Origin of the sequence: Lentibacillus saliphilus (assembly GCF_019093865.1) — a bacterium.
Classification (GTDB): Bacteria; Bacillota; Bacilli; order Bacillales; family Amphibacillaceae; genus Lentibacillus_B; species Lentibacillus_B saliphilus.
Map to the genome: position 1 here is coordinate 1 of NZ_JABJXD010000011.1, position 57,671 is coordinate 57,671.

At 41.2% G+C, this 57,671-nt stretch carries 64 protein-coding genes (1 of these 64 running past the window's edge); 5 read left to right on the forward strand and 59 right to left on the reverse strand.

The features are described 5' to 3' along the window. Window positions 1–311: 311 nt before the first annotated feature. A complete protein-coding gene (locus HPC67_RS13695) occupies window positions 312–518 on the reverse strand; it encodes a hypothetical protein (RefSeq protein WP_217588832.1) in 207 nt (68 codons plus the stop codon). Between the two features lie 209 nt (window positions 519–727). On the opposite strand from HPC67_RS13695, the gene pdaB reads away from it, so the two are divergent. Continuing rightward, on the forward strand, window positions 728–1,489 hold the full coding sequence (pdaB, locus tag HPC67_RS13700; protein WP_217588840.1) for a polysaccharide deacetylase family sporulation protein PdaB: 762 nt from the start codon (window positions 728–730) through the stop codon (window positions 1,487–1,489). A 126-nt stretch (window positions 1,490–1,615) separates the two neighbouring features. Here the strand turns inward: pdaB and HPC67_RS13705 are convergent, their stop codons facing one another. Further along, entirely contained in the window at window positions 1,616–2,242 is a 627-nt protein-coding gene (locus tag HPC67_RS13705) for a KinB-signaling pathway activation protein (protein WP_217588843.1), read from the reverse strand. 215 nt (window positions 2,243–2,457) lie between these two features. Here HPC67_RS13705 and gerD point away from each other — a divergent pair, with 215 nt between their 5' ends. Beyond that, entirely contained in the window at window positions 2,458–3,081 is a 624-nt protein-coding gene (gene gerD / locus HPC67_RS13710; RefSeq protein ID WP_217588845.1) for a spore germination lipoprotein GerD, read from the forward strand. A gap of 75 nt (window positions 3,082–3,156) precedes the next feature. Here gerD and HPC67_RS13715 read toward each other — a convergent pair whose 3' ends face one another. Beyond that, window positions 3,157–4,218, reverse strand: coding sequence for an Mrp/NBP35 family ATP-binding protein (locus tag HPC67_RS13715; RefSeq protein WP_217588846.1), 1,062 nt, complete (start codon window positions 4,216–4,218; stop codon window positions 3,157–3,159). A 243-nt stretch (window positions 4,219–4,461) separates the two neighbouring features. Here HPC67_RS13715 and HPC67_RS13720 point away from each other — a divergent pair, with 243 nt between their 5' ends. Further along, window positions 4,462–7,533 carry a hybrid sensor histidine kinase/response regulator gene (locus HPC67_RS13720; RefSeq protein ID WP_217588848.1) on the forward strand — a complete coding sequence of 1,024 codons (3,072 nt, stop codon included), beginning with the start codon at window positions 4,462–4,464 and terminating at the stop codon, window positions 7,531–7,533. Between the two features lie 304 nt (window positions 7,534–7,837). On the opposite strand, the gene HPC67_RS13725 is transcribed toward HPC67_RS13720, so the two are convergent. The 9 genes from HPC67_RS13725 to HPC67_RS13765 all read right to left on the reverse strand — a co-directional run bounded on the left by HPC67_RS13725 (window position 7,838) and on the right by HPC67_RS13765 (window position 21,769). Next, window positions 7,838–9,085, reverse strand: coding sequence for an MSCRAMM family protein (locus HPC67_RS13725; RefSeq protein ID WP_217588850.1), 1,248 nt, complete (start codon window positions 9,083–9,085; stop codon window positions 7,838–7,840). Window positions 9,086–9,102: 17 nt separating this feature from the next. Beyond that, complete coding sequence (locus HPC67_RS13730) at window positions 9,103–14,487, reverse strand: SpaA isopeptide-forming pilin-related protein (RefSeq protein WP_246570129.1); 5,385 nt, start codon at window positions 14,485–14,487, stop codon at window positions 9,103–9,105. 352 nt (window positions 14,488–14,839) lie between these two features. Beyond that, a complete protein-coding gene (locus HPC67_RS13735; protein WP_217588859.1) occupies window positions 14,840–15,967 on the reverse strand; it encodes a response regulator in 1,128 nt (375 codons plus the stop codon). A 136-nt stretch (window positions 15,968–16,103) separates the two neighbouring features. Beyond that, on the reverse strand, window positions 16,104–16,823 hold the full coding sequence (cwlD, locus tag HPC67_RS13740) for an N-acetylmuramoyl-L-alanine amidase CwlD (protein ID WP_217588861.1): 720 nt from the start codon (window positions 16,821–16,823) through the stop codon (window positions 16,104–16,106). 305 nt (window positions 16,824–17,128) lie between these two features. Continuing rightward, the gene (locus HPC67_RS13745; RefSeq protein WP_217588863.1) at window positions 17,129–18,298 is read right to left on the reverse strand and encodes a GNAT family N-acetyltransferase; all 1,170 of its coding nucleotides are present in this window, start codon (window positions 18,296–18,298) and stop codon (window positions 17,129–17,131) included. Between the two features lie 126 nt (window positions 18,299–18,424). Further along, window positions 18,425–19,210 (reverse strand): phosphonate ABC transporter, permease protein PhnE, encoded by a 786-nt coding sequence (gene phnE, locus HPC67_RS13750; protein ID WP_217588865.1) that lies wholly within the window; start codon window positions 19,208–19,210, stop codon window positions 18,425–18,427. Beyond that, window positions 19,207–19,989, reverse strand: coding sequence for a phosphonate ABC transporter, permease protein PhnE (phnE, locus tag HPC67_RS13755; RefSeq protein ID WP_217588867.1), 783 nt, complete (start codon window positions 19,987–19,989; stop codon window positions 19,207–19,209). Before phnE (HPC67_RS13755) ends, phnE (HPC67_RS13750) begins: the two co-directional genes overlap by 4 nt. Next, on the reverse strand, window positions 19,986–20,756 hold the full coding sequence (gene phnC, locus HPC67_RS13760) for a phosphonate ABC transporter ATP-binding protein (RefSeq protein WP_217588868.1): 771 nt from the start codon (window positions 20,754–20,756) through the stop codon (window positions 19,986–19,988). Before phnC ends, phnE (HPC67_RS13755) begins: the two co-directional genes overlap by 4 nt. 104 nt (window positions 20,757–20,860) lie before the next feature. Next, complete coding sequence (locus tag HPC67_RS13765) at window positions 20,861–21,769, reverse strand: phosphate/phosphite/phosphonate ABC transporter substrate-binding protein (RefSeq protein ID WP_217588870.1); 909 nt, start codon at window positions 21,767–21,769, stop codon at window positions 20,861–20,863. Between the two features lie 1,192 nt (window positions 21,770–22,961). On the opposite strand from HPC67_RS13765, the gene HPC67_RS13770 reads away from it, so the two are divergent. Then, window positions 22,962–24,281: an alpha/beta fold hydrolase gene (locus tag HPC67_RS13770; RefSeq protein ID WP_217588880.1), complete on the forward strand. Its 1,320-nt coding sequence runs from the start codon at window positions 22,962–22,964 to the stop codon at window positions 24,279–24,281. Window positions 24,282–24,569: 288 nt separating this feature from the next. Here HPC67_RS13770 and HPC67_RS13775 read toward each other — a convergent pair whose 3' ends face one another. The 4 genes from HPC67_RS13775 to HPC67_RS13790 all read right to left on the reverse strand — a co-directional run bounded on the left by HPC67_RS13775 (window position 24,570) and on the right by HPC67_RS13790 (window position 28,491). Next, window positions 24,570–25,571 carry a phosphotransferase enzyme family protein gene (locus HPC67_RS13775; RefSeq protein ID WP_217588882.1) on the reverse strand — a complete coding sequence of 334 codons (1,002 nt, stop codon included), beginning with the start codon at window positions 25,569–25,571 and terminating at the stop codon, window positions 24,570–24,572. 200 nt (window positions 25,572–25,771) lie between these two features. Next, window positions 25,772–25,954, reverse strand: a complete 183-nt coding sequence (locus HPC67_RS13780) for a hypothetical protein (RefSeq protein ID WP_217588884.1) — start codon at window positions 25,952–25,954, stop codon at window positions 25,772–25,774. Window positions 25,955–26,637: 683 nt separating this feature from the next. Continuing rightward, window positions 26,638–27,411, reverse strand: a complete 774-nt coding sequence (locus HPC67_RS13785) for a GNAT family N-acetyltransferase (RefSeq protein ID WP_217588885.1) — start codon at window positions 27,409–27,411, stop codon at window positions 26,638–26,640. A gap of 636 nt (window positions 27,412–28,047) precedes the next feature. Beyond that, on the reverse strand, window positions 28,048–28,491 hold the full coding sequence (locus HPC67_RS13790; protein ID WP_217588887.1) for a JAB domain-containing protein: 444 nt from the start codon (window positions 28,489–28,491) through the stop codon (window positions 28,048–28,050). A gap of 392 nt (window positions 28,492–28,883) precedes the next feature. On the opposite strand from HPC67_RS13790, the gene HPC67_RS13795 reads away from it, so the two are divergent. Then, entirely contained in the window at window positions 28,884–29,546 is a 663-nt protein-coding gene (locus HPC67_RS13795) for a site-specific integrase (protein WP_343327849.1), read from the forward strand. Window positions 29,547–29,614: 68 nt separating this feature from the next. Here the strand turns inward: HPC67_RS13795 and rpsI are convergent, their stop codons facing one another. The 43 genes from rpsI to rpoC all read right to left on the reverse strand — a co-directional run. After that, complete coding sequence (gene rpsI, locus HPC67_RS13800) at window positions 29,615–30,007, reverse strand: 30S ribosomal protein S9 (protein ID WP_217588895.1); 393 nt, start codon at window positions 30,005–30,007, stop codon at window positions 29,615–29,617. 18 nt (window positions 30,008–30,025) lie between these two features. Next, complete coding sequence (gene rplM, locus HPC67_RS13805; protein WP_217588897.1) at window positions 30,026–30,463, reverse strand: 50S ribosomal protein L13; 438 nt, start codon at window positions 30,461–30,463, stop codon at window positions 30,026–30,028. A 169-nt stretch (window positions 30,464–30,632) separates the two neighbouring features. Further along, window positions 30,633–31,223, reverse strand: a complete 591-nt coding sequence (locus HPC67_RS13810; RefSeq protein ID WP_217588899.1) for a hypothetical protein — start codon at window positions 31,221–31,223, stop codon at window positions 30,633–30,635. 89 nt (window positions 31,224–31,312) lie between these two features. Next, window positions 31,313–32,053, reverse strand: coding sequence for a tRNA pseudouridine(38-40) synthase TruA (truA, locus tag HPC67_RS13815; RefSeq protein ID WP_217588908.1), 741 nt, complete (start codon window positions 32,051–32,053; stop codon window positions 31,313–31,315). A 19-nt stretch (window positions 32,054–32,072) separates the two neighbouring features. Beyond that, complete coding sequence (locus tag HPC67_RS13820) at window positions 32,073–32,876, reverse strand: energy-coupling factor transporter transmembrane component T family protein (protein WP_217588910.1); 804 nt, start codon at window positions 32,874–32,876, stop codon at window positions 32,073–32,075. Beyond that, window positions 32,869–33,741 (reverse strand): energy-coupling factor ABC transporter ATP-binding protein, encoded by an 873-nt coding sequence (locus HPC67_RS13825; protein ID WP_217588912.1) that lies wholly within the window; start codon window positions 33,739–33,741, stop codon window positions 32,869–32,871. The genes HPC67_RS13820 and HPC67_RS13825 overlap by 8 nt, the downstream gene beginning before the upstream one ends. Continuing rightward, a complete protein-coding gene (locus HPC67_RS13830; protein ID WP_217588914.1) occupies window positions 33,717–34,556 on the reverse strand; it encodes an energy-coupling factor transporter ATPase in 840 nt (279 codons plus the stop codon). The genes HPC67_RS13825 and HPC67_RS13830 overlap by 25 nt, the downstream gene beginning before the upstream one ends. 136 nt (window positions 34,557–34,692) lie before the next feature. Continuing rightward, a complete protein-coding gene (gene rplQ / locus HPC67_RS13835; RefSeq protein ID WP_217588916.1) occupies window positions 34,693–35,046 on the reverse strand; it encodes a 50S ribosomal protein L17 in 354 nt (117 codons plus the stop codon). A gap of 43 nt (window positions 35,047–35,089) precedes the next feature. Beyond that, the gene (locus HPC67_RS13840) at window positions 35,090–36,034 is read right to left on the reverse strand and encodes a DNA-directed RNA polymerase subunit alpha (protein ID WP_217588918.1); all 945 of its coding nucleotides are present in this window, start codon (window positions 36,032–36,034) and stop codon (window positions 35,090–35,092) included. Window positions 36,035–36,254: 220 nt separating this feature from the next. Beyond that, a complete protein-coding gene (rpsK, locus tag HPC67_RS13845; protein ID WP_217588920.1) occupies window positions 36,255–36,647 on the reverse strand; it encodes a 30S ribosomal protein S11 in 393 nt (130 codons plus the stop codon). A gap of 23 nt (window positions 36,648–36,670) precedes the next feature. Then, window positions 36,671–37,036, reverse strand: coding sequence for a 30S ribosomal protein S13 (rpsM, locus tag HPC67_RS13850; protein ID WP_217588926.1), 366 nt, complete (start codon window positions 37,034–37,036; stop codon window positions 36,671–36,673). Between the two features lie 73 nt (window positions 37,037–37,109). Continuing rightward, window positions 37,110–37,223, reverse strand: coding sequence for a 50S ribosomal protein L36 (gene rpmJ, locus HPC67_RS13855; protein ID WP_010095733.1), 114 nt, complete (start codon window positions 37,221–37,223; stop codon window positions 37,110–37,112). A gap of 33 nt (window positions 37,224–37,256) precedes the next feature. Next, window positions 37,257–37,475 (reverse strand): translation initiation factor IF-1, encoded by a 219-nt coding sequence (gene infA, locus HPC67_RS13860; RefSeq protein ID WP_156645092.1) that lies wholly within the window; start codon window positions 37,473–37,475, stop codon window positions 37,257–37,259. Next, complete coding sequence (locus HPC67_RS13865; RefSeq protein WP_217588928.1) at window positions 37,453–37,788, reverse strand: KOW motif-containing protein; 336 nt, start codon at window positions 37,786–37,788, stop codon at window positions 37,453–37,455. The genes infA and HPC67_RS13865 overlap by 23 nt, the downstream gene beginning before the upstream one ends. A 159-nt stretch (window positions 37,789–37,947) precedes the next feature. Next, window positions 37,948–38,586: an adenylate kinase gene (locus HPC67_RS13870; RefSeq protein WP_217588930.1), complete on the reverse strand. Its 639-nt coding sequence runs from the start codon at window positions 38,584–38,586 to the stop codon at window positions 37,948–37,950. Window positions 38,587–38,617: 31 nt separating this feature from the next. Further along, complete coding sequence (secY, locus tag HPC67_RS13875) at window positions 38,618–39,910, reverse strand: preprotein translocase subunit SecY (RefSeq protein WP_217588937.1); 1,293 nt, start codon at window positions 39,908–39,910, stop codon at window positions 38,618–38,620. Then, entirely contained in the window at window positions 39,910–40,350 is a 441-nt protein-coding gene (rplO, locus tag HPC67_RS13880; protein WP_217588939.1) for a 50S ribosomal protein L15, read from the reverse strand. The genes secY and rplO overlap by 1 nt, the downstream gene beginning before the upstream one ends. A gap of 31 nt (window positions 40,351–40,381) precedes the next feature. Beyond that, on the reverse strand, window positions 40,382–40,564 hold the full coding sequence (gene rpmD / locus HPC67_RS13885) for a 50S ribosomal protein L30 (protein WP_217588941.1): 183 nt from the start codon (window positions 40,562–40,564) through the stop codon (window positions 40,382–40,384). A gap of 13 nt (window positions 40,565–40,577) precedes the next feature. Then, on the reverse strand, window positions 40,578–41,081 hold the full coding sequence (rpsE, locus tag HPC67_RS13890; RefSeq protein ID WP_217588954.1) for a 30S ribosomal protein S5: 504 nt from the start codon (window positions 41,079–41,081) through the stop codon (window positions 40,578–40,580). A gap of 21 nt (window positions 41,082–41,102) precedes the next feature. Continuing rightward, complete coding sequence (gene rplR, locus HPC67_RS13895; RefSeq protein WP_217588956.1) at window positions 41,103–41,465, reverse strand: 50S ribosomal protein L18; 363 nt, start codon at window positions 41,463–41,465, stop codon at window positions 41,103–41,105. 33 nt (window positions 41,466–41,498) lie between these two features. Further along, a complete protein-coding gene (gene rplF, locus HPC67_RS13900) occupies window positions 41,499–42,035 on the reverse strand; it encodes a 50S ribosomal protein L6 (RefSeq protein WP_217588958.1) in 537 nt (178 codons plus the stop codon). 30 nt (window positions 42,036–42,065) lie between these two features. Further along, the gene (rpsH, locus tag HPC67_RS13905) at window positions 42,066–42,464 is read right to left on the reverse strand and encodes a 30S ribosomal protein S8 (protein ID WP_217588960.1); all 399 of its coding nucleotides are present in this window, start codon (window positions 42,462–42,464) and stop codon (window positions 42,066–42,068) included. A gap of 29 nt (window positions 42,465–42,493) precedes the next feature. Further along, complete coding sequence (locus HPC67_RS13910; protein ID WP_092494501.1) at window positions 42,494–42,679, reverse strand: type Z 30S ribosomal protein S14; 186 nt, start codon at window positions 42,677–42,679, stop codon at window positions 42,494–42,496. Between the two features lie 25 nt (window positions 42,680–42,704). Further along, window positions 42,705–43,244 carry a 50S ribosomal protein L5 gene (rplE, locus tag HPC67_RS13915; RefSeq protein ID WP_217588962.1) on the reverse strand — a complete coding sequence of 180 codons (540 nt, stop codon included), beginning with the start codon at window positions 43,242–43,244 and terminating at the stop codon, window positions 42,705–42,707. Between the two features lie 26 nt (window positions 43,245–43,270). After that, a complete protein-coding gene (gene rplX, locus HPC67_RS13920; protein WP_217588964.1) occupies window positions 43,271–43,582 on the reverse strand; it encodes a 50S ribosomal protein L24 in 312 nt (103 codons plus the stop codon). A gap of 37 nt (window positions 43,583–43,619) precedes the next feature. Next, a complete protein-coding gene (rplN, locus tag HPC67_RS13925) occupies window positions 43,620–43,988 on the reverse strand; it encodes a 50S ribosomal protein L14 (RefSeq protein ID WP_217588966.1) in 369 nt (122 codons plus the stop codon). 42 nt (window positions 43,989–44,030) lie between these two features. Continuing rightward, window positions 44,031–44,294, reverse strand: a complete 264-nt coding sequence (gene rpsQ / locus HPC67_RS13930; protein ID WP_217588967.1) for a 30S ribosomal protein S17 — start codon at window positions 44,292–44,294, stop codon at window positions 44,031–44,033. A gap of 23 nt (window positions 44,295–44,317) precedes the next feature. Further along, window positions 44,318–44,518: a 50S ribosomal protein L29 gene (rpmC, locus tag HPC67_RS13935; protein ID WP_217588969.1), complete on the reverse strand. Its 201-nt coding sequence runs from the start codon at window positions 44,516–44,518 to the stop codon at window positions 44,318–44,320. Beyond that, window positions 44,508–44,942, reverse strand: a complete 435-nt coding sequence (gene rplP / locus HPC67_RS13940; RefSeq protein ID WP_217588972.1) for a 50S ribosomal protein L16 — start codon at window positions 44,940–44,942, stop codon at window positions 44,508–44,510. The genes rpmC and rplP overlap by 11 nt, the downstream gene beginning before the upstream one ends. Window positions 44,943–44,960: 18 nt before the next feature. Then, window positions 44,961–45,602: a 30S ribosomal protein S3 gene (rpsC, locus tag HPC67_RS13945; protein WP_217588974.1), complete on the reverse strand. Its 642-nt coding sequence runs from the start codon at window positions 45,600–45,602 to the stop codon at window positions 44,961–44,963. A gap of 3 nt (window positions 45,603–45,605) precedes the next feature. Next, the gene (gene rplV / locus HPC67_RS13950) at window positions 45,606–45,947 is read right to left on the reverse strand and encodes a 50S ribosomal protein L22 (protein WP_217588979.1); all 342 of its coding nucleotides are present in this window, start codon (window positions 45,945–45,947) and stop codon (window positions 45,606–45,608) included. Between the two features lie 19 nt (window positions 45,948–45,966). Next, window positions 45,967–46,245, reverse strand: coding sequence for a 30S ribosomal protein S19 (gene rpsS, locus HPC67_RS13955; RefSeq protein WP_217588981.1), 279 nt, complete (start codon window positions 46,243–46,245; stop codon window positions 45,967–45,969). 57 nt (window positions 46,246–46,302) lie between these two features. Beyond that, complete coding sequence (rplB, locus tag HPC67_RS13960; RefSeq protein ID WP_217588983.1) at window positions 46,303–47,133, reverse strand: 50S ribosomal protein L2; 831 nt, start codon at window positions 47,131–47,133, stop codon at window positions 46,303–46,305. A gap of 29 nt (window positions 47,134–47,162) precedes the next feature. After that, complete coding sequence (rplW, locus tag HPC67_RS13965) at window positions 47,163–47,450, reverse strand: 50S ribosomal protein L23 (protein ID WP_217588985.1); 288 nt, start codon at window positions 47,448–47,450, stop codon at window positions 47,163–47,165. Then, on the reverse strand, window positions 47,450–48,073 hold the full coding sequence (gene rplD, locus HPC67_RS13970; RefSeq protein ID WP_217588986.1) for a 50S ribosomal protein L4: 624 nt from the start codon (window positions 48,071–48,073) through the stop codon (window positions 47,450–47,452). The genes rplW and rplD overlap by 1 nt, the downstream gene beginning before the upstream one ends. A 26-nt stretch (window positions 48,074–48,099) precedes the next feature. Then, window positions 48,100–48,732 carry a 50S ribosomal protein L3 gene (rplC, locus tag HPC67_RS13975; RefSeq protein WP_217588988.1) on the reverse strand — a complete coding sequence of 211 codons (633 nt, stop codon included), beginning with the start codon at window positions 48,730–48,732 and terminating at the stop codon, window positions 48,100–48,102. A 33-nt stretch (window positions 48,733–48,765) separates the two neighbouring features. Then, window positions 48,766–49,074 (reverse strand): 30S ribosomal protein S10, encoded by a 309-nt coding sequence (gene rpsJ / locus HPC67_RS13980; RefSeq protein ID WP_156645055.1) that lies wholly within the window; start codon window positions 49,072–49,074, stop codon window positions 48,766–48,768. A gap of 735 nt (window positions 49,075–49,809) precedes the next feature. Beyond that, window positions 49,810–51,000, reverse strand: a complete 1,191-nt coding sequence (tuf, locus tag HPC67_RS13985; protein WP_217588990.1) for an elongation factor Tu — start codon at window positions 50,998–51,000, stop codon at window positions 49,810–49,812. A gap of 118 nt (window positions 51,001–51,118) precedes the next feature. Further along, on the reverse strand, window positions 51,119–53,197 hold the full coding sequence (gene fusA / locus HPC67_RS13990) for an elongation factor G (RefSeq protein WP_217588992.1): 2,079 nt from the start codon (window positions 53,195–53,197) through the stop codon (window positions 51,119–51,121). Window positions 53,198–53,233: 36 nt separating this feature from the next. Continuing rightward, complete coding sequence (rpsG, locus tag HPC67_RS13995; protein ID WP_217588994.1) at window positions 53,234–53,704, reverse strand: 30S ribosomal protein S7; 471 nt, start codon at window positions 53,702–53,704, stop codon at window positions 53,234–53,236. 54 nt (window positions 53,705–53,758) lie between these two features. Further along, window positions 53,759–54,175, reverse strand: coding sequence for a 30S ribosomal protein S12 (gene rpsL, locus HPC67_RS14000; protein WP_217588995.1), 417 nt, complete (start codon window positions 54,173–54,175; stop codon window positions 53,759–53,761). A 135-nt stretch (window positions 54,176–54,310) separates the two neighbouring features. Further along, complete coding sequence (locus tag HPC67_RS14005; RefSeq protein WP_217588997.1) at window positions 54,311–54,562, reverse strand: ribosomal L7Ae/L30e/S12e/Gadd45 family protein; 252 nt, start codon at window positions 54,560–54,562, stop codon at window positions 54,311–54,313. Window positions 54,563–54,779: 217 nt separating this feature from the next. Further along, window positions 54,780–57,671, reverse strand: partial view of a DNA-directed RNA polymerase subunit beta' gene (gene rpoC, locus HPC67_RS14010; protein ID WP_217588999.1) — the 3' portion only. Its footprint extends 732 nt past the window's final position; the window shows 2,892 of its 3,624 coding nt (coding positions 733–3,624); the start codon falls outside the window, past its right edge; it ends in the stop codon at window positions 54,780–54,782.

Genomic DNA, 57,671 nt, shown 5'->3' on the forward strand with positions numbered 1-57,671 from the left:
TTGTTTTGTTCAGTTTTCAAGGAACAAATTGTTTGTCGTGTTTTAACGACGAAATCTAATTTATCATGGCTGCGCTCGTTTGTCAACATCTTTTTAAAAACATTTTTTGCGTCGTTTGTAAAAAGCGTTTCTTAACTGGCAACAGAAAATATAATACCATATAAATTTCACAAGATCAATAGAAACCGCGAAAAAATTTAGCGATATATGTCGTTAATTATTATAAAATCATCCTCTGCCCTTATAAAGGCTTACTGTGCATACTCTTTACATGACACAGCGAGATCATGCTCATGATTGTAATTCCACTATTATTTAGGTATGTATTTGAGACAGTCCTGTTCATTGGCCACACGTCTAAAAAGTTGGAACAAAATACGGTACCGGTCTCTCATTGCCTGTTTTACGATTGAATCTATTCTCTGATCACCTAAGTCAAATAACAATTCATCAAGCTCACGTTGTATCACATACGTTAATTCTTTTTGTTCCATATCATTAATAAGAAGCCCGAGCATTCTTGTATCACCTCATATGTCCAATTTCCTCCTAAAGTAATATGCTTAGCGTCTCTATCTAGAGAAATTGGACTTAATAACAATCTATATTAATGTCCCACTACCTATTGTCTTCTATACGACATGTACGCATGATTTTTCCCGTATCATTCATATTGTCTCGTCTCGTTCATACACATTTAATAAGGACAAGCCAAGGAGGCAGGTGTATGGACCATTTTTATATTATTCAATTGAATAGATGGAAGCGACTCTCGGTCATAGTTGTTTTTGCATTATTTGCTGCGTTATTCTTGTGGCTGGAACGAAATGGGACACTTTCAATCATATCTAATGAAACTGCACATGTGGCTCTATCAAAGGGAAATCCTGATCAAGAAGCCATTGCCTTAACCTTCAATATAAGCTGGGGCGAGGCACGCGTTCATGACATTCTTGACCAGCTTGAAGCACATGATGTTCAAGCGACGTTCTTTGTGAGTGGCGAATGGGCTGAAAGGCATCCTGATATTGTAGAAAAAATATCAGATGGCACACATGAGTTAGGCATGCTTGGATATCGGTATAAGAGTTACTTGGATATGGAAAAAGAACAAATCCAAAAAGATTTGCGCTACGCTCGGGAAATATTTCGTAAGCTCGGTCATGAAGAGATGACGTTGCTGCGACCGCCTAACGGTGAATTTGACGAGGATATTTTAAAATTGACGAAGCAAATGAATTATGAGGTCATTCATTGGAACGTTAATCCAAATGATTGGAAGAACCCAGGTACAGATGCGATCGTTGATAAGGTGATGACTGAAACGGATAATGGAGACATTATTCTATTGCATGCATCTGATTCCGTTAAACAAACAGCAAAAGCATTGGAAACCATCTTGCCAGATCTTAAAAACAAAGGGTTTACATTTGTACCGATATCGGAAATGCTTAATCAAGCACATGCCGAATCAGAAATAGTGGAATAAAGAAGCCGCTCCATATTAACAACATCTCATAATCCAAGAGACGCGTTAATGATTTGGAGCGGCTTTTTTCGTGCTTAATCGCATTGCCGTGATCTGTTCGCCTTTTTACGACAATAACGGATGACTTCACATAGCTTGTTTTTTATTTGTAGTGGGTTGATTTTGCGTTTTCGTTAATTTATGCAGTACGAGCAATTGATAGGTGTTACATGCTAATAATGGGATGATCATTAACCAAGCATAATCAGTGCCTTCTGCTCTAAGTGCAGGCACCCATTCCACTGACGTCATAACGACCATTAAAAACAGAGCCGGTATAAACGCGCGTGCATGCGTCTGGGACGCTTTTATTTTTGCGATGATCAAACCGTAGCCAACAATTGCTGCGCTCATTAAAATGAACCAATAAAGCGCGACTTCTCCATCTGCTGCTTTATATGGGAAGTAAATAAGATCAAAGGCAACAAATGCGATGAGCAAAACCTGCACGGCTGGCCATAGCCCCTTGAAAAAACCTAAACCAAAGCGATGAATAAATAAATACGCAAAAAATCCCGTCTGACTGACAACACTAGATAAAAAACCAAAACCTGTATAAAAAATGATTAAGCCAAGCAGTTCCTTCACATTAAATGGCTCTAAATATGTGGTATAAATACCGTCCGTATTGACAAAAAAACTCGTTATGAGTCCTGTAATGCCTCCGATCAGCAACGTCCTAAAAAATAAACCTACCACCTTGCGACTATTCAATCCCTGTTCCCCCTAATGACTTATGTCTGTCAAGTTCGCACGTTTAAACATGTCCATTCTATCATGAACAGTCCGTTTTTTCCTGTGATACGTGCATAAGATTTTATTTAGATACCCATATTAAGCATTACAATGACACAACACACACGATGAAAATACTCAAGATACATTGATACAAATGAAGATCTGATCCGTTAATCAAAGGAGGTCTATCGATGTTGCGCATGCACCCTGCCATCCTACTCGTTTGCCTGTTTGTATTCCTTGCTGCCTGCTCGAATGAAGGCGCTGGAGGAAAGGATGCCGATTATGAAACAACAAAAAAAATGGTTGTTGACATATTACAAACCGAAGATGGAAAAAAAGCACTAAGCGATATATTATCTGATGAAAAAATGAAGGAACAGCTCGTTATTAATTCAGACATCGTAAAGAAATCGATTAATGAAACACTTGCCTCAGATAAAGGCACCGACATGTGGAAGAAGTTGTTCGAGGACCCTAAGTTCGTCAAAAAATTTTCTGAATCAATGTCCGAAGAACAAAAACAGCTCATGAAGGATCTTATGAAAGATGCTGAATTCCAAAAGCAAATGCTCGATATTTTAAAAGACCCGAAGATGACCGAACAATTCATCATCGTATTAAAAAGTCAGGAATTTCGCGCCCACCTTGAAGAAACCATTCAGCAAACGCTGGAGACACCAACCTTTCAAGCTAAAATTCAAGACATCTTGCTAAAGGCTGCCGAAAAACAAACGAGCGGAAAGAGTGATGGAAAAGAAAGTGGTGGCGGTTCTGGTGAAGATACCGGTGGAGGTGAAGGGGGTGGAGGCTAAACGATGCCTCTACAACTATATACCAAATGTCGATGGACATGCTAAAGGAAGGGCGCAATCTGCACCCTTCCTTAATTAATCCTCTTCTACTTTAGCAACGACCTTGGCTGCAATTTTATGATATTCTTGTCCGATTGGATGATCCTGCTGATAAACCGATGGTGCAAATTCATCTTCATCTTCATACGGCTGCATGAGTGGCAGCTGTCCAAGAACCTTTGTATCTAAAACTTCTGCCAGCTTCGGTCCGCCACCCTTACCAAAGACGTATTCCTTTTCACCCGTTTGTCTACTTTCGTAATATGCCATATTTTCCACGACACCGAGTATTTCATGTTTTGTTTTCAATGCCATTTGTCCCGCACGCGCCGCTACAAAGGCTGCTGATGGGTGTGGTGTTGTCACAATGACTTCTTTACATGAAGGTAATAAATCATGGACGTCCATTGCAATATCACCTGTTCCTGGTGGTAAATCAAGCAGCAAATAGTCTAAATTGCCCCACTCTACTTCTGAAAAGAAGCTGTTAATCATTTTACCGAGCATTGGACCACGCCATATAATCGGAGAATTGTCTTCTACAAAGAAGCCCATCGAAATCACCTTGACTCCGAAGCGTTCCACTGGAATGATCTTCTCCCCACGTAAAGCAGGACGGTGTTCAATCCCCATCATATCAGGAATGCTGAAACCATAAATATCTGCATCAATAATGCCAACCCGCTTACCAAGCCGCATCAAGGCCATTGCCAAGTTCACAGTGACGGTTGATTTCCCGACGCCACCTTTTCCACTTGCAACAGCGATGAAGTGGGGTTGAGTACTACCACCTAAAATGGTATTCGCCTGATCACCCTCTGCTGTAGGTTGGTACTTCTTAATGACCTCATCAGAAAGCTGTTCAAAACGCAGGCCAACTGTTGTCGCACCGTTCTTCTTTAAAATCTGCACGATTTCCTGCTGCATCTGCATCTGTTCACCTGTATTTAGCTTCGAGATACCAACCTTGACACTGACATGCTTCTTATCTTCCTTAACCTTGACGCTGATGACCCCATCTGTTTCTTCGAGGGTTTTATGTAAAAATGGGTCCTTGACAGGTTTAAGTAAATCTATCACGTCTTCTTTAGTTAACAATCTAGTTCACCATCCCTTTATATCATCTGTTGTAATTTATATAAACATACTTAGCTTTCTTAATGTCAGTATAACATAAACAGTGCATTTTCTAAGTGATATGAATCCTAGGACGCATCTTACCTTCAAAAAATTATTAGAGTTATATTTTACTACCATCGCGAGCTATATAACGTATAATGGTATTTGAAATAATTTACATAAATGTATTTTTTTATCAATAATGCGAAGGGTGACCGTTCCATGCCCACACAAAAAACAATGTCTAAGAAAAAAATTTGTCTTATCATAATCGGATTCTTTATGCTGCTTAGTAGTTTTCGAGTCGGGTGGATCATGTATCATAAAACACCCGACGAACCACAAGCGGTAAACGGTGTTATTGATTTAAGTGATAACGTATTAATTGACGACCAAACATATACGCTCAATGGTGAGTGGACGTTTTATCCAAACTTATTTTTGACACCTGGTACAGACAATAGCTTGTCCAAGTCATCCATTCAGGTCCCAAATAATTGGGTAGAGAATCTAGGACAACAAAACGAGCCTCCTGCATACGGGTATGGGACCTATCGCGTTCGCATTAAGTTACCTCGTAACGAAGAAGACTATTACGGTCTACAAATCATGAATGTTACGTCAAGTGCAGAGGTCTATATTAATGATAAACGGGTTGCTGGTATTAACGAGCCAACAACATCTGATACATCAAAGGCGACTAAACGGGGGCCCTTTATTGGTACATTTCACACGGATGCAGATCAAGTAGAGCTGATGATCCATGTTTCCAATTATGACATGGCGCTAACAGGCGGTATTACAGATTCTGTAATACTCGGCACAGCCACAGGGATCAAGCAGGATGTGCAAAATTCACTTACCCTTCAGTTCGTTGTGAGTGTCATTTACATATTGCACAGCTTCTATGCCTTTATGATTTATGCGCTTGGTAAAGGGCGCTTTCAGAAGCAATTATTGTTTTACGGGATTATGCTTGTAATAGCTGGATTTGCGATCTTAATTGATGATGCAATCGTTTTGCAATTACCTATAGACTATATATCCTCTCATCATTTATTGTTCTTTTTATTTAATAGCACGTTACTCAGTATGCTCTTATTCATCAAGCATTTATTTAACATTCAATCACGGTTTTATCCATATATCTATAGTGTATTAATCGTGATGACGCTCGTCCAAATAACCATTCCGTATGAACACTATAATTACTTCCTAACATTAATGGTTATTTACTATTTTTCAGCCATCCCTTTCTTATTTATTCAAACGATACGGACCATACAGAAAGGATTTCCTGGCGCAATATATGTGTTGCTTTTTATTACGAGTTATACATCTAACACGATTTGGGGTGCTACGATTAAATTCACATCGTTTAATATCCCATATTACCCATTTGACTTTATCGTGTCCGTTGCGGTTATTGCGCTGCTATTATTCAAAAATCATATCGATGTGTTGAAATTAAATCAAACCCATACAGAAAAATTGGAGGAAGCTGATCAGAAAAAGGATGAATTTCTTGCAAATACATCCCATGAATTGCGAAATCCATTGCACGGTATGCTAAATACCGCACAAACAATATTACATGATCAAGCACATACATTAACCGATGCGACAAAACAACATTTGCAGCTCATCGTGCAAATAGGAGAGCGGATGACACATACATTAAACGATTTAATTGATATGACACGTCTTAAAGATCAACAGATCAAGTTAAATATTAGGCATATGCATATCCATGCTATTTTACCCGGCGTTCTCGGAATGCTGACGGCGGTGTCACAGAAGAAAGGTGTGCACATTCACACACACATTCCTGCATCATTTCCAAAGGTTCAAGCCGACGAGCACCGTTTGATTCAAATTTTATTTAACCTGCTACACAATGCCACTAAATTCACAAATGAAGGTACCATTACAATTGAAGGCGAAGTTGATGAGGACAGCGCTCTAGCAAAGATACACGTGAAAGACACGGGAATCGGGATGCGGGATGATGTTTTAGAATCGATTTTTCAACCTTATGAGCAAGCTGACGGTGCAACAAGCTATGGTGGTATCGGACTTGGCTTAAGCATCTGTAAACAGCTCGTAGAATTACACGGTGGAACACTATCGGCAACATCCACGTACGGCAAAGGCTCGACATTTACGTTTACGCTTCCTTTGGCTGAAGGGCTTGAAGACGACAAGGTGCTAAGTGAAGTCGCTGCTGCAGTTGAAACAAACAAGGATGATAAAGCATTTGAAATTGATCCTTCCGTTCTGCCAGATCATCAGAAGGCAAAGAAAGGAACAAAAGCAAAGATACTCCTTGTTGATGATGATTCAATCAATCTCAAAATCCTTAGTCATATGCTTGAACAAGACTACGAGGTTACAGCCGTTGAAAGTGGCGATCAAGCACTCTCACTCATTCATGTTAATGATTGGGATCTCGTCATTGCAGATGTGATGATGCCTAAAATGTCTGGTTACGAGTTAACTGAGAAAATACGCGAGACGTATACGTTATCAGAGCTGCCGGTTATCCTCCTAACCGCTCGATATCAAAAGGAAGATATTTATACAGGTTTTATCGCTGGGGCAAATGATTATGTTACAAAACCAACAGATACACTGGAACTAAAAGCACGTGTTGAGGCGTTAACTGCGATGAAGCATTCAGTTAAAGAACAATTGAGAACAGAGGCAGCGTGGCTTCAGGCCCAAATACAACCTCATTTTCTCTTTAATACACTGAATACAATTGCTGCTTTAAGCGAAATCGACACGAGCAGAATGGTTAGGCTGCTCGATGAGTTTGGTAACTATTTGCGAAAAAGCTTTGCCATGTATAATACGGAGAAGCTCGTATCACTTGATACAGAAATCGAGCTCGCTCAATCTTATTTATACATTGAAAAAGAACGGTTTGGTGAGCGTTTGCAAGTGGAATGGGACGTTGACAGTCATACGAACGTCAATATACCGCCGCTTACGATACAGCCGCTCCTCGAAAATGCCGTCAGACACGGTGTCCTTAAAAGACAAAGGGGTGGTCTTATTACAATTCGTATCGTCAACCATTATGACTATTTCACTGTTGAAATTGAAGATAACGGTGTTGGTATGACGCAAAAAGTAATCAATCAAGCTTTAAATAACGATGACACTCTCAAAAGTTCGATCGGTGTTGCCAATACACACAAACGTCTAAAGCAACAATTTGGAAGAGGGCTGACAATAAAGAGCAAGCCTGGTGTTGGCACAACTGTTCAATTCGTCATTTTAAGGCAGTAGGCAGTGCATACAGACAATTTTCTTGCCTAACATACAAGACAATCTCTTGCCAATAATCATTGAAAAAAGAGGCTGGGACAAAAGAGGTTTACTCAAATGAAGAGCTGAACAACACGACCGCTCCGGAAATATACTTCGCTTTCCGCGGGCGGCTGGTTAGCCTCCTCGTGCTAACGCACTGTGAGGTCTAACCTATGCCTTCATCCCGCAGGAGTCTGCGTATATTTCCGGAGCTAATGGTAAGCATTGTTCGTCTTTTGAGTAAAACTTTAAGTTATGTCCCAACCTCTTTTTATTTGGGAGTTTATCGTACGCTTTTTTTCCTAACAAAGACATTCATGCCAATCCCACCTGCAAGTAGAACCATACCTGCCAATAAGAGGTTAAATAGGTTTGTCGCAGTACTTGGCAACGTGTTACCATCATCTTTATCCGGATCTTCTGTACCTGGTCCTTGTGGATCTTCAGGTGCCTTTTCATTCAATGCCGTCACGTTAACGCGATCGATTTGACTTTTTTCAATTGTAAACGTAATTGGTGTCTTGTTTAATTCATAACCAGTTGGTGCTTTAACTTCCACAAACTGATAATCTCCTGGCATCAAATCTTTGACGATAATTTTCCCTTCAGAATCTGTTGTTAAATCTGCTTGTAATAGGTTACCTTCACCATCTTGTAGGTCAAATACAGCACCTTCAAGTGTAAGGGTACCGTCGTCTTGATCGACTTTAAGCAGTTCTACAGATCCTGTTAGTAAAGCATTTTGTGCCTGAACAGTCATTGTAATCTCCTGCGCTTTTTCAATCGTAAACACAATCGGCGTGTCATCTAATTGGTAATGCTCAGGAGCAGTCGTCTCAACGAACTGATACGTGCCTGGCTTAAGATCTTCAACGATGAGCTTACCACTTGCATCCGTTGTTAAGCCTTCTTGAAGCATGTTGCCTTCTGAATCCTGCAGCTCGAATACAGCACCTTCTAAAGTCACCTCATGATTGTCTTGATCGACTTTAATGAGTTGTACAGACCCTGTTGTCAAACCATTATCCATCACTTTTACGACGGTTTCAAGCTGACCTTTTTCAATCGTAAATACGACTGGCGTCGGATCCAAGTCATAGCCATATGGGGCCTTCGTCTCAACGAACTGATACAGACCAGGCTTAAGATCTTCAACGACGAGCTTACCTGTTTCATCTGTTGTTAAGCCTTCTTGAAGCATGTTGCCTTCTGAATCCTGCAACTCGAATTCGGCGCCTTCAAGCTTGATTTCAGCATCATCTTCGTCTATTTTGATAAGCTCTACAGAACCTGTTGACAGTTCATTCGTTTTTGTAACTGATGCTTGTTCTACCTGACCCTTTTCAATCTCAAATACGACTGGTGTTGGGTCTAAATCATAACCAAACGGTGCTTCTGTTTCAACGAACTGGTACGTGCCTGGCTTGAGATCTTCAACGACGAGCTTGCCTAATTCATCCGTTGTCAAACCTTCTTGAAGCATATTGCCGTCGGAATCCTGTAGTTCAAAGATAGCACCTTCAAGTGTCAAGTCTGCATCATCTTCGTCTACTNGCCTAATTCATCCGTTGTCAAACCTTCTTGAAGCATATTGCCGTCGGAATCCTGTAGTTCAAAGATAGCACCTTCAAGTGTCAAGTCTGCATCATCTTCGTCTACTTTGATGAGCTCTACAGAACCTGTTGACAGTTCATTTGTTTTTGTAACTGATGCTTGTTCTACCTGACCCTTTTCAATCTCAAATAAGACTGGTGTCGGATCCAAGTCATAACCAAACGGCGCCTTTGTTTCAACAAACTGATACAGGCCAGGCTTGAGGTCCTCAACGACGAGCATGCCTGATTCGTCAGTTACTAAGCCTTCCTGCAGTACATTGCCCTCTGAATCCTGTAGCTCAAACTCTACCCCTTGGAGTGTGTTCTCCGTATTGTCCTGATCCACTTTTAGAAGTTCTACCGAGCCTGTTGACAGTTCATTCGTTTTTGACACTGTTGCTTGTTCTGTCTGACCTATTTCAATCGTAAACTCGACTGGCGTTGGATCTAAGTCATAGCCAAACGGCGCCGCTGTTTCAACAAACTGATACGTGCCTGGCTTGAGATCTTCAACGACGAGCTTACCACTTTCATCCGTTGTTAAGCCTTCTTGAAGCATATTGCCTTCTGAATCTTGTAATTCAAATACGGCACCTTCAAGCATAAGATCCCTATTATCTACATCTACTTTAGTTAGTTCTACCGAGCCTGTTGAAAGCTCGTTTGCTTTCGTCACTGTTGCCTGATGAACCTGACCTCTTTCAATCTCAAACACGACTGGTGTTGGGTCTAAGTCATAACCAAATGGTGCTTCTGTTTCAACAAACTGATACGTGCCTGGCTTAAGATCTTCAACGACGAGCTTGCCGGATTCGTCCGTTACTAAGCCTTCTCGAAGCATGTTGCCGTCTGAATCCTGTAGTTCAAATACGGCACCTGCTAGTGGCGCATCGTTATTGTCGCTATCTGTTTTTGTCAGTTCAACCGCTCCTGTAGATAACACATTCTCAGCTATTACTTGAACGGTTTGAACATCTGCCTCTGTTTTCGCTTTTTCAATCGTAAAGTCGATTGGCGTCGGGTTGAGATCATAACCGAATGGCGCCTCTGTTTCGATGAACTGATAATCACCTGGTTTTAAATCTTCAACGACGATCTTGCCATCGGCATTTGTTGTTAAATCTTCTTGAAGCACTTGACCGTCTGCATCAAGCAACTTGAATACAGCACCTGGTAACGGCGCATCATTATGATCAACATCAACCTTCGTGAGCTCGACAGGACCACGGATTAATTCGTTTTCAACTAGTACTGTCAATGTGTCTGTCTGACTCTTAACAATTTCAAACTCAATCGGCTGATCCAATAATTGATAATAGTCAGGTGCTTGCGTTTCTACGAATTGATAATGTCCAGGTCGTAAATTTCCAACGCTTATTTTACCGTCTGCACCCGTTGTTAAACCTTCTTGAAGGATATTGCCTGCTGCGTCCTGTAGCTCGAACACCGCGCCTTCAAGGACATGCTCCTGATTGTCTGCGTCAACCTTAATGAGTTCAACCGCTCCTGGTATAAGCTCATTTTCAGCTTGAACGTTAACAGTGATCACGTCAGCTTCTGTCTTACTTCTTTCGATGGTAAAATCATAGCTTTTGTTACCTAATTGATAATGTTCAGGTGCAGCTGTTTCGATGAACGTATAGTTACCAGGCTTTAATTGATCAACGAAAATTTGTCCCTGTTCATCTGTTGTTAAGCCTTCTGCAATCGTTTGTCCTTGTTCATCTACGAGTTTGAATGTTGCACCAGGTAAGACAATGCTATTGTCCTGCTGATCAACCTTCGTCAGTAAAACCTCACCTGTGATGAGTGTATTCGGTGCATCCACTTGTATCGTTGCCGTTTCACCAGCGACCACTTCAAACTCAATTGGTGTCGGATCTAATTGGAAATAATCCGGTGCTTTCGTTTCAATAAAGTGGTACGTACCTTCCTCCAAGTTATTTACAAAAATCTTCCCACCTAGATCAGTGTTTAAATTAGAGTGAATTATCGTACCATCTGCTTGTATAAGTTTAAACTCTGCTCCTTCTAATGTTTCTGTTTGATCATCCTCATTAAATTTAACCAATTCAACCGAGCCTAATTTTAAGTTCTCAGCGGTCACATATATCGGCTCAGTTTGTTTCTCTGTAATGTTAAAGGTGATCGATTCTGTTAATATTTTGTAACCATCCGGAGCGGCAACCTCAGTAAATTGATACTGTCCTGGGGCTAAATCGCCTTTATAAATTAACCCGTTTTCATCTGTCGTAAATTCACCTATTAATTGCTCGTCAAGTGTTTGAAGTTTGAACGTCGCCCCTGGTAACGTTTCGCCAGTTTCAGCATCAACCTTCGTTAACTGTACGTCTCGAATGATTTTCTTGTTCTGTATCGTCACTTTGGATACATCCGCATCAACAGTTACAGGCTTTTGACCATTAATACCGACAACGTACCCTTCTGGTGCATTCGTTTCTTTAAGAATATAGTCACCATACAAGAGCTTATTAAAGGTCACTTTTCCATCAGAACCTGTTGTCTCGCTGCGAATAAAATTGCTGTCCTTATCGTAAAGTTCAAATGTTGCACCTGAAAGTACAGTGCCATCAGCTGCATCTGTTTTGGTTACTTCTAGACTACCGACTTCTCCGTCTATTCCACCACCGATGTTAGATAGATCGATCTTTTGTGTGATCGAGTTATCTGTCGGAATCTCAGCAGTTTCATCACCTTGGAACGATACGTCGTTGCTAATATTGCCGTCCCCTTTAAACATGATTCTCGTATCATATTCAAGGACATATGCACGTTCAATCGTTTCTTTCACAAAATGGATGGTAAATGTTTCTGTGCCATCAGCGTTTTCAACGATCTCTAATGTATAGTCTGTGCCTTCTTCTAACAAACTGCCTTTTTTAATGCTGTTTGAATCTACGGTTGTATCATACAGCTTAATTGAATCTCTTAACAACAGCTGATTGGCACTTGGCGTGTCAGACAAGGATACGTTAGATACCTTTGATTGAGCATAGTTAATGTTCACGCGCCAATTAACGATCCGCGGATTATCTGCATTTTGTTCAGCTGTTTTTTTCGTATATTCTCCACCGTGTGTCGGTGATACAGCAGCATCTAGAGAAAAGTCAGCTTGATTATCACTTTTAATAGTGGCTGTATTATCATATGTCTTTTCCACGAGCTGATCATTCAAGTCTGTCTCATATTCAATCAAGTACGGAGTTGTAATATCACCGAGTAGCACTTGGAAGCCCGGTTCGCCGTTAGGACCTTCCACCGTTGCAACGGTGTAATCAGCTGCATTTACAGGCTCACCTTTTCGGTACCCATTAACGCCACCCGTTAATTCCATATGGTAGACTTTTACGGAATTGATATCAAAGTTCTGGTTGCCTAATATGAAATCCTCAACGACCGCATTGTTGAGTGTTGCTTTGTTGTAGTTGACACCAATTTCCCAGCTGATGACTTTCGTCTCTAAGTTGTATGATCCACCTTTAAACCCGTTTGCTTTCGTATGTTCGTCAGGTGTAAAGGTCGATTCATTATCTTTATTATTATGAGGGTCATTATCCTCTACCGCATCATATTTGAGTGTTACGTTATTTGTGTAGCTCTCTGCTCCTGGTTCTGTCTCATCAAAATCAATATCAGCGGTAATATAAATATATACCTTCTCATTCAACGTCGGAAATTCGAACGTTAACGTTTGTTGACCATCATAAGTGTGTGTATATTCACTTGCTGGAACGGGGTCGCCACTATTTGCATAGACAACTTCGACATTGTTTTTAGTGAACCCTTTCGGCAACGTATCCGTTACGATCACGTTCTTCATCTCATAACGGTCACCATTAACTGTTACCCGCCACTGAGTTGTTTTATTATCATAATCTGTTTCAGAGCCTGTCATAGATTTCCTGAGCAGCTGCTGTCTAACGTACCTTTCAGATTCTGCTGTATTGCCAAAGGTATCTTCTACTGTATTCTTCACTGTTATTGAATTACGGACACGCTCAGTTGGAGAGGTCGTGTACATAATCTTGTATGCATCTGATATGGCGTTATTAAACTGCAAATCAAACGAATGACCGTTTTTGGTAACGGTGTATTCTGTTGCAGACACCTCTTCCGTACCTTCTTCTTTCCCTGTATCAGGATTTATGGCTACTTTGTATACTTTAACGCTGGCTTCATCCAGTGTCCAATTCGTATTTCCCGACGTGTCGGTTAATATCGCTTGCTCTTGAGATATTGTTTTTTCGTCATAATTATATTTTACTTCCCATGACAAGGTTTGATCATATGAGCTCTTGTTCGTATTAGACTTTTCTAACGGTTGGCCACGCTTGACCGCTACAGTTGCTGCAGCTTTTAATGGGTCTATCTGATCACCATTCAATGTAGCCGTATTTTTATATGACTCTCCTTTATCATCCGTCGGAATTTCGGTGTCATAAACAACACGATAAGCAGAATCAATTGTGCCCATTTCGAGTGGGAAGGCATCACCAAATCCATGCCCCGTTAATTCTTCCGTCCTGCTTTCGTCAATGGTGCCGTCTGCATTCATATGTAGCTTGTACACCTTTAATGAACCTGCTTTAAATGCATGATTGCCTTCAGTAGTATCATCGAGTACGGCATTATCGATCGTTTCGAGTTTTTTATTAAAATCTACCGTCCATGTGATAACTTCAGTGTTATAAGCTTTATTAGGGACCCCTTTTTTGTCAATGGCGCCGCCTTTAGGGATAAACTTCACAGGAAACGTGATAGATTCACCATCCACAACCGGAAAAACAACTTCTTCCCCTTCCGCTGAGCCGGCATAATGAGCATCAAATTCCGACTCTGCTTCAATATAGCCAGATATGGCAGAGTTGTTTTCAATGTTTTCATTAAATGTGATTTCTATTTCACCGTCTTTGGTAACGATAAAATGACCGAAAACAGTACCATCTGATGTAGTAAGTTCTTTCGGCTCTGGGTTTGGTTGGATTGTAAACATGTCGGGAATTTGAATCATATATGTCGATCCAGCCCCGTAGCTGTGTCCGTCTGGTAACGCGAAATCATACCTGATCTTAACTTTAAATTCATCATACGGATCTTCCACGATAATTTCTTCTCCAGGTGGCAATTCCAATTCGGAGCCGTCAGCCAATTTATGGATTAGCTTGACGTCTGTAATAAGATTTTCGGTAATTTCTTGTGCTGTCCGTTCAATTTGAACGTCTGAATTGCGTGATGCTATGTCATCTTGCTCTTGCTGCTGTTCAAGGGATTGTTCGTGTGATTCGTTATCCGATTGGACGACATCTTTCCCGTCCATTTGTGCGAAAACGAAGCTGCTAGATAACGTTTGAAATAGTAATAGTACGATAAATAATACACTTAGCCGCTTCACTGCAAGTGCCTCCTTCTTTGTTAAGTCATCCTATATAAGAATTTAATAGAAACAACTCGACAAAACCTCAACAACAACCGAAAATATGACAAATTACAACATACACACTGGGTATAATGTACTATTCGCGTGAAAGGTGGGGTGTTTTTTTAAAATCATTTCTTTTTTTGAGTCATATAAAAACACTAAAGAAGGATTGAATGCAAAAAAAATACACTAGATTCTTCCACAGGACTTTACCTACTGGAAGGAATCAGTGCTTTTTATAAATGAATCTCTATTGTCTATTTTTCCAACGGCTATACCAGTTCGCAATCTCTGAATTCATACTAATCCCTATGTCTTCGAGGGCACGCTTCAAGTCATTATAATGATGATAGACTAACATTGGATAACCGTGATTCGCATATACTCTCATAAGGGTGAATGCAGCGCGCTCTTCTTCAGGACGCACGTTGCATATTTTAATATACCAAGTTTGTGCTTCTTCCATACAATCATGTTTATAATAGCAGTCTGCAATTTTATAAGCATAACTCAACCAAAGCTGTTCAAGGCGATAACGTTCCGATTCTGCCCATACATAGCCATACTTATCAAGATAAGGGGCTGTATATAATGCCATGATCGATTCATATGTAAATACCGTATCTAAGTTCAACTCTTGCGTAGATGTTATACGTTGCGCCCATTCTGTAATATCAAGCGTGACATTATGAGTTTGAAGGACGTAACCTTCACCTTTATTTTCGACCTTTAAATGATCTTTATATACCAATAGCGTTTTTCGAACATGATATATAGCAGTATAAAGCTGCGAGAATGCTTTCGCAGGCTCATCTGTTGGCCAAAGCAGTTCAATTAATTCTGACTTACGAACCGGCTGACCAACGTGATGTAGAAGATATAGAAATAATTCCTCTGCTTTAGACGTTCGCCATTGAAGTGTCTCCGGTGTACGATTAGCCGTCGTGATGGTAAGCTCACCAAACACATTGACCTGCAATTGATCATGATTCGAAGGTGGATTATTACCATCCGCTTTATGATTTGCTTCAAGGCGCTTGACTGTTTGAGTCAAGCGGTCTAATTGAACAGGCTTCATAAGATAATCCAATGCGTTTAATTCAAACGCTTGAACCGCATATTCATTGTACGCTGTCACAAAAACAATCATGATGTTCGGGTTCTTATTTAAAATTTGCTCTGCCAGCTCAAGTCCATTGACTTCAGGCATGTCAATATCGAGAAAAACTGTGTCAATCTCCATTAATAAATGTGTCTGCGCTTCGACGTCAAAATACGTAAACGTGCCTTCAACCGTCATGTCACTTATTTTGTTTATCTGACGCTCCAGGAACTCAAGCGCAAGATGTTCATCATCTACGAGTATGGCTTTCATCATTCCATTCTCCTCTTCTGCACATTAATAACATTTTAAATGGTATCACACACAAATCGAAAAGGAAAAAAATAACAACTACATCTAGGAAAAGAGGGATAGAATTAGAGCGCCTTTATAGAAATGCAATTGAATCGTATCAGTCCTGTTCCTCCGGATCCTCAGTCACATAACGTAAAATCCCCTGATAAATACTTCCCGCCATTTGCTGTTGATACCCCTCTTGATTGAGCTGGTCGCGCTCTTGAGCATTTGACAAAAAGCCAATTTCAACGAGGGTAGACGGCACTTCGGCATGCTTAAGTAAATAAAGCGTATTAACTGCTAATGGCGTTCGCGTTGTATTTTCTAGGTTACGGGTTATTTCTGACTGAATCATCGTAGCCAAATGCTTACTTTCATCAAACTTTGGATGGTAGAACGTCTGCGCGCCGCTCCATTGTGGTGATGGAATGGCATTTAAATGAATGGTCACAAAAAAGTCCGCCTCTTTTTCCTTGATGAAAGCCATACGATTTCTAATATCCTCAGCTTTACGTCTTGATAAGCCTTGCGTCCCTTTATCCGCTAGATCTGTATCTGTTTCTCGTGTCATATAGACGAGCGCACCTGCTTGCTGTAAGTAATCTTTTAGCTTCTTGGCAACATTTAAGGCAATGTCTTTTTCTAAGATATCGCCTGCCCCAACCGCACCGCCATCTGCGCCGCCATGACCAGGATCAATAACGATCGTCTTCCCCGTTAATGGTAATGACCATGTTTTCCATACATCATCAGCTTGTGGAATGGGTGCCATAATTAAAAATACGAGCACGCCCACGCCTGCTAGCCACGCTATTACATGATTGATTCGCCTCATGTGCCTCGCCCCTTATACAATCTGCTTGTATATCGTATGGGACAAGGCACAGGATTATGACTGATCGCATTCAAAAGAGCGATCATTCCCCCAGCCGCATAACGTCATATTGGGCCGCATATATTCCAATCCCCACGTATAAATTATATTTGAGACGTATATATTGAAAACAAAGCGTATATATCAATAACGCGCCGCATAACCGTCCAGCCAGCCGCATAAATTGCAAAACGGCCGCATACGCCGTTCCTGATCTGCAGCACTGAACACTATTAAACAATCTAACTCATCCATAATTCCTAATTCTAGAAAAAATCAGCGGTATAAACACGGTGCTGAGGAATCATCTGTTCAAGCGCTTCAACATCAGCTCTACGTGCGTTTAAAAGCCCAGCTTCTTTTAAAGCGGTTGGACGCTTATAACCAAGGAGCATCATCGTTAACAGTTGAACCGAGCACTTAACACCTTGGTCATTTACATGATTTTGAATGGCTGTCACACGTGTAGCTCCATCAGTTTGTGTGACATGATATGTCCCACTGTTTTCCGGCATAAATTCGTCTTCTACAGAAAGCTTTACACTGTGATTCACAGCTTCAAATGGGTATGCCTGCAAAAAACCAGGTACATCCACGATACGTGCCATGAAATACGGTGACAGCTTTTGTTCATAACGCGGATCGTCTACGTGCAAGACAAGTGGATCGTCCTCTGGTAAAACAATTTTAACCTTTTCAGCCATTGAATCATGCTGACCGATAAATTGGTACAGCAGCCAGCGTGCGTTTAAATCGGCAAACGCGATATCTGTGACCGTTAATACGTCTTTTTTCACGTGATAAATGACGTAGCCAACCGGCTTATCATCCTGATTATAGGCGACAGCGATATGGTGTTTATCCTTTAACACGCGATCACGCCACCAGCCTTCATCACGCTTGAGCGTTCCTGTAAATTGCGTAGCATACGCAGTATAAATGGAATCAAGCACGTTCAAATCGCCTTCAACCCGACGTACGTAGCCTTCAGGGTTCCAGCGCTTTTTAAAAGCTGACATCGGGATGTCACATCGCACTTCATTAAAGGCAAGCTCCCAACCATATTTCCGATAAAACGTAAAAGAAAAAGGATAAAGAAATGACAGCATTTGACCTTCTGCGCGCATATGCTTTAAAGCATGTGTTAATAAATCCTTCACAAGGCCTTGGCGACGATACTCTGGCCATGTCGCAACAGAGCTAATCCCGCCCATTTTGAACACTTTTCCTTTAATATAGACCGATAAAGGAATGAGGTGCGTTTTAGCAGCGAGATTCCCATCAACAAACATTCCCCAAATCACATGGCGTTCAGCTTCCTTCACCTTTTTATCCATCTCTTCTGGAGATAGCTCATACTGAAAGGCGAACTGTGACAACGCAAATATGTCATCCTGATGTAACTTTGCATCCAAAGTTTTTAACGTTTTATTCATCGGGCATTCCTCCTCTTTTTGACTATACCATAGCTCTAGCGCTTTGCTAAATGGATTGTGTCCTAAAGAGGCTTTCCAAATATTAAAATGACGTGCCTCACCTTTTCTTGAACACTCTGCACGTCGTTACGTTAGTCGGGCTCTTATTTTACCTGAAATGATATCAATCACAGTAACCATGACGATGATACCGAGTAAAATAATGCCGACACGTTCCCAATCTCTGACACTCAAGGCGAAAATGAGTGGTGTGCCAATACCCCCCGCTCCAATAACACCAAGTACCGTCGCTGCACGGACGTTCACTTCAAGACGATACATGATAAACGAAAAGAAATTAGGCAACACCTCTGGCACAATGGCAAACATAAACGTTTTGATCGGATTACCACCTGTCGCAATCAGGGCTTCTCGTGCACTTAAATCCACCCCTTCTATGCTTTCCGAAATGAGCTTTCCGAGCATGCCTACCGCTCCAATACCAAGTGCTAGCACACCAGCAAAGGCACCCGGACCAACCGCTTTAATAAACAGCAGCGCAAGAACGATATCAGGAAACACACGGATAAAGCTAAGGATAAATTTATTCGTCCCGACGATGGCCCGTGTTTTGACAATATTAGAGGAAGCCATAAATGAAAAAGGAATACAGAGAAATCCAGCAATGACCGTCCCTAAAAAAGCGATCGCAAGTGTATCGAGCAGGCCACGCAGTAAATCCTCTCCCGCTGGATCATAAATATAATCTAAATCAGGTTGTAACAGCCCTGAAAAAATCGATCCCATTACTTCCATTGATGTTTCCTTAATTTCTATAACAGGCAACCCTAATATTGCCCATACATAGATCAATACAACCGCCGCAATGATTAATAAACGTCTGCTATATACATACAGCCTCTGCTTCGTCATACTAATCTCTCCCTTACTTTCGTGCTGATGTAATCAATTAGTAGAACGACGAGCAGCGTATAAATAATAATCGAGGATGTTTTTTGATAATCGAGAAATCCGAGTGTCTGCTCATAATACAATCCAATTCCACCCGCCCCAACTAAGCCTAAAACCGCTGCAGCACGAATGTTAATCTCAAACGCATATAAAAAGAAGGACATGAACGCCGACATCACTTGGGGAATGACGCCAAACATGATCCATTTGATTTTATTCGCACCGACCGCCGTCATCGCCTCCATCGGTCCAGGGTCGATCGCTTCTACAGATTCATAAAATAACTTGGCAATAATACCGAGCGAAAACAGCATTAAAGCAAATATACCAGGAATCGGGCCGATACCAAATATAGCTACGAATAAAGCCGCCAATAACAGTTCAGGCAACGTTCGAATTAAATTTAAGATGAATCGGGCTGGCGTTGTAACCCAAGCTGTATGAAAAATATTACGAGCAGCCAATACAGACAGAGGAAATGCCAATAAACCGCCCAGTGTTGTGCCGATAACAGCCATACGAATGGTCTCTAAAATAGGTGCTGTAATGACCGAAAAATAACTCATATTAGGTGGAACCATACGCACGATCAAATCCCACATATTCGGAAGGCCATTCAATAACTGCAGCATTGACAGCTCAATTTGCCAGCTAAACACAACAATTAACACAACAACAATAAAAAGCGTCAACAACTGCTTCGTATGTCGTTTTCCAGGTTGAATAGGTGTTTCTTTCATGTCGCTGATTGCACCCTCTCCTCCGTCATTTGACGGCGTTGATAAATGTGTGCAAACACATCATCTGTGGCATCTTGAGGTGAACCATCAAAAACGACTTCACCAGCATCTAAGCCGATAATCCTTGTCGCATATGTACGCGCCAGTTCAATAGAATGAAGATTAACAACCATCGTAATACCGAGGTCTTGATTAATACGCTTTAAATCGTCCATAACATGTGTCGTCGTTACTGGATCAAGCGATGCAACCGGCTCATCCGCAAGTATTATCTCTGCTTCTTGCGCTAACGCCCGTGCGATTGACACCCTCTGCTGTTGCCCTCCAGACAATTGATCTGCACGGTTATAGGCTTTATCTTCAATATGAACACGCTTCAATGCCTCAAGCGCCAACTGCTTATCCGCTTTAGGAAACAAACCGAAAATCATACGCAGCGTTGAATGATAGCCTACTCGGCCAGATAACACATTTCTCAAAACCGATGACCGCCGAACAAGGTTGAAATTTTGAAAAATCATACCGATATTACGTCGTATGTCATATAAGGACTGACCTTTCGCCTTCGTAATAGAGGCCCCATTAACGAGAATGTCACCTTCAGTAATATCAATTAATCGGTTCATTGACCGTAACAAAGTCGATTTACCTGCACCCGATAAGCCAACGATTACGACGAATTCACCGCTATCAATGGTCAAATTAATGTTGTTCAAACCGACTGTTCCATCGGGATATGTTTTAGATACACCCTGCAATTCTATCAAGACAATTTACCTACCTTTTCTTATGAGTGAAAGGAGGCTGACAGCACAACCGCTTTGTCAGCCCTCCTTGTTTATATATGGATTGTTAAATGTCCCACAACGTCTTACTCTACTTCATTACTAACGGTTTCCTCGTACTCCCTTACAATGTCAAAATTGCTATCTTCAGAAGAAATATAGCCTTCATGCGAGTAGACATCCCGAATAATCTCACGGCCCTCTTCGTCTTTACCAATCGCAACAAATGCATCCGTTAATGCCTGTTTCAATTCGTCACTAATATCAGGGCGAACAGCGATCGTATCGTTCGGAATCCCCTTCGTAAACTCTAAAATTCTCGTTTCCTCAAACACATTTTCATAATCACCTTTAACGATATTACGTGCATCCTGGAATGTAACTGCTACGTCAACGTCTTTATTTAACAGTGAGATAATAGCTTGGTCATGACCTTTTAATGTGACAGGTGACATATCATTCAATGGATGGATACCGGCTTCCAATAGAGTAGCGGCTGGCCAAACAAATCCAGCTGAAGAGGTTACATTTTGATAACCAATTTTTTTGCCTTTTAAATCTTCAATTGATTGAATATCAGAATCAGCTCGGACAATAAAAATAGACTTATAAAAATCAACGAGTTCATCAGTCGGTGAACCATCGTCATTCACACCATATCGCTGTGATTGTAAAATGACTTCTGCAGCACCTTTTTCTTCAGCGAGCACATAAGCAGTCGGTGGTAAGAATCCAACATCAACTTGGTCAGAGTCCATCGCTTCAATAATGGTATTGTAGTCTGTTGACACACTCACTTTAACAGGCATATCGAGCTCTTCACTTAGTAACTTTTCTAGCGGTTTTGCCTTTGCTTCAAGCGTATCAGCATTTTGCGACGGTACAAATTGCACCGAAATCTCCTCCGGGTCCTTCGACGACGCTTCACCCGAGCATGCCGCGAGTACAACTGCTGCTAACATCATCATAAAACTTACTTTAAACAACTTTCTCATTTGATCCCCTCCAATTAGATGTAAAACTTTAAGATGCTCATTTGCACCCTGTCTACCATGTATGGTGTTTGTTTATGTATACACCGCCATACAGTGACCACACCCCCATAACGTTTATCATGTGTGTGCTACAGAAACAGTCTAACAAACAGATGTTGAGCTTCGATTAACGTCATGTAAAGAAAATGTATATTTTTCAGAAGAACATAAATTAGTTGTAAATATGAGAGGGAAAAGAATATTAGCGATAGAACATACGCTATATATCATTGATCAGACTATGAGGTCTGATTGCTAAGATGTGAGTCATTCGTCAGCAATGTGATCTTCTTCTTCAAAAAATGACAGATAACGTTATTTCCGGGGAAATATTTTTCATTTCGACAGCATTAGATTGAGAGGTATAACTGAATTCATATTAATTAAGTACGTGTCCATAAAAGTCACTATGTTTATTTTGAATGCAAAATGAGGTATAATATATATAGGAAATCATACAGTAATAAAAGACCGCTCATGCTGGTACATGGAACGGTCTCGTGTGTAAAAGCCCTTCAAGGGGGCAGCTCACATATTTAGGTCAGAAAAGTAACCAACCAAAATGCGGCTAGGCATTCATCGGGTGGTTACTTTTTTTGTTCTGACAGTATAGCTACAACTAAGGTTGCGAACGTCATCATATCACCCCCCTCTCAAAAAAAGAGGTGAATGACCACCCGTGAAAGCCCCTATGTCCATTGTTTGTAGTTTTCTGTTCTCATTTTTCCTTTCAACCAATTATTAATATCAAGTCATTCACATTCAAGCAAGAGACTCTCAATAACCTCTACTCCAAAATAATCTATAATGCTTTGCGAGTTGTTTCTCAAACCATAGGCCAAACGATTGCAGACACACATTCGCGACTCTTATGGACAATGCAGGTACAAATAGGCTAACCAGTAGACGAATTATGGAGCGTGCTTCTAAGAACGCCACAGATAAAGTATACACACACTAAGATATCGAACAGCTACTTATAGCTATTGAGATGCTTGAATAAACCGCTTTCTTCAGCAAAGCATTAAATAAAAATAATTTTGAATAATAAAATGTTATACTTGTTGTAATAAATTGGTACAGATACTCGGCGAACGGCCCAAGTTACGGGACATCAAATTTATAATTTTAGGTTGTCTGGGGGGTATTCATTATGGAAAGCAACACTATACGAGGCGTTCTTAAGGAGGAAAAAGAGCCTGTAATCATCATTGATAAGCTGCATTCTTATATCGATGAGGAAATTAATATAAAAGTAATAAACTGTGAACCAAATGAGATGGTTACACTTAAAGCAACAATGCGAGATGATATGGGTAAGAACTTTGAATCGGAGGCAACTTTTCAAGCAAGGAAAGATGGGACTGTTTCACTTTCCCACGAAAAACCTGTAGAGGGATCGTATCATGAAATAGACAGCTTTGGATTATTTTGGTCCATGGAAGACCAACACTCGACACATGGTGATTTTTTTTATAAACAAAATTCTGATGCAGTTTCAGTAAACCTTTCATTGGAAATATCCGGTCAAATTCTTGATACGATTAACATGACCCGTCACTTTTATAAAGAAGATATTAGAAGAGAAGTTATAAAATCAAATACATTCACAGGTGTTTTGTATCATCCTGTGAAGGAAGGGAAATACCCAGGTGTGTTACTTCTAGGTGGGTCAGATGGCGGTTATTTGGAACCAGCTGCAGCTCTGTTAGCTTCCTATGGATATACGGTGCTGTCATTAGCTTATTTTGGTCTCGAGAGCGTTCCAGATAACTTAGAAAGAATTCCTTTAGAGTATTTCGAAAAAGCTACCTATTGGTTAAAAAAGCATCCATTTGTTAATCAACAAGTATCATTAATTGGATTCTCAAGAGGAGGGGAACTAGCTCTCCAGTTAAGTTCCACTTATGATGAATATAAAGCCGTAATTGCAGTTTCACCAAGTAGTTATGTCACATCGGGCATGAAAAATGGCGTGTTTGCTCCAATACCTTCTTGGACTTTCAATGGAAAAGATTTGCCTTATATGAAATTCTCTTATCCACCTTCTATGATTTTCTCCATGTTTCTCAATTGGATATTCAAGCGTCCATCTTCTTTTTTATCTATTTGGAGACGTTCGATGAGAAATGCCAAAAAACTAGAAGAGGCACGAATTCGTGTAGAAAATATCAATGCTCCTGTGCTATCGATTTCTGGAAGTGATGACCACTTATGGCCATCTGATACATTTGTAAAAAGAATGGAAAATTATTTATCAAATCATCACGATCAACACAAACACCTTCTCTACCAAAAAGCCGGTCATTTCTTGGCTTTTCCGTACAGTTTCCCTTCGCTTCCAAGTAACATCATTATGCAGTTGGGAAAAGGCATGGCAATAAAATTTGGTGGGACAAAATCAGCGAATGCAAGAGCAACAATAGATGCATGGAGAGAAATAAAGGAATTTCTTAAAACAACCAATGCATGAATAGCGTTGTTCCGGAAACGGGCACGATGATATCAGAACATGAAAAAGCCCTCTCTGCTCGATAAGAGCAAAGAGGGCAAAACCTTGATATATAAGGTTGGTTACCGTTTTGAGAAATATACTAATTCGCCTAAGGTATATTGAATCCATGTAAATCCATTTACATCAATGTTTTGCGGATTTCAATTTGGATAAAAGTGTATAAATGGGTATTGAAAATGATATTACTTGAACCTATTTGAACCAAATGACAGTTGTTAGTTGAATACTCTTTACGAAAAAAGTTTACTACTCTATTTCCAACAGAAAGGACTTTTTATCGAGGAAAGCCTTACAATAATTTTGTGTAACATAAGGTATTCTCCGCTGTATCCATTCGTGAGATTCTTGATTATTTACCATAAAACCAAAAGCTCCAAAAATAGCTAATATAAATCCCGCACTTATTAGCAATTCGTCTTCTTCATTAAGGACTCTTAATGTTTTGTATCCTTCTAACACCATTTTTCTATGATTAATATTGAAAGTTGTAAGTGTAATGCCAATATCGAATAAATAATAACCATAGCCAGAGAAGCCAAAATCAATAGGGATAACAGTATCATTATTTACAATAATGTTTCCCCCTTGTAGGTCAGCGTGAATAATTCCCCAACTATTATTCACTTTTGGTGTTCTATCAAAAATAATTTCTATATATTTCATAGTGTCTAAGATCACATTATACTGTCTAGACGTAAATAATTTTATCTCATGACCATACTGTAATCTTTCAGTTAAATTCCTATACTTTTCAATATCGTAATTTGGTCGTATAAATGGTTGTGGGACAACCCAGTTATTGGAGAAATTATGTAATTGCGCTAATACAACTCCCACTTCATAAGCAAGTTTTTCTGAATTTAGTTCCTTTCCTGTAAAATCAACACCATCTTTCCAAGAAAGGAGTGTTGCCAATGGAAAAAAATTACTTTCCACATCAACAATTGTAGAAACTAAGTTTCCTTTTTTGTTTTTAACTGGTTTCTGTAGAGGTAAAGAAGTTTGTTTGTTTAAACTATTTAACAATTCCATCTCTGCATTTATGCCTTCAAAGGTATGCTGTACCCCTTGTAGTCCAGAAGTAATAGGGGAGTGAATCCGCAAAACATAAGAATTATTATCCTCATTATTATTTATTTTTAATGTAATGTTGTCGTTATGTCGTATAAAACTTGAGGAAAAGTCAGTAATCCCATAGTGTTCTAGAGCTACTTTAATAAGTTTGTCGTAGTTAATAGTTTTTTTCATTTAAGATTTCTCCTCGTTATAGAAAATAATTTATCAATTTATAACTAACTTACCGATAATCCCAAGATCTTTATAGGCTATTTAACAATATTACCATAATTTTCCAAAGTAGTTGCTAAAAAAAATAAAGTCCATCGATTTGATGATCCTTATTTTTTTGCACCCGTTTGTTGAATAAGAACTAAAGATGGTTAGTATAATTATAATTTATTAATTTCTCCAAAGGTAATTTTCATGCTAGGGGCGTATATTAAAGAGGAATCCATCTCAAATACTTGTGAAAACAGTAATTCAGCCTCAAATTGTTCCTGTGCTTCCTTAACTATGACCCCTCGTTTTTCCATACTTTTAATAAACTGATCTTTTATTAACTGGTTCTCCACATACTCCGTCTTCTTTGAGCGAATTAAACAATTTTTGTTTTTCTTATTGATTCATATCAGGATGGAGGAAATTAACCTTATCACTGACCCGGCACGCAATATTTTCCACACGCTTTACCCTTCGCGCTCTTTGAAGTGGGGGTCTTCTCGCTTAGAATGATAAACTTTCAAACGACGTAAAATCATATCCCGAAATTAATGCCTGAAAAGAAGCATGAACAAGAAGATGCTTTATAACTGTTAGACTCTATATAGAGAACACAAAAAGCACCGACATTTCTGTCAGTGCTTTAAATGTAATTTTATCGTTGTATTCAAATATGGATCAACTTGCATCGAAATGTGCATGCAAACCCTTGATACGAGAGCATTCGCTCTAGCGTTTTGAGAAATATACAGATAAATTTCAAGTATATTTAATACATCATAATCCATTTATATCAATGTTTCTTGAAATTAAAAATGTATAATAACGTATGAAAAAGTATTGAAAATGATATTGCTTGAACCAATTTGAACCAAAGTGATTGATGTTAGTTGAATACAATGTTAACTTGCTTTCAAGAACCCTGGGCGTGGTTTGTCCCACAATAGCGCCCGTTAGAGTAACAGCAAACAAATACTTCTCTTACAAGTCAAAGAAGTTGCCTATTACCTTAGAAGACATACGCCCCCTATGAATTTTATTCATTATGATTAATAAAATAGGTATCGTATGTCTCCTTAAATACGTAGCCTAGTTTTTTAGCTAATTCAACGGATTCAATATTTGCTCCATCCCAACTAGGATATTTCCCATTATCAAGGCAATCTAGGATCAGTGAAGAGGCCACTATAGTCGCCAAACCTTTTCTTCTGTATTCGGGATGTGTAGCAATTTCGATCTCAATACCACCATCATATACACTAAAAGACGTCGCTGCAGTAACGACCTTTCCCTCATGGATTATGGAATACCCTACACCTCTTTTAATAAAATCATCTATGGATTCAAATTGACTTACAAAGTCCTCTGATAACTCCTGGAAAGACGGGGCATTTGCTATATTACTATCAATTTTTTTAATTTCATATCCATCCGGTAATGAAGACAACAAGTTCAGTATATGTGCCTTATTTAAATGCTCTGGTTTCTTTTCAAATCTGTATCGTTGAAACTTTTCAATTTTACCATTATGAACAGACTCTATACGATTTTTCCATTCATCAGAATCAACAATTGCAAGTGTGAATTCAGGGAGATTGTAGAGCAATTCCACAGCTTCTTTAGTAGTGGAATCGCCAGCATAAAACACAAAAATCCCTACCGTAATCTGGGCAACCGTTGGAGTCTCAAGGTTGTCTACCCAAGCATCTCCCATATGTCCTTGAAGATATGAAAGAACAATAGTACTATCAATACTTTCAAACATAGGTTCCAATTTTTTCTTCACTTCTGCATTTGCTTTATAAATCATTTAATTCCTCTTTTCTTAAAGTATTATTTAATTACGTTTGTCCACATATGTTTTGCTTAATGGCTCTTTTAATGCCAAATACGAGTGCTATGATAACCTCTTTAACGTCCATCGGCTAATAATACCTAAAATAGTTATTCCATTCGATCACCTCTCAAGAGAAGTAACCAAGGGTATCAAACAGTCGTTTAGCAATGTCTAAAAATACAAAAAGCCACAAAGCTATATAAAATAACCCTGTGGCTCAAATGCTAATTCAGAATATAAATGCCTTTAACAAGTCGCACATCATAACATGATGGTCAAGCAAATTTTAAAAGACCCGAATGAGTGAGACAAGAAAATTCAATTCCCAAGGTAAACTTCATTAAGTTTATGAATTGCATAGTCTCACCTCAATTTAATAACGTTATGAAAATATTACCACATCAATAATAATAAATCAATATTTAAATAGAATGCACGTTTTCCGGTTTACCACAAAATGGCCCTATCGTGGAACAAAGATCAATCTGGACTACTTCACTAAACTACCCGCTAGATTCTTATTATATATTAATTCTAATAATTGTACTGCCAAAACTTACGGAAAATACAAAAAAATCTTGGAGAAAAAAAGGGAGATATTTCCCCCTTTTAAATATAGCCTCTTTCTTTCAGGCTAGTAAAACTGGTCTCGCTATTTACTACTAAGTGATCGAGTACTTCGATGCCTAGTAACTTTCCAGCCTCGACTAATCTCTTTGTAACGTTAATGTCTTCCATCGATGGTGTTATATCACCACTTGGATGCTGATGTGCAACTATGACACTTGCTGCGTTATTAAGTATTATTGCTTTAAACACCTCACGTGGATGAACGAGTGAGGCATTCAACGAACCAACATGACAACGATGAACTGTGACAACATTATTCTTCGTATTTAAACACATAACAAAAAACACTTCACGATCATCACGACCAATAAAGCGAGATGCGATCTTTGCTCCGTCTTCTGGACTACGAATGATATAATCAACACCCTCTTCTGCCTCTCTGATAACTTGTTCAATACGAACTACTTCCAAAATGGTTTCCATGTAGATCAACCTTTCTATGATTTTTGACCTTTTTGGTCACCATTTAGAGAATCTTCGCATCAATTAATGCCAAGTGGCGTAAGTAGCAAAGCTATCGATTGATTCGTATATGTTTTGGGGAAGTCCAATGAATTAGGGTGCGTTAAAAGCGTTATATGCTTTCTTACGCACCCTTATCCTACTTGGCTGACTCGTAACATCCGAAGAACGAAGACCCTTTATATAATCGATAATGCGTTCTTGCTTTATGGACGCATTAGGAGATTAAAATTAGGGGAGCTGAAAAGGAAGAAACAAACTCATAATACAACGCCGAACAGGCATTACAAGAATTAAACAAATAAATAAAATAAGCAGGAGATGATGCACACTCCCGAAAAACAACACATGAAGTGCTTCTTAAAATTAAAACGTCTTTACGTGACGCATACGCTCGTGGTTATATTACGAACGACTTTGCTCGTTTAGTAAAGACACGCGGAGAAAATCCACCTAAGCGAAATAAGGCTTTATCTATTACAGATTTTAAGAAGTTGCGTAATTACGTTGTACAGCATCCAGAAGATGAATTTAACGTACTGGTATTACTTGCATTAGAAACAGGCATGCGACGGGGAGAGCTACTAGCAATACGACCTGAGAGCCTGTATGAGTACGGTATAAAAGTTAGACATTCCATTAGTCCAACTTCTGATGATACTTCATTAAAGACACAAAATGCAAAACGTGATGTTTCTATCAACAAAGGAGTGTATGAGCTTCTTCGCAAAATTCCAGTGAAAGAGAATGGTTATATTTTTAGTTTTGGTGGTTTTAAGCAATCCGAACAATTAGCCGAGTTATTGACTGAATTAGACATTAAAAAAACAACTTTTCACGGATTGAGAGATACACACGCATCATTTTTATTTGCTCAAGACATTGATATTGCATATGTATCAAAGCGATTAGGTCACATTAATATCCAAACCACACAAAATTATTATCTGGAATTAATGCCAGAAAAAAAGCACCAGCAGGATGCCGATGCTTTAAATCTGTTAAGTGCTCTATAAAATTAACGTTAATTTGCACCAACTTGCACCAAAAAACCTTTGCAAACGTTGGTATATCAACAATCCTATTAACGTTTTGAGAACTGTGGTGCACGACGTGCTTTTTTAAGACCGTATTTCTTACGTTCAACCATACGTGGGTCACGTGTAAGGAATCCTTCACGCTTCAACGCTGTACGGTATTCAGGATCTGCTTCTAGAAGTGCGCGGGCAATGCCGTGACGGATTGCGCCAGCCTGTCCAGTAAAGCCACCTCCGTGAACGTTTACCAATACATCATATGTGCCTTCTGTTTCAGTAGCCGCAAGAGGCTGATTTAGAATAAGCAATTGTGTTTCGTATGGGAAATAGTCTTTTGCATCGCGTTTGTTAATAACGATACGTCCTGTTCCTGGAACGAGACGTACACGTGCTGTTGATCTTTTACGACGACCTGTGCCATAGTATTGAACTTGTGCCATTGGTTTACCTCCTTTTAATTACCCACGAAGCTCGTAAACTTCTGGTTGTTGTGCTTGATGATTATGTTCTGAACCTTTATAGACATGCAGTTTTTTAAACATTTTACGGCCGAGTGGACCTTTTGGCATCATACCTCTGATTGAAAGCTCAAGCATTCTTTCAGGGTACTTAGCTTGCATTTCTGCTGCGTTACGCTCTTTTAGTCCGCCAGGATGATTTGTGTGGCGGTAGTACATCTTATCGTTCATTTTGTTACCTGTTAGTTCAATCTTCTCTGCATTAATGATGATCACGTGATCACCTGTGTCAACGTGTGGTGTGTAAGTTGGCTTGTTCTTTCCACGAAGGATAGCAGCAACTTCACTGGATAGACGACCAAGACGCTTGCCTTCAGCATCTATCACATACCATTTGCGTTCAACGTTAGCTTCATTTGCCATGAAAGTCGTGCGCATAGTGAGTTTCCCTCCATTATTTCCGTCATTCATTTATTTTTTATCTCAACACAATTAGATTCCGGGGCTAATCGTGGTTTGGAAATAAAATACCATAGATCATAATATACCAAATCAGCGGTAAATGTCAAGTGATTTTAGCTTTATAACTTATTTTTCAAGAGATTTGTTACTCTGTTTTTTTAATCCTTTGTATCTCAACACCATTGTCCTGCAATGTGCGTTGAATTGCGCCGCGATGTGAGGAAATATCTCTGTTGTAATCAAAGGTCAAGACAGAGCCATCTCCATAGACGAGCTCAAGGGAATCGACACGCATTGTCCCTTTGTCATTATACATGTAATAGACAGCTTCATCGACTGTGTCCCACGTATATTCTGTTTCATCTAATGAGAAAAATTCGTTCTTATAAATCCCTTGATCATTAAAGTAAACATATTGATGAATGACTAAATAACCACCAATCCAAAACGGTAATAACGCTACAATGATTGCGGCTGTTTTTTGGAGCTTTTTACCACCGATGTGAAATTGCACATAAGCCATCACACCTGCAATAAGCGCAGCATATAGAAACAAACCACCTGTGATAAAATAACTGGACACAGGCGCCATAAAAAACCAGAACGGAATGGAATGAAATACCGTGTCCTGGATGAGTGGCAGTACGATAAACGGCATGAATAAACTAGACAGTGCCAGAATAATGGTGACTGCGATAAAATGTGGGACATATTCTGTTGGATCTTTCTTGTACATGACAATCCCCCTTGTAAGCGCTCTATTCTTGCTATACTCATACGATTGTAACACAAATATGTTTCATTTATGTGATTATTTATTATTTATCAATAATCAACACGCCATAAGTATAGACCTTGCGCCGGTGCCGTAGCGCCAGCCAAACGTCGGTCTCTTTTCTCGAGCAATTTAGGGATGTCATCAGGATCGAGCTTACCTGTTCCAACATCGCGTAATGCACCGACCATAATTCGAACCATGTTATATAAAAAACCGTCACCGTAGAACACACATGTAATATCGGAACCATTCTGCTCACAACTCACCTTATAAAGCGTACGCACCTTACTTCCCCTCGTCGTTGCTTTGGCTGATGAAAACGTTGTAAAGTCATGCGTCCCTTCTAAATGACGGCAAGCAGCCTGCATACGCTCGATATTAATGTCCCATGGGTAATGATAGACGTAGTTGCGTTTAAAAACGTCAGGCTCTTGCTCACAATGAATCACATAACGGTATTCCTTTGAAATAGCATCATATCGGGCATGAAAAGCATCAGATACACGCTCAACCTGGTGGACGTAAATATCTTCTGGGAGCATCGTATTCATGGCCTTCTTCCACTTCACCTCAGCCATCTCTAATGGTGACGTGAAGTGGATCACCTGTCCTTTAGCATGGACACCCGTATCAGTACGTCCTGATGCCGACACACGAATATGTTGTTGTTTATGAATTTTGTACAGAACGTCTTCTAGCTCTCCATGAACAGTCCGTTGACCAGGCTGGATCTGAAAGCCGTTGAAATTGGTTCCATCATAGCTGATTGTGCATTTAACCTTCACCATCGTTCAAATAAACCTCCTGTTAAGAATAATGGCGTGTTGCAAATAATCCAGCGAGAACAACAGCAAACAAGAAGAGCGCCACCCAATCTCGGCCTGATATACGAAGGATTCTTAGTTTCGTCCGCCCTTCGCCACCTTGATAGCCTCTTGCTTCCATGGCCATTGCTAAATCCTCGGCACGCTTAAATGCGCTGACGAACAACGGGACGAGTAACGGAACGATCGCTTTCGCTCTTTCCTTGATCGGCCCTGTACGAAAGTCAACACCTCTTGAAGCCTGGGCTTTAGAAATCTTATCCATTTCCTGCATCAATGTCGGGATAAACCGAAGTGAGATTGACATCATTAATGCCAGCTCATGCACAGGAAATTTCACTTTTTTAAGCGGATTAAGCAACGTCTCAATGGCATCTGTAATTTCTATCGGTGTTGTCGTCAATGTTAACAATGACGTCACAAGGATCAGTAAAAAGAACCGCAACGAAATCGCAAAACCTTGAATAAGCCCGCCGCTATAAATTTTTAATACAACTAAATCAACGAGGACAGCGCCCTCTCTCGTAATGATAATGTGCAGCAAGAACGTGAATCCGATTAAAAACCAAATCGGTGTCAATCCCTTTAAAATAAAACGGAAAGGGATTCTACTCAGCACGATACTACCGAACGCGAAGAACGCAAGAATGCTATAGCTTGGCACTGAGTTGGCAAAGAAAACAATGAACACAAAGAAAAATATCATGATTATTTTCGTGCGTGGATCTAAGCGGTGGACGATTGACTGACCAGGTACATACTGGCCAATAATTAAAGAATTACTCATCGTTGCCCACCTCTTTTATATGTTCTTTGATCGCTTGTGCAATATCTGTAATTGACTGGCGATTGTATGGGATGCTGTGACCAAACTTTTGTTCATACTTCCATAAAAATTGAATCACTTCGGGAACATCGAGCTGCACTTGCTGCAATGTATCCTCATCCGAAAAGATCGTCTCTGGTTTACCTTCTAAGTACTTTTTACCTTGATTGAGAATGATAATATGGTCGGCATATTTAACAGCATCTTCCATATTATGAGTGACGAGAACCGTCGTCATCTTCTCTTTTTTATGCAAACTGTAAAACATGTCCATCACGTCTCGTTGACCACGTGGATCAAGTCCAGCGGTAGGCTCGTCAAGGACGAGGACTTCAGGTTTAATGGCAAGTACACCTGCAATGGCTACTCTCCGCATTTGACCGCCACTGAGCTCAAAAGGCGAGCGCTCCAGCATGTCATGATGTATACCAACAGTCGGCAAAATATCATCAATACGCTGCTTGATGACGTCATCAGACACGCCAAAGTTTTTCGGGCCAAAGGCGATATCCTTAGCAATCGTCTCCTCAAACAACTGATGCTCAGGATATTGAAACACCACACCGACACGACTACGTAATGCTTTCATATCCTTTGGCTTGTCCGTGCGCGACATAACAAAATCGCCAATCGTCACCGTGCCAGTCGTCGGGCGTAATAAGCCATTAAGGTGTTGAATCAAAGTCGATTTACCAGAGCCTGTGTGCCCAATCACCGCGACATAAGTACCTGACGGAATCGAAAATGACACATCATCAAGAGCTTGATGAGCAAAAGGTGAATTCGGTTGATATGTATAGCTTACGTTTTTGAATGAAATGTCCATAGCGCTTCAAGTAGCTCCTCATGATTTAGCGGCTCCTCGGTAATAGATACGTCCGCTCGTCTTAATGCTTCTGTCAGCTTACCAACAAAAGGGATATCGAGTCCAATTTTATGAAATGCATCCTTACGTGTAAATATATCTCTCGGCGTGCCTTCAGCCCAAATCTCGCCTTGATTCATCACGATCACCCACTCTGCCATCATAACTTCTTCAAGGTCATGTGTAATAGACACGAGGGACATAACGTCCTGTTCATGTAGATGAGAAACGGTTTTCATGATGCTTTGACGCCCTTTCGGATCAAGCATTGCTGTTGCCTCATCTAGGATAAGGAGCTTCGGCGATATCGCCAAAACACTTGCAATGGCGACACGTTGTTTTTGTCCGCCAGAAAGCCGATGTGGTTCGCTGAGACGTTTGTGCTGCATGCCGACAGCTGTAAGTGTATCCTCGATGCGTTTCATCATTTCCTCACGAGCAATGCCGCGATTTTCCATACCAAAAGCAACATCGTCCTGAACAGTTGTGCCGACAAACTGATTATCAGGGTTTTGAAAAACCATTCCAACGTCTTTTCGTATGTCCCAAATCGTTTGCGCGTTCACTTCTTTTCCATCTATTAGGATCTGGCCCTTCTGGGGAAACAGGAGGCCGTTCATCAGCTTAGCGATTGTTGATTTTCCTGAACCGTTATGGCCGATAATAGCTACAGATTGATTTTCATATATTGTAAACGAGCAATCATTTAGAATCCAGGGGCCGTCATCGTCATACCTGAATGATACATTTCTAAACTCGACTAACTTCTGTCTCATACAATTCACTCCCTTTTGCCACAGCTCGATGCTCCTATTATGTAAAGTGCTGTTTTAGCACAAAATAAAATACAAAAAAAGGGCGTGGATTCACCTCGAGAAGAGATTCAGTCCTGCCCTTATCATGTGCGATTCGTTAAACCAATTCAATGACTGCCATTTTGGCACCATCACCACGGCGTGGTCCCAGTTTAAGAACGCGTGTGTATCCACCTTGTCTATCTTCATAACGTGCAGCAATATCATTGAAAAGTTTCTGAATGACATCATCGTCTTCATTCGCTTCCTTGTTGTATAAAAATGCTGCAGCTTGGCGACGTGCATGAAGATCTCCGCGCTTACCAAGCGTAATCATTTTTTCTACAGCTGTTTTCAATTCCTTTGCTTTTGCTTCTGTTGTTTCAAGCCGTTCATGAATGATTAAATCAGAAGCAAGATTACGTAGAAGTGCCATACGTGCATCGGTCGTACGACCTAATTTTCTGGCCATGGACAATCCCTCCCTTTCCTGTATGTCTAGATGTCCGTATCAATCAGTCGTCGTTACGTAAGCCCAAACCAAGATCTTCGAGTTTATGTTTCACTTCGTCGAGTGATTTGCGACCTAGGTTACGTACTTTCATCATGTCCTCTTCTGACTTATTAGTCAGTTCCTGGACAGTGTTAATGCCAGCACGCTTTAAGCAGTTATATGATCTGACTGATAAATCTAGCTCTTCAATAGTCATTTCCATAACTTTTTCTTTCTGGTCTTCTTCCTTTTCGACCATGATTTCCACGTTTTTAACTTCATCTGTAAGCCCGACAAAGATGTTTAGATGTTCGGTGAGCACTTTAGAACCAAGAGAAACAGCTTCCTCGGGACGAATGCTTCCGTCAGTCCATACGTCTAAGGTGAGCTTGTCATAGTTCGTAATTTGCCCAACACGAGTATTCTCCACATGGTAGGCCACGCGAGAAATCGGTGTGAAAATGGAATCAACCGGAATGACGCCAATTGCTTGATCATCTCGTTTGTTCGCTTCGGCAGGACGATATCCTCTACCACGCTCTGCAGTAATTTTCATATATAAACTGCCGCTAGAGTTTAATGTTGCAATATGAAGCTCAGGATTCAATACTTCTACATCACTATCATACATAAGGTCTGCAGCTGTAACTTTACCTTCTCCTTGCACATCTAACTCAAGTGTTTTTTCTTCATCCGAATAGATTTTAAGAGCAAGCTTTTTCAAGTTTAAAATAATGGTTGTGACATCTTCCACAACCCCTTCAACCGTTGAAAATTCATGCATCGCTCCGTCAATCTGAACAGAAGTAACAGCAGCACCTGGAAGTGAGGATAATAGTATGCGACGCAAGGAGTTTCCAAGAGTAGCACCATATCCACGTTCAAGCGGTTCAACAACGAACTTCCCAAAGGTTGCATCATCGTTGATCTCTACTGTTTCGATCTTTGGCTTTTCAATTTCGATCATTCCACAAAACCCTCCTTCAAAACGTCGAAACCCCGGTTAGACGAGCTGTCTAACCGAAATTCCCAAAATAGGCAGACTTCTTATCTACACTATTATCCATCATTGGCATTCTGGTCGTATCCGTCTGTTTATAAACATAAACATGCGTTATATTGATAAACAGACACTTTTAGTTATCATAACCCATTATAGACAGGGTGACAAATTCTAAACGGTCAGATTATACACGACGACGTTTTGGTGGACGGCAACCGTTATGGGGAACAGGTGTTACGTCACGGATAGCAGTAACCTCAAGACCAGCAGCCTGTAGTGAACGAATTGCTGCTTCACGACCTGCGCCAGGACCTTTAACCGTGACTTCTAGTGTCTTCATACCAACATCTAATGCAGATTTAGCAACAGTTTCAGCGGCCATTTGTGCTGCGAAAGGTGTGGATTTACGTGATCCTTTAAAGCCGAGTGCGCCAGCTGAGCTCCAGCCAACAACATTTCCTTGAGTATCAGTAACCGTAACAATTGTATTGTTGAAAGTTGAACGGATATGTGCAATACCCGAGTCAATCTGCTTTTTCACACGACGTTTACGTGTAGTTGTTTTCTTGCGTACCATAGACTAACATGCCTCCTTTTTCGTTATTTTTTCTTGCCAGCAATCGCGTGACGTGGGCCTTTACGTGTACGGGCGTTGTTCTTTGTTTTCTGTCCCCGAACAGGTAGACCGCGGCGATGGCGCATGCCTCTGTATGAACCGATCTCGATCAAACGTTTAACATTTAAGGAAACTTCACGACGAAGGTCACCTTCAATTGTATACGTATTAACTTCTTGACGAATCTTTCCGAGTTCGTCTTCTGTTAAATCACGTACACGTGTGTCTTCAGAAACGCCTGCTTTTTTCAAGATGTCCTGTGCAGCTGTTTTTCCAATACCATAGATATAGGTTAAGGAAATCACAATACGTTTATCACGTGGAATATCTATACCTGCAATACGTGCCATAAGTTATCGCACCTCCTGAATGATAGTGGCTACTGAACTGTCGTTTCTCGAACGTGGCCGAGACACGTTCTCGTTAGCCCTGTTTTTGCTTGTGCTTTGGATTTTCACAAATCACCATAACTTTGCCTTTTCGCTTGATGACTTTACATTTTTCACAAATAGGCTTTACGGATGCTCTTACTTTCATTGTCTTGACCTCCTTTAGGATCGGAGCTTGTGTCTATTTATAACGGTAAGTGATCCGTCCTCTTGTTAAATCATAAGGGGAAAGCTCTACCGTTACTTTGTCACCCGGTAAAATACGAATGAAATGCATCCGGATTTTGCCGGAAACATGTGCCAGTACCGTGTGGCCATTTTCAAGCTCCACGTTGAACTGTGCGTTTGGTAAGGTTTCAGTCACGGTACCTTCCACTTCAATTACATCGTCTTTTGCCATTGAGTCGATCTCCCTTCTTTAAATCAGTCACAACCATGCTTGCGAATTTGGTTATAGCAAATCGCAATTTGCCATTTGTGACACGACCAGTTTCCAGAAGGCTGTTTTGGACTTCAGGTGATATATAATCTACCACCTCTACATGGTGCAGATTTTTCTTCTTTGGTCGATCATATTTACGCTTCTCACCATCGGCCAATAATACGAATTGTTCATCGATTATGGCGATGACGACAGCGTATTGGCCAGCCTCACGACCTCGTTTTATTCGGACAATCTGCCCTATCTCCGGAACCGAATCGGCTTCCTCCACAACGATCACCTTCACTTAGGCTGATTTTTTAAAATCGGTATACCAAGCATTATTCATTAAACCGTTGCAACCTTGCTTATTAAGCGCACATCTATAAACCCATACGCTCGTCATAGACGGCTTTTCACCTCGTTTATACGAATGCGACCGTCAGACGTTTTATAAGTGTTTTTTAATATCGGAAAACACTTGATCAATTGCTCGATCTCCATTAATTGTTACAAGATCACCCTTAGCCTTGTAAAAATCCAATAATGGCTGTGTTTGTTCAACATTAACAGATAAACGGTTTGCAACTGTTTCAGGCTTATCATCATCGCGTTGTACTAATTCAGTTCCATCAGAATCACAGATGCCTTCTTTAACCGGCGGATTATAAAGAACATGGTATGCTCTGCCGCAAGTCGGGCAAACGCGACGACCACTCAGACGTTCAACGAGCTTTTCTTCTGGAACACTTATGTGGATGACGTGGTCAATTTGATTGTCCATTTCGTCCAATAATACATTTAACGCTTCTGCTTGAGCAATTGTCCGTGGAAATCCATCGAGCAAAAACCCATTTTGACAGTCGTCTTTTTTGAGACGATCTTTGACAATCCCTATCGTCACTTCATCTGGAACAAGTGCACCTTGGTCCATGAATGATTTAGCCTTTTTACCTAGTTCAGTTCCTTCTTTAATTGCCAGACGGAACATATCTCCGGTCGAAATATGAGGGATGCCATATGTTTCACTAATTTGTTCTGCTTGGGTTCCTTTACCTGCGCCAGGTAAACCCATTAAAATCAAGTTCAAGTTTTTCCCCTCGCTCTCATTGGCGGCAACCTTACTTGATAAATCCTTTGTAGTGCCTTTTTACGAGCTGACTTTCTAATTGCTTCATTGTTTGTAGAGCAACCCCTACAACAATCAATAGACTTGTGCCACCGACTTGTACTGCACTTGGTAAATCAGCAAGTTTACCTAGAACAATTGGCAGTACTGAAACAGCTGCCAAGAAAATTGAGCCTACAAATGTCAGTCTATACATGACACGGGTCAAATAAGTTTCCGTGTTTTTTCCTGGACGAATTCCAGGTATATATCCACCTTGCTTTTGCAGGTTTTCTGCCATTTGTTCAGGGTTGACCTGGACAAATGTATAGAAGTATGTGAATGCAATAATGAGCACAACATATACAACCATACCTGCTGGCTCTGTATAATCAAATACCCGCTCTATCCAAGCAGCAAAACTGTTGCCTTCAAAAAATCCAGCAATGGTTCTTGGTGCCATGATAAACGCAACCGCAAAGATAACAGGAATAACACCTGCTGCATTCACCTTGAGTGGTAGATGAGTTGAGTGTCCTCCAACTGGTGAACGATTGACAAGTTTCTTAGCGTACTGAATTGGTATTTTACGCAATGCCTGCTGAATGTAAATTACACCAACTGTCACTGCAATAATGACAAGTACAATGAGCAAAACAGTGATGATATTGATAAACAATTCATCACCCGCATCTACAAAGTACTCGGCAACCAACTGCTGTGCACCATTTGGAATGGCTGCAACAATTCCGGCAAAGATGAGGATGGATATACCATTTCCAACACCATGTGCTGTGATTTGTTCACCAAGCCACATAAGAAATGTCGTTCCACTAGCGAGTACAACTGCAATAATTAAGAATGTGAGGAAGCTAGGATTTTGGATTAGCTGACCATTAGCCATCGCATTAAAGCCAATAGACATGGCAATACCTTGTACGAGCGCAAGGCCTACTGTACTGTAACGTGTGACTTGAGCCAGTTTTTTCCGTCCCATTTCTCCTTGTTTCTTCCACTCAGCAAACTTGGGTACAACATCCATCTGCAAAAGCTGCATAATAATGGATGCTGTAATATATGGCATAATACCCATTGCAAAAATAGAGAAGTTTTGCAGCGCTCCGCCCCCAAAAGTGTTTAGAAAACCAAACACATTTTGCTGGTTCATGAAGTCAATTGCTGCTTTATCAGTATATGGCACAGGTATAAATGTACCAAGACGGAAAACGATCAACATTAAAAGAGTAAAGACTATCTTTTTTCTTATGTCGCCTACACGCATCATGTTGGATAACGTTCGGAACATTAGATCACCTCTGTTTTTCCGCCCGCTGCTTCAATCGCCTGTTTTGCCGAAGCAGAGAACTTGTGAGCTTTTACTGTAACTTTTTTCTCGACAGTACCATTACCTAGTACTTTAATTCCAGATTTAAGCTTGCTCACGACACCTTCTTCAAGCAATAACTCAGGTGTAATTTCTGTGCCGTCTTCAAATCGGTTAAGTGCATCCAGATTGACAATTGCAAATTCTTTACGATGGATGTTCGTAAATCCACGCTTAGGGAGACGCTGGAACAATGGTAATTGTCCACCTTCAAATCCCGGACGTGTGCCACCGCCTGAGCGTGCTTTCTGACCTTTATGTCCTCTACCGGAAGTTTTACCATTTCCTGATGACATACCACGTCCTACACGATTGCGGGTTTTGCGTGAGCCTTCTGCTGCCTTTAATTCATGAAGTTTCATGCTAGCACCTCCTCTTTTGGCTTGATTATAATTAAACTTCTTTGACCGTTACTAAGTGGGATACTTTGTTGATCATGCCGCGCACGGAGTCAGTATCTTCACGGACAACCGACTGGCGGATCTTTTTAAGACCTAATGCCTCGACGGTTTTACGTTGTCCGTCTTTTGAACCGATAACACTGCGCGTGAGGGTGATTTCCAATTTTTTAGTCATTGTGTTTCCCTCCTTAACCCAAAAGTTCTTCTACAGACTTTCCACGCAGTTTTGCAACTTCTTCTGCACGCTTCAAGTTTGTTAAACCATTTAGTGTTGCACGAATCATGTTGATTGGTGTGTTTGATCCGAGTGACTTCGTTAAAATATCACCGACTCCGGCAAGCTCTAGGACTGCACGTACTGGACCACCCGAAATTACTCCTGTACCTTCTGCAGCCGGCTTCATCAATACGTTACCGGAACCAAATCTTCCATGAATTTCATGTGGAATGGTCGTGCCAACGATTGGTACTTCAATTAAGTTTTTCTTAGCATCGTCAACTGCTTTTTTAATTGCTTCAGGGACTTCCTGAGCCTTACCGGTACCAAAACCGACATGGCCATTTTTATCGCCTACAACAACAAGTGCAGCAAAACGGAAACGACGTCCGCCTTTTACAACTTTCGCAACACGGTTAATTGTAACGACACGTTCTTCCAGATCCATCTTGTTAGGATCGATTTTGTTATTCATGCAAGTACCCTCCTTTAACTGTTAAAATTCAAGACCTGCTTCACGAGCAGCTTCTGCCAATGCTTGGATACGGCCATGGTAAAGGTAACCTCCGCGATCAAAAACGACTGATTTATAACCTTTTTCCTGGGCACGTTCTGCAACGGCTTTACCAACCTGTTTGGCGGCTTCTACATTACTGCCTTGCTCAATTGCAAGTTCTTTATCGACAGTAGATGCACTGACTAGCGTGATGCCTTTATCGTCATCGATCAGCTGTGCATATACATGTTTGTTTGAACGAAACACGTTTAGGCGTGGACGTTGTGCAGTTCCGACGATCGTGCGACGAACGCGTGCATGCCTTCTTTGGCGTGTTTCATTTTTACTTGGCTTTGTAATCATGCGCACTTACTCCTTTCTGAATCGCTAACGACCTTATTTAGCAGTTTTACCTTCTTTTTGGCGTACATATTCGCCTACATAACGAATACCTTTACCTTTATATGGTTCAGGTGGTCTGATTGCTCTAATGTTAGCAGCTACAGCACCAACACGTTCTTTATCGATACCTTTAACAATGATTTGAGTGTTTTTAGGTACGTCGATTTCAATACCTTCTTCAGCATCTATTTCAACCGGGTGTGAATAACCGGCATTAACAACGAGTTTATTGCCTTGCTTTTGGGCACGGTATCCAACACCGTTAATTTCTAGACCTTTTTCAAAGCCTTTGTGGACACCTTCAACCATATTAGCAATTAAACTGCGGGTTGTACCGTGCAATGAACGATGCTCTTTTCCTTCAGTTGGACGGACGACCGTTAGCACATTGCCTTCGATTTCAATCTTCATGTCTTTATGGATATCTCTTGATAATTCGCCTTTAGGACCTTTTACAGTCACATGAGTGCCATTTACCTTTACTTCTACACCTTCAGGAATCTCAATAGGTTTCAATCCGATACGGCTCATTCAATACACCTCCTCTTAAAAAATCGAGCATTACCAAACGTAAGCTAGAACTTCGCCACCGACAGCTTGTGAACGTGCTTCTTTATCAGAAAGCACACCTTTTGATGTGGATACGATTGCGATACCGAGTCCATTAAGTACGCGTGGTACTTCATCGGCTTTTGCGTAAACACGTAGCCCAGGCTTACTAATACGCTTCAGACCTGTAATAACGCGCTCTTCATTCGCTCCATATTTAAGGAAAATGCGCAATACGCCTTGTTTGTCGTCCTCTACGTATTCGTAGTCACGTACAAAACCTTCGCGCTTGAGTATGTCAGCAATTTCTTTCTTGATTGACGAAGCCGGAAGCTCCAGTTTTTCATGGCGCACCATGTTGGCATTGCGTATGCGAGTCAACATATCTGCAATTGGATCAGTCATAACCATTACTCATTACCTCCTTCCCAAATCGGGGTTTACCAGCTTGCTTTTTTAACGCCGGGAATTTGACCTTTATAGGCTAATTCACGGAAACAAATACGGCATAGTTTAAACTTACGAATAACGGAATGTGGACGTCCGCAACGTTCACAACGTGTATATTCACGTACTTTATACTTTTGTGGTCTTTTTTGTTTCGCGATCATCGACTTTTTAGCCACTATTTTCCCTCCTTCTTGTGCGGGATTATTTTTGGAAAGGCATACCTAGTTGAGCCAGCAATTCACGCGCTTCTTCGTCAGTCTTGGCTGTTGTGACAATTACAATGTCCATGCCTCTTACTTTGCTTACTTTATCATAATCGACTTCAGGGAAAATAAGCTGTTCTTTAACGCCCAGCGTATAGTTTCCGCGACCATCGAAAGCTTTTTTAGAAATTCCACGGAAGTCACGTACACGTGGAAGTGACACTGCGATTAGCTTTTGCAAGAAATCGTACATACGCTCACCACGAAGTGTAACTTTAGCACCGATTGGCATACCTTCACGAAGACGGAAACCTGCAATCGACTTTTTCGCACGTGTGATGACTGGCTTTTGACCAGAGATTAATGAGAGTTCTTCAACTGCACTATCAAGTGCTTTTGAATTTTGAACAGCGTCACCGACACCCATGTTGATGACGATTTTCTCAACTCCTGGTACTTCCATGACAGAGCTGTAATTAAATTTATTCATAAGGGATGGTGAGATCTCATCCCGATATTGTTGTTTAAGTTGATTCATCGTGTGGCCCTCCTTTCAACTATGGTCTATTTATCCAATACCGCGCCTGATTTTTTGGAAATACGGACTTTTTTACCGTCACGTTCTTCATACCCAACACGAGTTGGTTCACCGGATTTTGGATCAATTGGCATAACGTTGGACACATGAATCGGTGCCTCTTGATTGAGGATACCGCCTTGTGGGTTTTCTTGAGAAGGTTTGGCGTGCTTCTTAACCATATTGATGCCTTCTACGAGAACACGATCCTTCTTAGGAAACGCTTGGAGAATCGTGCCTTGTTTGCCACGGTCTTTTCCAGAAATTACTTTAACTTTATCACCTTTTTTAACATGCATGCTTGACGCACCTCCCTATAGGGGTTTTCTGTACGGTCTACAAAACTTCCGGAGCTAGAGAAACGATTTTCATGAATTGTGCATCCCGCAATTCGCGCGCAACTGGCCCAAAAATACGTGTGCCTCTTGGGCTTTTGTCGTCACGAATGATGACAGCAGCATTTTCATCAAATCGAATATATGATCCATCCTTACGGCGTACACCGGATTTTGAACGAACGATGACCGCTTTTACAACTTCACCCTTCTTGACAACGCCTCCTGGTGTAGCTTGTTTGACAGAACATACAATAACGTCGCCAATATTGGCAGTTTTGCGACCAGATCCACCCAGTACTTTAATGGTTAACACTTCACGTGCACCTGAGTTATCTGCAACTTTTAAACGTGTCTCTTGTTGAATCATATCACTGTGACCTCCCTTCGGATACCTTCCGAGCGAACTTGGTTAAATAATGACCGCTTCTTCCACGATCTCGACCAGACGAAAGCGTTTTGTGGCTGAAAGTGGACGAGTCTCAGCGATACGAACCACGTCACCTGTTTTTGCCTGGTTGTTTTCATCATGTGCTTTGAACTTCTTCGAGTATTTTACACGTTTACCATATAAGGTATGAAACTTATACGTTTCGACCAAAACAGTGATTGTTTTATCCATTTTGTCGGATACAACACGGCCAGTGTATACTTTACGATTATTACGTTCAGTCATAGTGAGGGAACCTCCTCTCATAATCAGTTGTTAACGCTTAGTTCACGTTGACGTACGACAGTTTTCATGCGAGCAATTGCTTTTTTCACTTCACGGATACGTGCAGTGTTTTCCAATTGTCCAGTTGCCAGTTGAAAGCGAAGATTAAACAGTTCCTCTTTCAATGACCTTACTTTTTGTTCAATTTCGGCAGTGGTCAGTTCTCTGATTTCATTAGCCTTCATTGGATTCACCACCAATTTCTTCACGTTTTACAAACTTAGTTCTGATCGGTAGCTTATGGGAAGCAAGACGCAATGCTTCGCGTGCAACTTCTTCCGATACGCCAGCAATTTCAAACATGATCTTTCCTGGTTTTACAACGGCTACCCAGCCTTCTGGTGCACCTTTACCGGAACCCATACGAACCTCTAGGGGTTTTGCTGTATAAGGCTTATCCGGGAAAATTTTGATCCATACTTTACCGCCACGCTTCATGTAACGGGTCATAGCAATACGTGCTGCTTCAATTTGACGACTTGTAATCCATGTTGATTCAAGTGCTTGCAGGCCGTATTCACCAAATGCAACTGTTGTTCCACCTTTAGCCATACCTTTCATGCGGCCACGGTGCTGTCTGCGATATTTGACACGTTTAGGCATTAACATAATGCATATCCCCCTTCCTTAATTTTTTGGTTTTTCCGGAAGGACTTCTCCACGATAAATCCACACTTTGACACCTAACTTACCATAAGTTGTATCTGCTTCTGCATGACCGTAATCAATGTCGGCACGCAATGTGTGTAGTGGTACAGTTCCTTCACTGTAGTGTTCGGCACGGGCAATGTCAGCTCCACCAAGACGTCCTGAAACTTGTGTCTTGATTCCTTTTGCTCCGGCACGCATTGTACGCTGGATAGTCTGCTTTTGAGCACGACGGAAGGAAATACGGTTTTCCAATTGACGTGCGATATTTTCAGCAACGAGCTTCGCGTTTAAGTCTACTTTTTTGATTTCAACGATGTTAATGTGTACACGCTTGCCTGTAAGGCTATTTAGTGCTTTACGGAGTGATTCAACCTCAGAACCACCTTTACCAATAACCATACCTGGCTTGCCTGTATGAATTGTAATGTTGATCCGGTTGGCTGCACGTTCAATTTCAATAGAGGAGACCGAAGCAGTCTGTAACCGGTTTTCAAGGTATTCTCTGATCTTAATATCTTCATGCAACAGGTCTGCATATGACTTGTCTGCATACCATTTAGATTCCCAGTCTTTAATGACACCGATACGCAGACCAGTAGGATTAATTTTTTGACCCACTAACTATCCCTCCTTCTTTTCTGATACAACCACCGTAATGTGGCTTGTGCGTTTATTAATTCTGCTTGCCCGACCTTGGGCGCGAGGGCGGAAACGTTTGAGTGTTACGCCTTCATTGACATATGCTTCAGATACAAACAAGTTGTCTGTGTCCATTTCGTAGTTGTGTTCAGCATTCGCAATAGCAGAGTTTAGTACTTTTTCAATGACGGGAGAAACGCCACGCTGTGTATGACGCAGGATAGCGATTGCTTCTCCAACATCTTTTCCTCGAATCAGATCAACGACTAGACGTGCTTTACGAGGAGCAATACGAACAGTTTTCGCAACGGCTTTAGCTTGCATGTTTTAATGCCTCCTCTCTTTAGCGTTTAGTTTTCTTGTCATCGCCAGCGTGCCCTTTAAACGTACGTGTAGGGGCAAACTCACCCAACTTATGACCGACCATATCTTCTGTAATATAGACAGGCACATGCTTGCGTCCATCATATACAGCGATCGTGTGGCCTATGAATGTTGGGAAAATCGTCGAACGGCGAGACCATGTTTTGATTACTTTTTTATTATCAGACTCATTGAGCTCATCTACTTTTTTCAAGAGATGATCATCAGCGAAAGGTCCTTTTTTCAAACTACGACCCATAGGAAAAGCCTCCTTCCAGAGTTGAGCGATGCTTGGGGGCATCTTCTCGTTATCCCATTATTTTTTGCGTTTACGTACAATATACTTATCACTTGCTTTGTTACGTTTACGTGTTTTGTAACCAAGGGTTGGTTTGCCCCATGGTGATACTGGTGACGGTCTACCAATAGGTGCGCGTCCTTCACCACCACCGTGTGGGTGATCGTTAGGGTTCATAACAGATCCGCGAACTGTTGGGCGCTTGCCAAGCCAGCGGGAACGTCCTGCTTTACCAACACGGATAAGCTCATGCTCAATGTTACCAACTTGACCGACTGTTGCACGGCATGTTGTTAAGATTAAACGAACTTCTCCAGATGCAAGGCGTACAAGTGTGTATTTACCTTCACGACCTAGTAGCTGTGCTTCTGCACCAGCAGAGCGTGCAAGCTGTCCGCCGCGTCCTGGTTTCAATTCAACGTTGTGAATGATTGTACCGACCGGAATGTTGCCGAGTGGCAATGCGTTACCGACTTTGATATCAGCATTTTCACCTGACTCGATTTCCTGACCGACTTTAAGTCCTTTTGGTGCTAGGATGTAACGTTTTTCACCATCTGCGTAATGGATCAAAGCGATGTTCGCTGTACGGTTTGGATCATATTCGACCGTAGCAACGCGTCCTGGTATGCCGTCTTTGTCACGCTTGAAGTCGATAATACGGTATTGACGCTTGTGACCGCCACCTTGATGACGAACAGTCAGCTTACCTTGGTTATTACGTCCGCCGCGTTTTGACAAAGGACTAAGCAATGATTTTTCTGGTGTGTCTGTTGTGATTTCAGCGAAATCTGAAACAGACATATTACGTCTACCATTTGAGGTAGGTTTGAACTTCTTAATAGCCATCGTGTTTTCCCTCCTTGCTTATTCTGATTTTAGCCTTCGAAAAAGTCGAGGTCTTTTGAGTCCTCTGAAAGCTGCACGATCGCTTTTTTACGATCTGAACGGTAGCCGCCATAACGACCCATCCGCTTGAATTTACCTTTTAGGTTCAATGTATTGACCTTAACCACTTTAACATTGAAAACCTGCTCTACAGCAAGTTTAATCTCTGTTTTATTTGCTTTAGGATCAACTTCGAACGTGTATTTTTTGTCTGCCATCAAATCAGCAGAGTGTTCTGTAATGACTGGGCGCTTTATAATATCGCGTGGATCTTTCATTATCCAAGCACCTCCCCTGCTTTTTCAGCTGCTTCCTTGGTTAGAATCAGCTTGTCATGCATCAGCAAGTCAAGAACATTCATTTGATCAACGCTAACAACTTTCACATGTTGAAGGTTGCTTGCAGAGCGTGCGACAAATTCTTCTTCCACAGCAGTAACGATGAGTGTTTTAGCTTCAACGTTCAATGCGTTTAACATGCTAACCATGTCTTTTGTCTTCGGTGCTTCAAATAGAATGCTATCGAGTACAACAAGATTGTCTTCTTTTACTTTTGATGACAATGCTGATTTTAATGCGAGTCGACGTACTTTCTTTGGTAACTTGTAGCTGTAGCTACGTGGAGTTGGTCCGAATACAACGCCACCGCCAACCCATTGTGGTGAACGAATGGAACCTTGACGCGCACGTCCGGTACCTTTTTGACGCCATGGTTTGCGTCCGCCGCCGCTTACTGCTGAACGGTTTTTGACAGCGTGTGTGCCTTGGCGCATTGATGCGCGTTGCATCACAACAGCTTCATGAAGTACGTGAGTGTTCGGCTCAATGCCGAAAACAGATTCATTTAATTCTAGTTCGCCGGCTTGAGAACCGTCTTGTTTGAACAATGCTACTTTAGGCATGACATATCCTCCCTTCGTGTCAATTATTATTTATCGCCTTTAATTGAACTTGTTATTTTGACATATGATTTTTTAGCGCCAGGTACGTTACCTTTAATAAGAAGTAGGTTGCGTTCTGTGTCGACTTTCACGATTTCAAGGTTTTGAATCGTAATTTGGTCGCCACCCATTTGACCTGGTAAAGGGCGTCCTTTAAATACGCGCATTGGATCAACAGCACCAAGTGAACCTGGGCTTCTATGATAATGAGACCCGTGTGACATTGGGCCACGTGCTTGATTATGACGTTTGATTGAGCCTTGGAAACCTTTCCCTTTGGATGTTCCTGTTACATCAACTTTTTCGCCAACCTCAAATACATCTACGCTGACTTCTTGACCGACTTCATATGCGTCAAGATCCGCATGACGGATTTCACGAACGCAGCGCTTAGGGGTCGTGTTTGCTTTTTCAGCATGACCTTTTTCTGCTTTGTTCATCTGTACTGGCTTTTTGTCAGCAAAACCGAGTTGCAAAGCTTCATAGCCGTCGTTTTCAAGTGTCCGCTTCTGTAGAACTACGTTTGCTTCAGCTTGCACAACTGTTACTGGAACTAATTCTCCGTCTTCGGAAAAAAGCTGTGTCATGCCAATTTTTCTACCTAAGATTCCTTTCGTCATCCGTTACACCTCCTATGAATAAACCATGATTGATTATAATTTGATTTCGATGTCAACACCTGATGGCAAGTCTAGTCGCATAAGCGAATCTACCGTCTTCGGTGTTGGGTTAACAATATCGATTAAGCGCTTATGTGTGCGCATTTCGAATTGCTCGCGTGAATCCTTGTACTTGTGCACCGCACGTAAAACAGTGTATACAGACTTTTCCGTAGGCAATGGAATCGGTCCAGACACGCTCGCTCCAGAACGTTTTGCTGTTTCTACGATTTTCTCTGCAGACTGATCAAGGATACGGTGGTCGTACGCTTTAAGACGAATTCTGATCTTCTCTTTTGCCATTACTTTCCCTCCTTTACGCCCATTTTATAATAGACTTACTCCGTGAAAATTTCTTGGTCGCCCGCCATGGCAAAGGGGCCGGGTGTTCCAACAACCTTTCACATCATCGCATCTCGTTAGCGTCCGCGCCGGATGTCGGCTGACTACACCCGTTCCAAACGGACTTTTATGACCAACATTCATATTATATAGAATAAACGTGGTCAATGCAACCTTTTTTGAAGAAAATCCTTCTGATCGCACATTTTTATATTATACGGGTTATACCCTTCATTTGCAAGTGTACCAAGGCTTTTTTATAAAAAAATAGCTCTCTAATGTTAAATTGACATGATTTACGTTCTTTCATGTTATGAGCCTTTTCTTAATCTGCATCTAGCAGACACAAATACATCATTGCACATCATAATCAGGACAGCGAGAAAGGTGTGCGCTTCGTCGAAAAGCGTGATCAAGGCTAAGATATATATGACGGAATGTATCACTTAGAACGCATATATTCTATTCAAGCCGCATAAAGATCACTTCAATCTTATAAAATCTAAAACTCACCTATATCTAGAAAAAGCGCCGCATATATTCAAAATTAGCCGCATACCAAGGTGAGCAGCCGCATAAATCGTATAATAGAAGTATAGCCTTAAATGTCTTAGATAACTGCTAACAGTAGGAAGAAAAAAACAGGCAACCTGTGCACAGGCTGCCTGTTTAGCTTTTATAAAATTTGATCAGTTATTACTTCTGGATTGAAGAAACAACGCCTGATCCAACTGTACGTCCACCTTCACGGATAGAGAAGCGTGTACCGTCTTCGATAGCGATTGGTGAAATGAGCTCAACGTCCATTTCAATGTTATCGCCAGGCATTACCATTTCAACGCCTTCTGGCAATTGGATAACACCAGTTACGTCCGTTGTACGGAAGTAGAACTGTGGGCGATAGTTAGCGAAGAATGGCGTATGACGTCCACCTTCTTCTTTTGAAAGAACATAAACTTCAGCTTTGAAGTTTGTGTGTGGTGTGATTGAACCTGGCTTAGCCAATACTTGTCCACGGTTGATGTCTTCACGGTTTACACCACGAAGCAACGCACCAATGTTGTCGCCTGCTTCTGCATAGTCAAGAAGCTTACGGAACATTTCAACACCTGTAACAGTTGTTTTTCCTGGTTCTTCAGAAAGACCGATGATTTCAACTTCGTCACCGACTTTAACTTGACCACGTTCAACACGGCCAGTTGCAACTGTACCACGACCAGTGATTGAGAATACGTCCTCAACTGGCATCATGAATGGCTTGTCTGTGTCACGTTCTGGAGTTGGAATGTAAGCATCTACTTCATTCATCAATTCAACGATTCTTTCTTCGTATTCTGCGTCACCTTCAAGTGCTTTAAGAGCAGAACCTTTGATAACAGGTACATCGTCACCAGGGAAGTCGTATTCAGTTAATAGATCACGTACTTCCATTTCAACGAGTTCAAGTAGTTCTTCATCGTCTACCATATCTGTTTTGTTAAGGAATACTACGATTGAAGGTACACCAACGTTACGTGAAAGTAGGATGTGTTCACGTGTTTGTGGCATTGGGCCATCTGCTGAAGATACAACAAGGATAGCTCCGTCCATCTGAGCAGCACCAGTGATCATGTTTTTAACATAGTCAGCGTGGCCTGGGCAGTCAACGTGTGCATAGTGACGTGTTTCTGTTTCATACTCAACGTGTGAAGTTGCGATTGTAATACCGCGTTCTTTTTCTTCTGGAGCACCGTCAATCTGGTCATATGCCATAGCGGAACCAGAACCGTTTCTTTTGTGCATAACTGTTGTAATAGCAGCAGTTAAAGTTGTTTTACCGTGGTCAACGTGTCCAATTGTACCAATGTTCACGTGGGATTTCGAGCGATCAAATTTTTCTTTAGCCATTTAGAGTTCCTCCTTTAGATAAATAAAATAATATTATATTGGTTCAGCTAAAAATAATTAGAATAGATTATTTGTAGCCTTTACTCAATGTTATACTTCAGACAGCCGAAAAAATCAATTATTCACCGGCGTTTTTCTTAATGATTTCTTCTGAGATGCTCTTTGGTACTTCTTCATAGTGGTCAAAATGCATTGAATACTGTCCACGACCTTGTGTGTTTGAACGTAATGCAGTTGCATAACCAAACATTTCTGCCAATGGAACATACGCATTAATAACCTGAGCTGTACCGCGTGCTTCCATACCTTCCATACGGCCGCGACGTGATGTTACGTCACCGATGATGTCACCCATGTACTCTTCAGGAACAACGACTTCAACTTTCATCATTGGTTCGAGAAGAACTGGATTACATTTCGTTTTAGCTGCACGGAGTGCCATGGAGCCTGCAATTTTAAAGGCCATTTCGTTTGAGTCAACATCGTGATAGCTTCCATCGTATAAGGTTGCTTTAATGTCGATCAGTGGATAGCCTGCAAGAACACCACTTTCAGTTGCTTCTCTAATACCTGCTTCAACTGAAGGAATGTATTCGCGTGGAACAACACCACCAACGATTTTGTTTTCAAATTCAAAGCCAGCACCTTCTTCATTTGGTTCAAATTTGACCCAAACGTGTCCGTACTGTCCGCGTCCACCAGACTGACGGATGAATTTACCTTCAACCTCAGCACCGCTGCGGAATGTTTCGCGGTATGCAACCTGTGGTGCACCTACGTTAGCTTCTACTTTGAATTCGCGCTTCAAACGGTCAACGATAACGTCAAGGTGAAGTTCACCCATTCCGGAAATAATCGTTTGGCCTGTTTCAGTGTTTGTTTCAGTTTTGAAGGTTGGATCCTCTTCAGCAAGTTTACCGAGTGCAATACCCATTTTATCTTGGTCTGCTTTTGTTTTTGGTTCAATCGCAACCGAGATAACTGGATCTGGGAATTCCATTGACTCAAGGATAACTTGGTTCTTTTCATCACAAAGTGTATCCCCTGTAGCTGTATCTTTCAAGCCAACAGCTGCAGCGATTTCACCTGCATGAATTTCAGAGATTTCCTCACGAGAGTTAGCATGCATTTGGAGAATACGACCAACACGCTCGCGCTTATCCTTCGCTGTGTTTTGTACGTAAGAACCGGATTTAAGAACACCGGAATATACGCGGAAGAATGTAAGTTTACCGACATATGGATCTGTCATTACTTTAAATGCCAATGCAGCAAATGGTGCATCATCAGAAGATGGTCGGGTTACTTTTTCTTCACTATTTGGTAAAATACCTTCGATGTCGGCAACGTCAGTTGGTGCTGGTAAGTACTCAATAACACCATCCAACAGAAGCTGAACACCTTTGTTTTTGAATGCAGAACCACAAAATACTGGGTAGAATTCAACATTCAATGTCGCTTGACGAATCGCTCTCGTAAGTTCTTCGTTCGTGATTTCTTCACCTTCGAGGAACTTCATCATTAACTCTTCATCTAGCTCAGATACTGCTTCAATGAGTTCAGCACGTAGTTGCTCTGCTTCATCCCTGTACTCTTCAGGAATTTCACGAGATTCATCTTTTGTGCCTAGATCATCAAGGTAGAAGTGTGCTTCCATGTTGATCAGATCAATAATACCATTGAACTGATCCTCTGCACCGATTGGCATTTGAACTGGATGCGCATTTGCTCCAAGTCTATCTTTCAAAGTGCCAGTTGCGTACAAGAAGTCTGCTCCGATTTTATCCATCTTGTTGATGAATACAACTCTTGGAACACCATATGTCGTTGCTTGACGCCATACTGTTTCCGTTTGTGGTTCAACACCGGACTGAGCATCAAGTACTGTAACAGCACCGTCAAGAACTCGTAGTGAACGTTCTACTTCAACAGTGAAGTCCACGTGACCTGGTGTATCAATAATGTTAATGCGGTGGTTTTTCCACTGGGCAGTTGTAGCAGCAGATGTGATTGTAATACCACGCTCTTGCTCCTGCTCCATCCAGTCCATCTGTGACGCACCTTCATGCGTTTCACCTATTTTATGAATACGTCCTGTATAGAAAAGAATACGCTCTGTCGTTGTCGTTTTTCCGGCATCGATATGAGCCATAATTCCGATATTGCGTGTCTTTTCCAAGGAGAACTCTCTAGCCATGTATTCTTCTCCTTTCTATCATAAAGTTTTTGGGTTTTACCAGCGGTAATGAGCAAACGCTTTGTTGGCCTCAGCCATTTTATGCAATTCTTCGCGTTTCTTAACAGATGCTCCTGTGTTGTTAGACGCATCAAGAATTTCATTTGCTAAGCGTTCTTCCATTGTTTTTTCTCCGCGTAGACGTGAGTAGTTCACGATGTAGCGTAGTCCAAGTGCTTGACGACGTTCTGGGCGTACTTCCATTGGTACTTGGTAGTTCGAACCACCAACACGACGTGCACGGACTTCAAGTACTGGCATAACGTTCTTCATAGCTTGTTCGAAGACTTCCATCGGATTTTGACCGCTTCTTTCTCCAACAAGTTCAAACGCTTTATATAAAATCTTTTGTGCTTTTCCTCGCTGTCCATCAATCATAATTTGGTTAATAAGACGTGTAACTAATTTTGATTGATATAGGGGATCTGGCAAAACGTCTCTCTTTGGTACTGGTCCTTTACGTGGCATATGTCCCCCTCCTTTCCCGAATCTTATGATGACAACACCCGTTTTGGTGTTACATTATTTTTTCTTAGCTCTTTTTGTTCCGTATTTTGAACGTCCTTGTGCACGACCGTCAACACCTGCTGTATCGAGCGCTCCACGAACAATGTGATAACGCACACCAGGTAAGTCTTTTACACGACCACCACGGATTAATACAACACTGTGTTCTTGGAGATTGTGACCAATTCCAGGAATGTATGCTGTAACTTCCATGTTATTTGAAAGACGAACACGCGCATATTTACGTAACGCTGAGTTCGGCTTCTTAGGAGTCAAAGTACCAACACGTGTACAAACACCGCGTTTTTGCGGAGAGTTTTGATCAGTAAACTTTTTCTTGAAGCTGTTATAGCCTTTGTTCAAAGCTGGTGAGTCATACTTCTTTGGTTTGTTCACACGACCTTTACGGACGAGCTGATTAATTGTAGGCATTATGATTTTCCTCCTTTCCCATGTTTGAAAATAATTCTTGAATCCACCGTTTTCGAGGGTGTTTGTAATACCACACGTCCAGGTGGTTCATTTTTTGGCAAAAAACAACGCCTCTATACAAGGCTCCACAAACGACTACCGTTTGATTCCCACGGTAGATGCGCCAACCTCTATACCGCACGCAACGCCAAGCTCCTTCATTGAAGCGACGCGAATACATGGTATATCAAGCTCTTTGGCCACAGTGGCAATTTTCATAGTGATGTGCGGTTCAGCATCATCAGCAATGTACACCTCGGTAATATCGCCTTTTTTCATAGCCTTAAGCGTTTGCTTAACTCCGATAATGACTCGAGACTGCATTTGAGTCACTTTATCATAAGACATATGCATATCCTCCAAAGCAACATTTATCGGAAGTACCTTGAATATAGTATCATTATCATTTTTCAATGTCAACTGGAATTTATCCGTTTTATCTGTCTAAAAAGACCTTTCGTTCAAAACAGTAGCTGAGGACACCTGAAAAAGGCATCCTCCTACTGTCAAAAAATTTAAAACGGCATCCAACATCCCCAAAGATAACAATCCATCTATTCGTGGCCTACTGAATTGTTTCAGTCTGGATTTCTTCCGTTTCATCCTCTACTTCTGGTACCAATGGTTCATCAGCATCTGGTTGTATCTTTCTATAACGGTGCATACCTGTTCCTGCTGGGACAAGCTTACCGATGATGACATTTTCTTTTAAGCCGAGAAGGTCATCACGCTTACCTTTGATCGCTGCATCAGTCAGGACACGAGTCGTCTCCTGGAATGAAGCCGCAGATAAGAAGGAATCTGTCTCGAGGGATGCCTTCGTTATACCGAGTAAGACTGGCTCGCCAACTGCTGGTTGACCACCTTCATTAAGGACGGATGTGTTTGCTTCCTTAAATTGGTGAATTTCCTGCAATGAACCTGGCAAGACGTTCGTATCGCCTGCATCAATCACACGCATCTTGCGCATCATTTGACGAACCATCACTTCAACGTGCTTATCGCCAATTTCAACACCTTGCATGCGGTATACCCGTTGTACTTCACGGAGGAGATATGCCTGAACACCTTCTACACCTTGTACGCGGAGTAGATCTTTCGGGTTAACAGAACCCTCTGTGAGTTCGTGACCAGCAATAACTTGATCACCAATTGATACACGTAGGCGAGCGTTATAAGGAACAGCATAGGAACGTTCTTCCACATCGCCTTTAATCACAATTTCTTGCTTATCTTTTACTTCTTTAATGTCTTCAACGACACCAAAGATTTCACTAATAACGGCTTCACCTTTAGGATTACGCGCCTCGAAGAGCTCCTGAATACGCGGTAAACCTTGCGTGATATCGTCTCCTGCAACGCCACCTGTGTGGAATGTTCTCATTGTAAGCTGTGTACCTGGTTCACCAATTGACTGAGCAGCGATGATACCAACCGCTTCACCGACTTCCACTTCGGCTCCTGTTGCTAGGTTACGGCCATAACATTTCTGACATACGCCATGCTTTGTATTACATGTAAAGGCTGTTCGAATTGTTACCTTTTCGATTCCAGCTTCAACAATCACTTTCGCTTGATCTTCAGTGATGATCTCATCAAATCCGACAATGACCTCATTTGTATTCGGATGAACGATTGTTTCAAATGCTGTTCGACCAATTAAACGGTCAATAAGTGGTTCGATCAACTCAGAGCCATCGGTTAGCGCTGTAATATCAAGCCCGCGATCAGTACCACAGTCACCTTCTCTGACAATAACATCCTGAGCAACGTCAACGAGACGACGTGTCAGATAACCAGAGTCAGCTGTCTTAAGTGCCGTATCTGCAAGTCCTTTACGTGCACCGTGTGTGGAAATAAAGTATTCCAATACGGTGAGACCTTCTCTAAAGCTTGATTTGATCGGCAATTCAATGATACGACCAGCCGGGTTGGCCATCAGACCACGCATACCAGCAAGCTGGGTGAAGTTAGATGCGTTACCACGCGCACCAGAATCCTGCATCATCAAGATTGGGTTACGCTTGTCGAGTGATTGCATCAGTTTATCCTGAATGACGTCTTTCGCATCAGACCAGATCGAAATAACACGGTCATAACGCTCTTCATCGGTAATTAAACCACGTCTAAACTGTTTCAACACTTTATCGACTTTTTCTTGTGCTTCATCAAGGATGGTTCCTTTTTCAGCAAGAACAACGATATCAGATACACCAACAGTCATACCTGCTTTAGTGGAATATCTAAACCCAAGATCCTTCATGCGGTCAAGCATTTTAGATGTTTCGCTAATTTTAAATCGCTTGAACACTTCAGCAATAATATCGCCGAGAATGCCTTTTTTAAATGGTGCAACGAGCTCACGCTCTTGAATTTCTTTCCTAATATCTACAGTTGAATCAACAAAGTATTTATCTGGTGTCTCAAACTCGAGATTAAACTTTGTTGGTTCGTTAATATAAGGGAATGTTTCAGGTAAAATTTCATTGAAAATCAGTTTACCAACTGTCGTAAGCAGCAGCTGTTGATTTTGCTTTTCGTTGAACGTCTTATTATTCAAGCTAGATGCTTGAACAGCGATACGTGTATGCAAATGAACATAGCCGTTCTGATATGAAATCAGCGCTTCATTCGTATCTTTAAACACACGACCTTCTCCAACTGCACCTTCACGTTCCATGGTTAAATAATAATTCCCTAGAACCATATCCTGTGATGGTGTAACAACCGGTTTACCATCTTTCGGATTTAAAATGTTCTGTGCAGCGAGCATTAAGATGCGTGCTTCTGCTTGAGCTTCAGCTGAGAGTGGTACGTGGACAGCCATTTGGTCACCATCAAAGTCAGCGTTATATGCTGTACAAACGAGCGGGTGTAATCGGATGGCACGCCCTTCTACGAGTGTCGGCTCGAATGCCTGAATGCCGAGACGGTGCAATGTAGGTGCACGGTTTAAAAGAACCGGATGTTCTTTAATGACCTCTTCCAATACATCCCATACTTCTGGATGGACGCGCTCAATCTTACGCTTAGCAGACTTTATATTATGGGCAATGCCCTTTTTCACTAACTCTTTCATAATAAATGGCTTAAAGAGCTCAAGTGCCATTTCCTTAGGCAAACCACATTGATACATCTTCAAGCTCGGACCAACGACAATAACTGAACGACCTGAATAGTCAACGCGTTTACCGAGTAAGTTTTGACGGAAACGTCCCTGCTTACCTTTTAACATGTGAGAAAGTGACTTTAATGGTCTATTCCCTGGTCCCGTAACTGGACGACCGCGGCGACCGTTGTCAATCAAAGCATCTACAGCTTCCTGTAGCATACGCTTTTCGTTTTGAACAATGATGCTCGGTGCACCGAGATCAAGCAAACGCTTGAGACGGTTGTTACGGTTAATTACACGACGATACAAATCATTCAAGTCAGACGTCGCAAAACGTCCACCATC

Bases quoted from the DNA above. Each gene is read 5' to 3' on its own strand.
- HPC67_RS13695 (WP_217588832.1), bottom strand. From the start codon at position 518: ATGCTCGGGCTTCTTATTAATGATATGGAACAAAAAGAATTAACGTAT.
- pdaB (WP_217588840.1), top strand. From the start codon at position 728: ATGGACCATTTTTATATTATTCAATTGAATAGATGGAAGCGACTCTCG.
- gerD (WP_217588845.1), top strand. From the start codon at position 2,458: ATGTTGCGCATGCACCCTGCCATCCTACTCGTTTGCCTGTTTGTATTC.
- HPC67_RS13720 (WP_217588848.1), top strand. From the start codon at position 4,462: ATGCCCACACAAAAAACAATGTCTAAGAAAAAAATTTGTCTTATCATA.
- HPC67_RS13735 (WP_217588859.1), bottom strand. From the start codon at position 15,967: ATGATGAAAGCCATACTCGTAGATGATGAACATCTTGCGCTTGAGTTC.
- cwlD (WP_217588861.1), bottom strand. From the start codon at position 16,823: ATGAGGCGAATCAATCATGTAATAGCGTGGCTAGCAGGCGTGGGCGTG.
- HPC67_RS13745 (WP_217588863.1), bottom strand. From the start codon at position 18,298: ATGAATAAAACGTTAAAAACTTTGGATGCAAAGTTACATCAGGATGAC.
- phnE (WP_217588865.1), bottom strand. From the start codon at position 19,210: ATGACGAAGCAGAGGCTGTATGTATATAGCAGACGTTTATTAATCATT.
- phnE (WP_217588867.1), bottom strand. From the start codon at position 19,989: ATGAAAGAAACACCTATTCAACCTGGAAAACGACATACGAAGCAGTTG.
- HPC67_RS13765 (WP_217588870.1), bottom strand. From the start codon at position 21,769: ATGAGAAAGTTGTTTAAAGTAAGTTTTATGATGATGTTAGCAGCAGTT.
- HPC67_RS13770 (WP_217588880.1), top strand. From the start codon at position 22,962: ATGGAAAGCAACACTATACGAGGCGTTCTTAAGGAGGAAAAAGAGCCT.
- HPC67_RS13775 (WP_217588882.1), bottom strand. From the start codon at position 25,571: ATGAAAAAAACTATTAACTACGACAAACTTATTAAAGTAGCTCTAGAA.
- HPC67_RS13785 (WP_217588885.1), bottom strand. From the start codon at position 27,411: ATGATTTATAAAGCAAATGCAGAAGTGAAGAAAAAATTGGAACCTATG.
- HPC67_RS13790 (WP_217588887.1), bottom strand. From the start codon at position 28,491: ATGGAAACCATTTTGGAAGTAGTTCGTATTGAACAAGTTATCAGAGAG.
- rpsI (WP_217588895.1), bottom strand. From the start codon at position 30,007: ATGGCACAAGTTCAATACTATGGCACAGGTCGTCGTAAAAGATCAACA.
- rplM (WP_217588897.1), bottom strand. From the start codon at position 30,463: ATGCGCACGACTTTCATGGCAAATGAAGCTAACGTTGAACGCAAATGG.
- HPC67_RS13810 (WP_217588899.1), bottom strand. From the start codon at position 31,223: ATGTACAAGAAAGATCCAACAGAATATGTCCCACATTTTATCGCAGTC.
- truA (WP_217588908.1), bottom strand. From the start codon at position 32,053: ATGGTGAAGGTTAAATGCACAATCAGCTATGATGGAACCAATTTCAAC.
- HPC67_RS13820 (WP_217588910.1), bottom strand. From the start codon at position 32,876: ATGAGTAATTCTTTAATTATTGGCCAGTATGTACCTGGTCAGTCAATC.
- HPC67_RS13825 (WP_217588912.1), bottom strand. From the start codon at position 33,741: ATGGACATTTCATTCAAAAACGTAAGCTATACATATCAACCGAATTCA.
- HPC67_RS13830 (WP_217588914.1), bottom strand. From the start codon at position 34,556: ATGAGACAGAAGTTAGTCGAGTTTAGAAATGTATCATTCAGGTATGAC.
- rplQ (WP_217588916.1), bottom strand. From the start codon at position 35,046: ATGGCCAGAAAATTAGGTCGTACGACCGATGCACGTATGGCACTTCTA.
- HPC67_RS13840 (WP_217588918.1), bottom strand. From the start codon at position 36,034: ATGATCGAAATTGAAAAGCCAAAGATCGAAACAGTAGAGATCAACGAT.
- rpsK (WP_217588920.1), bottom strand. From the start codon at position 36,647: ATGGTACGCAAGAAAACAACTACACGTAAACGTCGTGTGAAAAAGCAG.
- rpsM (WP_217588926.1), bottom strand. From the start codon at position 37,036: ATGGCACGTATTGCAGGTATAGATATTCCACGTGATAAACGTATTGTG.
- rpmJ (WP_010095733.1), bottom strand. From the start codon at position 37,223: ATGAAAGTAAGAGCATCCGTAAAGCCTATTTGTGAAAAATGTAAAGTC.
- infA (WP_156645092.1), bottom strand. From the start codon at position 37,475: ATGGCAAAAGACGATGTAATTGAAGTGGAAGGTACCGTGACTGAAACC.
- secY (WP_217588937.1), bottom strand. From the start codon at position 39,910: ATGTTCCGAACGTTATCCAACATGATGCGTGTAGGCGACATAAGAAAA.
- rplO (WP_217588939.1), bottom strand. From the start codon at position 40,350: ATGAAACTTCATGAATTAAAGGCAGCAGAAGGCTCACGCAAAACCCGC.
- rpmD (WP_217588941.1), bottom strand. From the start codon at position 40,564: ATGACTAAAAAATTGGAAATCACCCTCACGCGCAGTGTTATCGGTTCA.
- rpsE (WP_217588954.1), bottom strand. From the start codon at position 41,081: ATGAATAACAAAATCGATCCTAACAAGATGGATCTGGAAGAACGTGTC.
- rplR (WP_217588956.1), bottom strand. From the start codon at position 41,465: ATGATTACAAAGCCAAGTAAAAATGAAACACGCCAAAGAAGGCATGCA.
- rplF (WP_217588958.1), bottom strand. From the start codon at position 42,035: ATGAGCCGTATCGGATTGAAACCTATTGAGATTCCTGAAGGTGTAGAA.
- rpsH (WP_217588960.1), bottom strand. From the start codon at position 42,464: ATGGTTATGACTGATCCAATTGCAGATATGTTGACTCGCATACGCAAT.
- rplE (WP_217588962.1), bottom strand. From the start codon at position 43,244: ATGAATCAACTTAAACAACAATATCGGGATGAGATCTCACCATCCCTT.
- rplX (WP_217588964.1), bottom strand. From the start codon at position 43,582: ATGCATGTTAAAAAAGGTGATAAAGTTAAAGTAATTTCTGGAAAAGAC.
- rplN (WP_217588966.1), bottom strand. From the start codon at position 43,988: ATGATTCAACAAGAGACACGTTTAAAAGTTGCAGATAACTCAGGTGCA.
- rpsQ (WP_217588967.1), bottom strand. From the start codon at position 44,294: ATGACTGAACGTAATAATCGTAAAGTATACACTGGCCGTGTTGTATCC.
- rpmC (WP_217588969.1), bottom strand. From the start codon at position 44,518: ATGAAGGCTAATGAAATCAGAGAACTGACCACTGCCGAAATTGAACAA.
- rplP (WP_217588972.1), bottom strand. From the start codon at position 44,942: ATGTTAATGCCTAAACGTGTCAAATATCGCAGACAGCACCGTGGCCGC.
- rplV (WP_217588979.1), bottom strand. From the start codon at position 45,947: ATGCAAGCTAAAGCCGTTGCGAAAACTGTTCGTATTGCTCCTCGTAAA.
- rpsS (WP_217588981.1), bottom strand. From the start codon at position 46,245: ATGGGTCGTAGTTTGAAAAAAGGACCTTTCGCTGATGATCATCTCTTG.
- rplB (WP_217588983.1), bottom strand. From the start codon at position 47,133: ATGGCTATTAAGAAGTTCAAACCTACCTCAAATGGTAGACGTAATATG.
- rplW (WP_217588985.1), bottom strand. From the start codon at position 47,450: ATGAAAGATCCACGCGATATTATAAAGCGCCCAGTCATTACAGAACAC.
- rplD (WP_217588986.1), bottom strand. From the start codon at position 48,073: ATGCCTAAAGTAGCATTGTTCAAACAAGACGGTTCTCAAGCCGGCGAA.
- rplC (WP_217588988.1), bottom strand. From the start codon at position 48,732: ATGACGAAAGGAATCTTAGGTAGAAAAATTGGCATGACACAGCTTTTT.
- rpsJ (WP_156645055.1), bottom strand. From the start codon at position 49,074: ATGGCAAAAGAGAAGATCAGAATTCGTCTTAAAGCGTACGACCACCGT.
- tuf (WP_217588990.1), bottom strand. From the start codon at position 51,000: ATGGCTAAAGAAAAATTTGATCGCTCGAAATCCCACGTGAACATTGGT.
- fusA (WP_217588992.1), bottom strand. From the start codon at position 53,197: ATGGCTAGAGAGTTCTCCTTGGAAAAGACACGCAATATCGGAATTATG.
- rpsG (WP_217588994.1), bottom strand. From the start codon at position 53,704: ATGCCACGTAAAGGACCAGTACCAAAGAGAGACGTTTTGCCAGATCCC.
- rpsL (WP_217588995.1), bottom strand. From the start codon at position 54,175: ATGCCTACAATTAATCAGCTCGTCCGTAAAGGTCGTGTGAACAAACCA.
- HPC67_RS14005 (WP_217588997.1), bottom strand. From the start codon at position 54,562: ATGTCTTATGATAAAGTGACTCAAATGCAGTCTCGAGTCATTATCGGA.